Here is a 57,671-nt window from a genome sequence, read left to right on the forward strand (position 1 = left end):
ATCAGGGGTGTACCGACCTGAGGCAAAGGCCGCATAGTAAACAAAGGGTTTGAAGGCTGATCCTGGCTGACGACGCGACTGAACGGCCCGATTAAACTGGCTGCTTTCATGGTCCACACCACCGACGATGGCCTTTACAAAATGGGTGCGCGGGTCGATGGCAACCAGAGCCATTTGATCGGCGATGGCACCGTTGCCAAAGCGGTTAGCATGGGCCGATTTTACGGTTTGTTTAGCTAAGGACTGTAGCTTAATATCAATGGTGGTCTGCACTCGCATGCCACCTTTGAGTACGGCTTCTTGACCAAATTGTTCCTGTAGCTCCTGGACAACCGCTTCAGTGACGTAGGGAGCCTTACTGGAAACAAAGGACGTGACTTTACCCAAGCGCAGAGGTTGTTTTTTCGCAGCCTCGGCTTCGGCTGGGGTAATCCACCGCAGCGTTTGCATCCGCTCTAGGACGATAGACTGCTCTCGCTTTGCGGCCTGGTAGTCTACAAATGGACTCAGGCTTTCAGGCGCTTTAATCAATCCCGCCATCATCGAAGCCTCAGCCAGGGTTAAGTCCTTGGATGACTTATTGAAGTAACTCTGGGCAGCGGTTTCAACACCATAGGTATTGTGACCCCAATACACCTGATTGAGATACATTTCGAGGATTTCATCTTTCTCGAAAATTTGCTCAAGGCGCAGCGATAAAACCACCTCAGCCACCTTACGGCTAATGGCTTGCTGGGGGCTCAAAAATAAGTTCTTAATCAGCTGCATGGTGATGGTTGAACCACCCTGCACTGTATTGCCTGCCTGGAAGTTGGCTAGAAATGCTCGGCCAATGCCCACAGGGTTGATGCCGCTGTGCTCGTAAAAGTCACTATCCTCAATGGCCAAAACCGCGCGCTTGAGGTGGGGGGAAATTTCGTTGAGGTCTACCACTTCCCGGTTAGCTTCGTCGTGCAAGCTATCGAGCAGGGTGCCGTCTACGTCGTAGATGTAGCTGGTTTCGGTGGGGATGTAGTTGCGTAGCGATCGCACATCGGGCAAATTTCGAAAGCTAATGGCTAAACCCACTAAGCCACCAGCTGAGATCGCACTACATAGCATGGTTGCCGTCAATAGTGTCGCCCCGCTAATCTGAAGCACATCTTGAATGTGCTTCATCAGCTTAGGTTCACCAGTAAACTGCAAAGGAACTCGGGTTTGACGAATGGTATTAAATGCCACGGATACGCTACATCCTTACGGAAATACACGGCAGGCCAGATTAGTGAGGCGCGGCTGATCTGAGCGATGATTTCGTCTGAAAAATGCCGACTTATAGCATTTCTAACAGATCGACTCCTCCTCTAAATCAGCACCCGTAATTATAAAGCTGCTGCCATAAACAGAATTTAAATCACATCCAAATTAAACACGTATACTTCCCAAATAGAAAAACCGTTGTTTCAGATGTGGATGCGGTTGATGTCGAAATTAGAGTCAGACTTCCCAGATCGTACTCAAAACTTCTTTAGGAACAACAAGCCCCTAGGACCGATTCAGTACCGAGGAATGTTCCAGCTGATCCATAGACCAGTAAAATGATTTGCGGCAAGCGCATCGGACGAATGACGTACCTAATAATCTGAAAAAATTGGGTGGATAGGTCGTTGAGGACTCAATGTGTGCCGTTAAATCTCCCTAACCACATGATGCAGGCACAAGGGCCTTATGCATCCATCAGAAAAGGGAGATAATTTACCCGCTACTATAGTGGATTCCGGGCAGATGTCTAGGCAAGTTTGAAAACTTAGGCAGTCTTACGGAGTTATCAGTATTTATTTTTGGCGGTTCACTGCGCATTTTTACACCAACACACTATGACCGAGGCTTCTAATTTTGTAATGTCGGCCATCCCTGAGGAGTTTGCAGGGATCTATCGCGGCGTCAGTGAAGTATTTCCCCATCAGCCCGACTCAGACGATCCTAATGAAAGTTTGTTGGCAAGATTACAGCAAACTGACCGGCCACTCCGGATCAAATTAGGGATTGATCCCACGGGTTCTGAAATTCATCTGGGTCACAGCATTCCGGTGAGAAAGCTGCGGGCGTTTCAGGATGCAGGCCACACGGCGGTCCTGTTGATTGGCGACTTTACGGCTCGCATTGGGGACCCCACTGGTAAGTCAGAGGTGCGCAAACAGCTGACGGAGGCTGAGGTTAAAGCTAATGCAGAAACCTATATTGAGCAGGTACGCCCCATTCTCGATTTTGATACCCCTGGCCGTTTAGAAATTCGCTATAACTCGGAGTGGCTAGCGAAGTTGGACCTGGGCAAAATTCTGGAGCTGCTGGGTACCATGACTGTGGGTCAGATGCTGGCCAAGGAAGGCTTTGCCAAGCGTTACGAGCAGGGCAATCCGGTGTATCTCCACGAGTTTTTATATCCCCTGATGCAAGGGTTTGACTCGGTGGCGCTTAAGGCCGATGTAGAACTGGGGGGCACTGACCAGAAATTTAATGTGGCGGTGGGACGAGATTTACAGCGTCATTTTGGTCTGACGCCACAGTTTGGCATGATGCTGCCGCTGTTGCTGGGCACCGATGGCAGTCAGAAAATGTCTAAATCCTTGGGCAACTATGTGGGGCTGCAAGAAGATCCGCTATCCATGTATTCCAAGTTAGAGAAGGTGCCTGATGCCCTGATTTCTGACTATTTTGAGTTACTGACAAAGCGGTCCCTGGATAGTCTGCCGGAGAATCCACGGCAGGCTCAAAAGCAACTGGCTTTAGATGTTACCGGTCAGTTCCATGGTGAAGCGGCTGCGCAGCAGGCGCAAAAGGATGCCATTAACCTGGTGCAGGGGGGCTCGGGTCAGGCAGAGGCGGTGCCGGAATTCTCTCTAACAGCGGTGAATTTCCCAGCCAAGGTCTTTTATTTGCTAGGGGCAACGCCTCTATGCAGCAGCAGCAGCGATGCTCGCCGTCAGATTAAGGGCGGTGCGGTGAAGTTGGATGGGGAGAAGGTCAGCGACCCCAATGTGGAATTTGCTGGCCCCGATGAGCTGGTGGGCAAAGTGCTACAGGTGGGTAAGAAGAAGTTTGTGAGGCTGGTGGCATAATGGCCCAAAAATTGACCACGCAATCAGCGGCGGAGCGGATTATTGTGCCGTTAGATGTGCCAACGATGGAGGATGCGATCGCACTCGTCGATACAATTCCCAACGTTACCTTTTGGAAAGTGGGTCTAGAGTTATTTGTCAGCGCTGGGCCTGCCATTTTAGAACAGCTAAAACAGCGTCAAAAGCGCATCTTTCTTGACCTCAAGTTCCACGATATCCCCAACACTATGGCGGGAGCCTGTCGAGCTGCTGCTGGTTATGGTGTGGATCTGATCACGGTCCATGCTCCGGCGGGTAAAGTCGCCCTACAGGCGGCCCAAGCGGCTGCTATGGAAGGGGCTGCCGCCACAGGCTGTGCCTCCCCTAACTTAATTGCGGTTACCTTGCTTACCAGCATTAATCCCCGGGCTCTGGCGTTTGAGCTCAAGGTTTCTCTGGAGCTACAGGACTATGCATTGCAGATGGCTTTGCTGGCCCAGGATAGTGGTCTAAGGGGTATTGTTTGTTCTCCCCAAGAGGCAGAAGCTTTGCGCCGTGTGTGCGGTGATGAGTTCTTGTTGGTGTGCCCTGGTGTGAGACCTGCCGGTTCTGCTAAAGGTGACCAGCAGCGGGCCATGACGCCCAGTCAGGCCATTGCTGCTGGAGCTAGCTATCTGGTCATTGGTCGTCCGATTACTCAGGCTGAAAATCCTGCCACGGCATTTCAACAGATTTGCGATGAAATTACGATAAATGGATAATCTCGTAGGGGTGATGCCTTGTGCTCGCCCTGAACTATTGCATGCTACCGATCAGAATTTAGGATTAATCGTAAGTGGTGTGTTAGCGATCGCACGAATGGCTTCTTTTATGCCCAACCTGTATTCCCAAAAGTTTTTGGGAAGCGTCTGCATTGTGTTGAGTTTTGCCCTGGGTAGTTCGCCCGGCCTGGCCAAGGTATCAAAGTCCTCCATCGAACAACCTACCTTTAAAGGGGAGCCTGACAGCGATACCCCTTATATTCGTCCCCAGGCTAGCTGTCCTCAAGATTTTGCAGCTCTCTCGACTCTGTTAATTCGAGATATTCCTAGCTATACCAACCGGATTTTGCAAAGCAGTGTGGCGGATATTCGTTCTGCCTATCGGCCAGCTTATGTGATTACGGCTAGTCAGCCAGATCGGGTTCCTTTGGAGATTAAAGATCGGGTTTATACCACCCTGCCTGATGACGGCCAGGATTTGCAGCAGCTGTTTTTTACGACGCTTGAACGTCAGTATTCGGAGTCTGAGGCTATTTCCATCAGTCACTTTCATTGGTTGTTTTTAGCGCCTGATGAAGCGGGATGGCAAATGGTGTTTATGTTTTCTGCGATCGAGGCTGAGGATGAAAACCTGTTGCCGCCCCGTGATAGTAGTCAGGGAAGTGTGGGGCAGGCGGTGCAGCGTTGGTTGCAGGATTGTCAGGCAAGGGCGATACAACCTATGTAGGGGATGGCCTTGTGCATCTCAACCAGCAACTACTATGCTTGTTGGCTGTTTACTTCATCGAGCTTTTTTTTAATTTCCTGAATGTCCTGCCACATGAGCCATTTAGGTTTGCCTTTTTCGCGGGAGGGGTTTCGTAATAAGTAGGCTGGGTGGAAAATGGCCATGCAGTTTCGACCTTCCCATTCCATCCAGTTGCCGCGCACTTTAGTGATGCCTTGTTTGACGCCGACTAGGCCTTTGAGGGCGGTGCCGCCGGTGAGCAGAATGATTTTTGGATCTACCAGACGTACCTGTTCTTTCAGGTAGGGGATACAGGCGGCGACTTCACCTGCGGTGGGGGCGCGGTTACCAGGGGGACGACATTTGACTACATTGCAGATATAAACGTCGTTTTTGATGTCCAATCGGACGGAGGCCAAAATTTTGTCCAGCAGCTGACCTGATTTACCGACAAAGGGCAATCCCTGTTCGTCCTCGTGCTGCCCCGGCCCTTCTCCGATAATCATAATGGCGGCGTTGTTGGGGTTACCTCGACTAACGACCACGTTGGTGCGACCACCAGCCAGGTCACAGCGCTGACACTGATTGCAGTGCTGAGCTAGTTGTTCTAGATTTTCGTAGGTGCCCGAGGGAATGGGGATACTGGCACGGGTGGGAATTTGCTCCCAGGTTTCTGGGGATAGGGCATCAACTTCGGAGGGCAGCTGATTACTAAACAGGCTGATCTGCTCTGTCATGAAAGGGGCAAGTAGCAAAGGATACAAGGCTCTAGTTTATAGGAAACCTTGGACCTGAAATCTCCTAGTGAGCCTTTAAACCCAAAGACACCGACCTTCTGTCGATAAGCTGAATTCTACGTTAAGAAAGAACATAAGTAAAAATTATGGGACGGTCGCTAAAAATGTGAGTCAGTCTAGCAAGAATATCAATACCTCTTGAATAAAACGTTCACGTCCCCGTTCTGGACGATCGTTGAACAGGTAATGGGTTGCATCTGGAATTGTTACCATTTGCACAACTGGAGCATTGATAAGTTCTGTCTCCAATATTGATAAGTCTTCTGGCCGGGACCAAAAATCTAACTCTCCCCGAATGCCAAGGGTGGGGGTATAAATATCTTCTGTGTTCCAGTATCGATACCCCTGAGCCAGGTTAAAACTTTCTTCTCGATAGGCGGTAGGAATACGAGCACTTGGCGGTGTGCGAGTTGCGCTGGTGGGGTCGAGTTCAACGGCTGTGCGAGCATAGGCATCAGCGACGGCTGGGTCTCGCCATTGAGTTTTGTTATCGATAGGAATTGAGTTGTCCCATCCCCGTAGAAAGCCGTCATAATCAACCAAGCGATAGGCACCCCCATCAGGGTTAAACCTGCCGGGATTATTAGGATCTTCAAAGCGCTCAGTCAGTACCCAGGGGGCATTCACGCTGTAGAGGCTGTTTAGCATAATGAGATGGCTGACGACATCATTATGCCGACTGGTGTACATACCGGCCCAATGGCCACCAGTGGCCCAACCAACCAGGGCAACTTGGGGTTGCGTGGTGCGATCGCGGATCCAGTCCACTACGGCACCAATATCACGGACTGCTTCCTCAGAGTTAACTAGCGGGGGATTGCGATCTGCCGGTTCATCTAGACCATCGGGCCGAGTCGAATCTTCCCAGCCGCGTACATTCATGACATAAACAGGGTGCCCGGCCTGGGCAAAGTCCGCAGCCAGCGAGTAGTCTGGTACGTCTAAATCAAAGGATGCCAGACCTCCCGGACCACCACCATGAATCAAGAGAATGGGCACTCCAGTGGATTCTGACTGGGTTTTGACCTCTCGCACAGAAATTTTAATGCCCGGATCGCTCTCAACGCGAAAGTCAGTGCGCGATACTGCAATGGCAGAGACTATTTCTGTAACAGCAGGGGAAACGGTGGGTGCGATCGCGCCCTCGGCTTTAACGTCAGTGACTGCTATGGTTAGCCATCCTAGAATCCATGCCCCTTGGCTTAGGTGTTGATGAAGTGCCATATTCGTCGAATACCCCGTAACGCTCTATCTGCCACCATAGAAAAAGCCCATATGAACGTCCAACACCTCTTTTGTTCATAATTAGCACCTAAAAGGTTCAAATGGAGTTACGCCACCTGCGCTACTTTTTGATGGTTGCCGAGGAGCTGCATTTTGGCCGTGCAGCCCATCGTCTCCATATGGCTCAGCAGCCCCTGAGCCGACAGATTCGTAACCTGGAAGAAGAATTAGGGGTGGAGCTTTTTCATCGCACCAAGCGTACGATGTGGTTAACGGAGGCGGGCAAGGTGTTTTTGCAAGAAACACGAAAAACACTGGCTCAGGCAGACCATGCAGTGATGATGGCTCAGCGGGTTGGTCAAGGTGTGGCCGGACAATTCAATATTGGTTTTACTGGCCCCATTCTCAATAGTGTTTTGCCAAAAGTTGTGCGTGAGTTCAAGCAGAGATTTCCAGCAATTCACCTGGACCTAAAACGGTTGCAAACCAATGAACAGGTGAAGGCACTATTAGCTGAAGAGATTCACGTAGGCTTTCTACATCCTCCGATTAATGAGCCTTTGCTAAGTCAGGAGGTGATTTATAGAGAGCCTATGATGGCACTATTACCAGATATTCATCCCTTAGCGAAAAAATCTCCTGTGCCAATATCAATAACATGTTTAGCGGACGAGTCATTTATTTTGTTCCCTCGTCAGGTAGGCCCTGTTTTGTACGATTCCATTATTAGCTTTTGCCAGCAGGCCAATTTTAGCCCAAGGGTGATCCAGGAAGCGTTTCCACAACAAACAATTCTTGGGCTAGTGGCAGCAGGCTTGGGAGTGTCGCTCATTCATGCGTCTATTCAACAGATTCAACAGCAGGGTGTGGTGGCTAGACCTTTGATAGAACGGTCTCCTATACTTGAATCAGCCGTTGTCTGGCGTTCAGATATATCTCATCCCGCCATACCTAATATACTGAACCTTGTGAACGAGCTTTTTTAAAGTAGCTCAAGGCACTCTTTTGGGGAGTCATGTATGATCAGCGATCGCAACAGCTGTTGCGATCGCTGATCATTTGTAACCATAAAGTACAAGTCTATTGCTTCTCAGAATCAAGCTGAGCGATCAACCTCACCAAAGAATGTAACGAATCAATCTCCAAAACAATAGGTGTTTTATCTCCTATGGATAAATTCACTTCATTCAATGCGCGATCTGGCATATCACTAGCCTTACCCAGTAACTGCTTGGTGAGCGCGATAAACAACAAGAAAAATGTCACAATCGGGAAGATGGCCATGGCTTTACAATGTGAGCAACAATGTGAACAACTTTGACAGGTGGTAAATCCTTAAATAGACTCCTTAAGGCAGGCACAGGCAAAGACTAAAAACGTCGTAGCTGCAAACAGTTTGAAAAGAGGTTGTACCTGAAAGTAGATAGTTTCTGCCAAATTTTGAGAAACGACCCAACCTACAAACAGTGTTAAGAGAGAAACCCCCATACCAAATAAAAACAACCAGCGAAATAACTGAAATGCTATGCGCATGATCAAGCTGTAGCGTCGACGTTGCCTAAATCGCCTGGGAAGCCTATTACCAGGACGTTTCTGTAGTAGTCGAGCCAGCACTGTATGCGTTTGAAACTTAGCAAACATGAGATGTCCCCCGAGGTTATTACCAAAAACCAAGGCCAAGGAAAGCGCTCTTCAGCACCCTCCTCGGCCTTGGTAATCTCTCCATAAACCGAGCCGTTTTTAATTGTTTTTGAACCTATGGGCTGCCGCTCCCCGGCATACCCATGGAATTAAAGATTCATCGCTTCTTGAGCTAAATACAGTTGATACGATGGCGCACCATGAATGAGAAAACGTTGCTGATGGTTTTTCCGCTCCATCTCCAGACTAATGTGGCCATACTGTGTACCTTGTTCACCCAAAATGGTGTGCAGGATTATTCCCAGCATGTCCCAAAGCCTTTGACTAATATAGTGATCTGGGAAGTGTGGTCCGCTCCTTAATAACTGTTGTACCTCATCTAGACTAACTGCGTAGAGATCGTAAACTGTATTCTTAACAATGATTCTAACGGTCTGACGATCTGCAGGGCTAAACTCTAACTCCACGTTACCAAAGCCAGTATCTAAGACCGTTTGTCGGATGCTCTGATCAACGGACGTTAACACCTGATAGAGGTCCATTCGCCTAAAGTGTGAGTGATTAAACATAGATGCCCCCTTATGTGAGAAATTTATGGAGAAAATATCACTTCCGCGTAGCGTTTAACCTCACATAGATAAAAGTAGCGATAAAGTTAGATGCTGTCAATAACCAGCCTCAAGTGTTGCCATCTAAGATTCAGGTCATAATAATGTCTGCCCATCATGATTATCCTTAACCTATCTCACTTCAAAAGCTAGAGCAGAGTAATAAGTACCATGAAGTGAGGATTTTTCTGTTTAAAAATAATAAGCCAGGGTTTAGCTCCTCACTTATGTGAGGTAACCTATCAAATACAGTTAGTGTTTAACTATGGCTAGGGATCTCGGTAGGTTCCCCTCGATCATCGTTATTGCATGGTTTTAATCTGAGGATGTGGCGTTTATGGTAGAGCCCGATATTTCTGAAGACTTTCTGACCTCAGAAGCTAAGGCTCACGGAGTCACTGAGGCTGAAAGGCAGGCTTTGATTCTAGCGGTGGATGGTTTATCGACAGCTGACATCGCCAAACAGTTAAAAATTAGTGATGCTGCAGTGCGTAAGCGTCTTGGTGAGGTATATCGTAAATTTGAGATTGCGCGGAAAGGGCCAGGCAAACTTGCTATTCTCAAAGTCAAACTGCTCAACACTCAATCTGAACGTGCCCAGAATCAGAACCAGGACTGCATTGATTTAGGGAATGCTCCCAAAGTAATCTCATTTACTGGCCGAAAAAGGGAATTACAGCATCTAAGCCAATGGATTCGTAGCGATCGCTGTGATCTAATAGCGGTTACCGGTATAGGTGGCATTGGCAAAACAGCCCTTGTCTTAGAGTTAATCGACCAAATAAAGACCGAGTTTGATTGGGTTGTCTGGCGCTCACTACGACAATTTGATTCATTTCAAGCTCTGCTTGAGTCATTACCTGAAATACCTGCCAATGCCTCCATTAAGGATTTGTTCAAAATATTTAAACAAAAGCGATGCTTACTTGTATTAGATCAGTTTGACCAGGTTTTTGTTTCTGAGACTAATCCTACGAAGAATGCAAAGAAAGCGTCTCGACATTTTCAAGCAGGGGCTTTAGATCCTCATGATCATAAGTACAAAGACTATAAGTATTATCGTCAGCTGTTACAAGAGGTTGGCATTTCAAAATTAGAAAGACAACTACGTAGCTGTGTTGTAATCACTAGTCGTGAGAAGCCTAGAGAGCTAGTGACTCTGGAAGGAGAACACTCAAATGTGCGTATCTTGGCTTTAGCAGGGCTAGATTATCAGGCAGCTGAGCAACTGTTAGAAGATATTGAACCATTGCAGGGCACCGATGTCGAAAAAGCGAAGCTCATCCATAGCTATTCTGGAAATCCTTTGGCTCTCAAGTTAGCGACGGGTACCATTAAAGACTTGTTTGCAGGGCGTATCCGACGCTTTTTAGACCAGCAACAGCTGGTCTTTGACGATCTGCGGGATGTGTTAAAGGATCAGTTTAATCGGCTATCACCTCTTGAAAAAGAGACCATGTACTGGTTGGCCATTAATCGCCTACCCATGACATTTATCAGTCTGCAAACTGATATTGTCTCTTTGCTGAATAAGCAAGATCTTGTTTATACGTTGCGCTCCCTGGAACATCGCTCATTAATCGAAGTGAGATCAGCAGGGGCAACCTTTACTTTGCAGCCAACGGTGATGGAATATGTGACTCAGCATTTGGTCAAGCGCATCGTTGAGGAACTCAACTCGTCAACTATACAGAAGTTGCCTGACAATTTATTACTTAACAATCATTCCCTCCTAAAGGCTGATGCTGTTCACTATGTGCGACGACAGCAAACAGAAAAGCTATTAAAGCCGGTTTTGGATGCCCTAAAACAACTCTATGGCAGTGCAAGGGAAACTCAAGAAAAACTAGAGATCTTCTTGGAGCGCCACCGTCATAATGATGCTTATAAAATTGGTTATTTAGGTGGAAATTTGGTCAACTTGATGACACAGCTGTCGAAAGAGTTGAAAGCCGCTAAAGATCTGAGCAATCAAGATTTTTCACATTTGGCGATCTGGCAGGCAGATTTGGAAGGGGTTAAACTAACTGGCACTAAGTTTAACCACTGCAACTTAGATAAATCTGTTTTCACTGAGATGCTAAGCGATGTGGTATCAGTTGGCTTTACCCATCAATCTACTAGCTTTAATTCTCTGGATGCACCGTATCTCGCTGCTGGAGATACGAATGGGCATATTCATATTTGGAATGCGCTGACCTATCAAAAACGTACCTATTGGCAAGGTCATTTAGGTTGGGTACGGTCACTCGCGTTTAATCGAGACAACACCTTAATCGCTACCGGGGGAGATGACAGTAAATTAAGACTTTGGCGTTTTCATCCTAGCCCTGAAAATCAACCCAGCCTCAATAATATTTCGCTAGTGTGGGAGAAAGTTGGCTTTCCAGACTGGGTACGCTCAGTCACGTTTCATCCTGAAAGAGAGCTCGTCGCCTGCTCTAGCCGATCTACGATTTATCTATACAGTGTGAGGACTGGAAAGGAGTTGAAACGTCTTCAGGAACGTGGAGAAGAGTCTTCTACGCCAACGAGTAGTGAAACTCTTCGATATATTACCTTTAATCAGGCTGGCAATCAAATTGCCAGCTGTGGTGATGATACCTATATTCGAGTTTGGGATTGGGAGAAAAGGCAACGAGTTTTCATGTCGTCGACAGAAACTGGGCATGAAGATTGGGCACGGTCTGTGGTGTTTTCTCCCTGTAGCCAGTATTTGGTTAGCAGTGGTGATGATCAAACCGTACGCATTTGGGATCTGGAGTCCCAAACCTGTATCAGGGTTTTAAGGGGACATACCGATCGAGTTCGTTCGGTTGCTGTTAGCCCAGATGGATGCTATGTAGGTAGTGGTAGCGACGACGGCACCGTTATTCTGTGGGATTTTTACCTGGGAACTCAAATTAGTAAATCTCAAATACACGACAGTCGTGTCTGGTCTGTTGCCTTCTACCAGCACCATAGCGACACACTTTTAGCCAGTGGCGGAGATGATCGTTCAGTTGTTTTATCGAAAGTGTCTGCGACACCCAATAGCTGGACGCATCCCATGGAGCCGCTCAAAATTTTGCGAGGGTTTGCCAGGGGAAGTCGGTCGGTGGCTGTGCTGTCTTGTGCTCGTCAAACGTCTGATCTAGATTTAATTGTTAGTGGTGGGAATGACTGGCATATTAAGCTATGGCAATCTTTTCAAGAAGATCCCAATACGCCGATTCGAGATTTAGCGGGTCATACCGGACGTATTTGGGGGGTAACGGCCCATGCAGAATGGGTTGCCAGCGCCAGTGATGATGGGACGGTGCGGATTTGGGATTTGGAAAGCGGTTCCTGTGTCAAAGTACTTATAGGCCATCAACACTGGGTGCGAACGGTGGCGTTTAACCCCAGTGGCACAATGCTGGCGAGCGGCGGAGATGATCGACAAATTTATCTCTGGCAGCTACCTACGGGGATGAAATTACAACTATTGGAGGGGCATCAACATTGGATTCGAACGGTTGCCTTTAGCCCCGATGGGAAATATTTAGCCAGTGGTGGGGATGATAAGGCAATTTATCTCTGGGATGTGCGAAAATATAAGGTGATTCGTAAGTTTAAGGAGCGCCACCAGCATCGCATTCGTTCAGTTTCATTTAAGCCGTTTCCCAAATCTCAGTCCAATCCTCGATTATTGTTGGCGAGCGGTAGTGATGATGGAAAAGTGATCATCTGGGATGTGGAGATGGGGGAATATCTCCATTGTTTTGAAGATGAACATCGGACAGCAGGGGTGAAATCTGTTGCCTTTAGCCCAGATAGTTGTTGGATGGCAAGTGGTAGTGATGATCACAGGATTTATGTATGGGACACTCGCTCACCTAATCCACAAAACTGGAAAGCCCAGCCAATAGACATGCCAATGCCCATTGGCCAGCCATTGGGGATTCAATCTTTGGTGTTTATGTCGGATAGTCGACATTTAGTGAGTTGCGATCGCAGTGGTTCTATCCACATCATCGATATTATCGATAAAACTCGCCGACAAATTAAGCCACCCCGTCCTTATGAAAAGATGCAGATAAAAGGCATCACTGGCATTGATCCAGTACAGCGTGTCAGTCTCAAGGATCTGGGTGCTATCGATGTGGAAGACTTCAGCAATAGCCTGTCCCAGAGCCAAAATTAAAGCCCTAAGCTTTAACGCTCTCCACCCGCTACATTGGGATTATACGAGCCAGTTATTTGCCCCCATGAGCACATCTGTTATTACCGGTCACTCCACCCATACGCTTGATCACTTATTTCAAACGCTCATTGTTCCACAGGCGGCACAGCTAGATCGAGACCCAATGTCCTTACATAAGGCATTTCAGGAATTAGGTCGCCATGGGTTATTGGGACTTAAGGTTGCCAAACAGGGTGGGGGACAAGGTTGGAATTCTGAGGCGGTTTATCGATTTACGGAGCAGCTGGCGCGCTACTCTGGAGCACTGGTGTTTTTACAAAGTCAGCATCAGCGGTGTGCCCAGGAGCTTTGGAATTCTGACAACCTAGAACTAAAACAGACCTATTTGCAGGGTGCGATCGCAGGTGACATTGGTCTGGGTGTCGGCTTCTCTCATTTGCGTCGGGCACAACAGCCTATCCTGGCAAAAGAGACCGCTGGGGGGTATATGTTTAATGGCACAGTGCCTTGGATTACGGGGTTTGGGATTTTTGAGCATTGGATGTTGGCAGCACAACTACCGGATGGACGAGCAGTTTTTGTTCTAGCTCCATTTCATCCTGTCAAAGGCTCGCTTGCATTTAGTGAACCCATGGAACTGGCAGCCTTAGGATCAACACAAACGGTAACAGCGACTTTGCAGGATTGGTTTGCGCCTGAGAAATTGGTTTTGGATGTTAAGCCAGCGGGGTGGATTCAGCAGGCAGATATGGGGTATCCGCTGACGCACAATTTTTTTGCCCTTGGCTGTGCTCAGGGAGGATTGGATATTTTAAAAAGGGCTCAATCGTCTGTATTTCCTGAGATTGGTGAGGCCTATGGGAGATTAACCCATGAGGTGTGTCGCTGCCGAAAAGCTACCTATGGGACTTTAAAGAATCCATCGGAGGAGAGGTTGCGGTTGCGGGCTTGGGCGATTGAGCTAGCGGTGCGGTGTGGCCATGGGGCCGTGATTGTGTCACGGGGGGCGGCGAATTTTGCAGGGCATCCGGCGCAACGGGTTTATCGAGAGGCCCTGGCGTTTTCGGTATCAGGCCAGAGTAATGGGGGAATGAGGGCGAGTTTGGAAAGAATTTTGTAGGGTGCTTTGTGGGCACTTTGCACAATTTTGGATCATCGATCTGTTTGATCGTGGACAACTGGGCGATGCCGGGGGGATCATGACCGGGAATCGCCATACCGTTAAACTGTTTTCGCAATGAGCTTCTCTAAGGTCTGCAATAACACTTGCTCATTGTATGGCTTGGCAAAGTAGGCAGCAGCTCCCAGGTTCATTGCTAATTTGCGGTGCTTTTCACTACTGCGGGAGGTTAGCATCGAAATGGGTAACGACTTAAACTCAGGTCGATTTTTAATTTCATCCAGCACACCATAGCCATCAAGACGAGGCATCTCTACATCACAAAGAACAGCCTGTACGTTTAAGCCTTTAAGAAGTTTATCGACGGCTTCTTGCCCATCCCGTGCTTGTTCGACATAGTAACCTGCTTTCTCTAGGGTAAGTGTAAGATAACGACGCAAGTGTACAGAATCATCCACGACCAAGACTGTTGGTTGCGAGCCATGGTTTTGCTGGGGTAATGGGACGAGGTTAGAAACGTCCGATTCGGTTTCTAATGGTGTGTGGATCTTGTCAAAAGCAGTACTAGAAATGAGTAGCGGTAGATCAACCAGAGAGACAACTCGACCATCCCCCAAAACAGTTGCTCCGACAAAGCCAGGTGGCAAGGGAATGGGGCTTGTAATGGCTCGGGTAGCAACTTCCTGCTCCCCCCAGTAGCGCTGGATGACAATGGCACAATAACCGTTGTCATGGCTAACGATGAGAGCCATAGGGTGGTCAATGGTAGGTTTACCCTCAAAGGGAGTCAAGGAAGCCCTGCCATTGAACGTGAGGTGATCTTCGAGCTGGACTAAGGGGATCTGTTGCCCCTGCCAGATAAATTTGGGTCCTTGGTCAGAGTCAATCAGTTGGTCCCTATCCAGAGCCATCAGTTCTTCTATAGCATCCACAGGCACAGCAAATACCATGGATTCCTGTTCCAAAAGCATGATCCGAATTACAGAGAGGCTTAAGGGAATTTCAATGGTAAAGGTTGTTCCCTGGCCAGGCTGTGTATCTACCTGAATATCACCATTCAACTGTTGCAAATTGCTGCGAACCACGTCCATACCCACACCACGGCCCGACAGTTCAGTAACCTCAGCTGCGGTACTAAACCCTGCATCAAAAATAACGGAGAGTAGCTCCTGCTTACTCATTTTATTGATAACAGCCTCATCAATATTGTGTTGTCGCATGCGATCGCGAATTTTATCCAGGTTAATGCCGCGTCCATCATCACGAATAACCATTCGGGCACGGTTGCCAATTTGAGAAGCCCGAATGGTTATCAATCCCATTTCAGCTTTACCCGCCTTAATCCGTTCATGGTTTGGCTCAATCCCATGGTCAAAGGAGTTTCTCAGGATATGGGTAAGAGGGTCTGCCAACAGCTCTAAAGTAATCCGTTCAAAGAGAGTGGTTTCCCCTTCGATTTTGAGCTTGACTTTTTTATCGTATTGAACAGATAAATCACGAATCAGTCGAGGAAAGCGGCCTAGTATATCCGAGATCGGACGCATTTGAGTCCGAGTAATTCGATTTTGCAGTTTTTGGGTCGTACCATTAAGAGACTGGGTGGTCTGGTCCATTTCCCGCAGACCCAGACGGATGTCAGCAGTTACCTCCTGAAGCTTAACAACTGTTTCCATTTGCTCCTGGGCAAGCAAATGTAATTCAGAATATTGGTCCATCTCCAGGGCATCAAAATCTTGAGATAGTGCCACACCTATGCCACTATCAGACGCTCTTGACTCCGCAAGGGCAACCGGTAGACTGATATTCATCGCCCCTGTTGGCAGAAGACTTTCCATAGAAGAACGGTCATACCATTGACGCAACCGGACGTTAAACGATTCCAATGCTTGCATCCGTTCTTGTAGTAGGGTGGCAAAATCATTTAACTGCTTTTGTCGCAGGTTGATCGCATTTCGCTCCAGAATCAAGGTACCAAAGAGATCGTTGATCTGTTGTAAATCTTCCGCAGCGATCCGAAACGTGCCGGTTCGCTTAGGTGCCGTCATCTGAGGGCGAACAATTTTTCGTTTTACCCTAGGGCGAGCCAACCTTTGGGTGGAATTGGATACTTGTGCCGGGATAGCTTCTGAGGTTGCTTCAGAGATAGCGTCTGGGGTAATTTCTGGGGCGACTAAATTAGTATCGGATGTTGCGGTAACCCTATCCTTATCAAAAGGGTCAACTAAGGTGGTTATGTCAAGTTGAGCAAATGCTGCCTGTAACTGGCTGAGATCCTTTGCATCCAGCTCAGGTAAATCCATTGCTGGTGGGTCCACAGTAGTCTCAATACCCAGGTTTTTAGGCCTTGGTGGATCCATTTCTGCAAGTAGTTCGGCTTCTGTAAGTATTTCGACAGCAGGCTCAGGAACCACAACAATGGAGCTGTCAATATTATCATTATCGATACTTGGTAATATTTCTAACGCTTCAGCGGCAGCAGCCATTTCCATCTGCAAGCTTGCTAGATCAGTATCACCCAAACTGATCGTCTCTTCTGCCATCGGGAGAGATATGTCAGGAACGGCATCTTCTATTTCGGACGGCGAGTCTGTGGGTAATATCGATTCCCATACGGCGGTGGGCTCTACTACAGTGGCACTCTCCAAGGTTGCATCAGGCGTCGTATCAGGAATAAATTTAAGTTGGGATGGCAGCTTATCCATACGCCCCAGTTGCACCAGGGACTGAGAACGTCTCCAGGCCGTCAATGCCTGCTTGCATAATGCTGGCATCTGCCCAAGGCTAGCGCTTTGGGCTTGATCATAAACTGACTGGCAAAGCTCTACAAAGGTATCGATTCCCCCCATCAGCCCCAGTTCAATTAATCGATTAGCCTGTTTACACAAAGCTTCCCGCAGTGGTTCTCCTGCATAGCCAGGCAAATTTGCCTCAAACGTATCCAGGGCTTCTTCCACACCCCCATTGAACACAAGAATGGCTACGTCTATATCGTCCTCGTCTGAGAGGAGGAGGCTTTCATCGGCCTCGCTTAGTTCACCCAAACGATCTCTTAACTGCTCAATAATAGGATCTACATGGATTGCAATCCATGCGTTATCAACACTCAAGCCTGAGGACAGTTGTGAGTTCACGGCCTTCAGGCTATCTACCCCTTGCAGTAAAAGGGTTTCCAAAGCAGTATCCACATCCACATTACGGGCTCTAATGATTTTGAGGAAATCTTCTAATCGGTGGGCTACCTGGGCCATGGGTGCAAACCCCATCATGCCAGCTCCTCCCTTCAGGGAGTGGGCAGCGCGCATGGCCACATCAATCTGCTGAGCAGGGTTTTCTGCATCGGGCAGACCAAGCAAAACCTGTTCCATCTGCTCAAAATATTCTCCGGATTCCTCCAGAAATCTTTCTCGAACCTGCTGATCGGTAGCCATGGTGTGATTCAGGTATGGTGTTGAAGTCGAAACTGGACTGCAAATTTAATCGGAGCTTTAAGCTGGACCCATAGCAGCTCTCTTATTTATTCGTTTGGTTGAATGGTCACTCGGTTTTAGCCGTATTTGTTAGTTTTTGTCGCCAATCTTAAACTGTTCTACCGAAGCTTCTAGTTCTTGTGCAACTTCAGTGGCATCTTTCATGGCTTGGGCCATCTGCTGTGCCGATTCTGAACGTTTTTCAGATTCCTCAGCGACTTCTCTCACCAGTGCGTTAACAGCGGATGATGACTCTGTCTGATATTTGGTAGATGCTGAGATTTTTTGCATCAGTTCATTAATTTGTTCTGATTTGTTGAGTGCTTCAGTCAGACGCTGCTTGGTTGTTTCCACAAGGTTGGTACTATCAACCACCTGGGCAGTACCCGTTTCAATTGACTCGACAACTTCCTGGGTTTCTGTTTGAATTTCCGCAACAATCTGAGCAATTTCTTTGGTTGCAGATGATGATTGTTCTGCCAGCGATCCTACCTGTTCTGCAACCGCTGTGAAACCTTCACCCATTTCACCGGCTCGGGCCGCCTCAACACTGGCATTAACCGCCAATAAGTTGGTTTTCAAGGCAATTTCGTCAATTAAGCTAACTGTTTGGGAAATCTTCTGGGCTGATTCACCCAATCGTTTGATTTTCTTCGCTGTTTCACCAACCGTTGATCTCAGACCCACAATACTTGCTACCGTTTGATCCATAGAGGATGTACCGGCTTTCACCGTTGCGTACGTATCTTGAGTAAGAACAGAAGCTTCCCCCGCGTTGTTGGCTACTTCCTGAATTGATTGACCAATATCTTCTACCGCTTCCATCGTGTCTTTCAGGGATTCTACCTCAGCTATGGCCTGAACTGACAGCTCTTGAATGGCGGCCTCATTTTCAGATAGAGAACTGGTTACCTGCCCGGTAGACTTTTTCACCTGTTTTGTCGTGAGTCGTAAGTTCTCAATGATTGAGTTAAACAAGTCAGCTACAATACCGACATCACCCTCAGATAGCTGGGCACGGACTCGCAGGTCTCCGTCTGCGGCATCGCCAACGTCTTCCATCAGTTGGGCGATTTCATTCTCTAGCTCCGCCCGTTGACGCTCTTGTTCCTGGGCTACAGCAGTTTGTTCTTGAAGTAAGGTCTGCAACTGATTGAGCAATGAATTAAAACCTGCCCCCAAAGTTTTGGTTTCCACTGTGCCCGCTAGAGGTGCTCGAATCTCTAGTTGGCCACCTGCGGCAGCGGCTGCCGTCGAGGTCAAAGATTTCAGGGGAGAGGCTAACTGTCTCGCTAAAACACTCAACACTACAGTCGCTAAAAGAGCAAGAGCTAACGTCGTCACACCAAATGTTCGAATTAAATCATTGCCTGCTGCATTGACCTCTGCTTCTTTAACAACCGCAAGTGCCACCCAGTTTGTGCCTGGCACAGTGGTAATACTGTAATAAATACCTTCTAGTTGAAAGAGTGAAGATAGATATAAGCCCAAATACTCCTGATTCACTTTTTCTAGCTTAATTTCTAGATCAGGTAACTCTACGGCTGCACGGATATCTTCAATAATGTCATCAACAGTATAGTCAGGAGTATTTAGGGCATTATCCAGTTCCTTAGCAATCACCTTAATGGACTCAGTTCCCAATAAAGACTCGGCCTCAACTTGAGTACCTTCTGAAGAGACAACCGCAACAGGAGTACCTGACCTTGCATCTAAGATTTCAATAACCTGGTTATCCTGCAAGATAGCCGACAATAGGGTTGTCAGCTCTGCATGGAGTGCCTCAACCGGGACTAAGGTTTTAATCACGCCTAAAAAATTATTATTGCTCGGCTCTAAAATGCTCCGAGACATTTCGATACCATCAATACCAGCAGACTCATCGCTAACAACTGAACTGACAAAATACCCTTTCTGACTCGCAACCTGCCACCATTCTTCATCTCGTTGGACAAAGTCTGAGGTAACGTTACTATAGGCTACATTAAAGCCATGACGCTCAGTAAAGAAAATCTCGCCAAATCCCTCAACTACAGCAACATCTTTAAGGTATTGATTTAAAGAGCTATTTGGGGTCAGGAGCTTGGTACTGGAAAATGATGTTTCTAGAGCGTCAATGGGGGTAGTATGCCAATTTTTACTCACAGCTTTCTTGGCATCAGTCACTAAGGCCTGGCGAACCGATGGATTTAAACCAATCACTTCTGGAATTTTTAGCGTATCTACCACAAAGACATTGGCAGCTTCGGCAGCCAGCAATGATTCTAGTTTAAGATTTTCCAGTGCCTGCGTTTTAGCCTTTTGCTTCACCGTGAAAAATTCGACGGCTCCTGCTACGATCAGCGGGATCAAGGCCGTTGGTAACACATAGGTAAGAAGACGTTGGGTAAGTGTTTGTCCTTGGGTAACTTTCGATTGGTTTTGAACGCGGGATGCACCAGATAAACCATTTTTAACCAGGGAGGATGTTTCAGTTAAAGATGGATTTTGATTTACAGAAGAAGAGACCATAATCATTCAAAATGATAAGCAATGAAGAATAAAGAAAGCAGAAGCTTGCCAATAGCTCTTACGAACTACTTGCGTAAACGTATAAAGATTCCGCACTACAAATAGCACCAACATCCAGAAGGAATAGCTTTTCATCTTCCCCCTGAAACTGTCCTTGCAAATATGGTGCAAGCCCTGGCATTATCTCCTCAAACGAGGGTATCAGGTCTTCCGGATTCATCCGTAATGTACCTTGAATCTGAGGAACATACAGGCCTAGAAATTGGCAATCAGATTCTTGACCATCATCTAACATAACCTCAACCACAATGATATCGTATTGCCGAGAACGAACATCCTTTTGAGGTACTTCTAACAATTTAGGGAGGTCAAGTGCCCATAATATTTTACCTTGATGGCTCATCAGGCCTAGCACAGAAGCAGGCATATTTGGAATAGGTGAAACCTGATGAGCTGAAATCCTGAGAGTTTCTACCACCTGTACCAAAGGAATAACTACAGTTAAGGATAAACCAAGGTGAAATTTTAGATATAACTCTCCTGTTTGAGTTTGGGGTTCAAACACATCAGGCAGTAAAGCTTGGAGTCGTTCGATCGGTTTTTGCGTCGTTTGCATGGGTCAATAAGAAGTATCAAAAAGCATAAGACAGGATCTGACAACACCAGAACCAAGGAAATAGAATATAAGCCATACTACGCACCAATGAGCAACATGTCGCACTGCATCAAACTGCGTCAATAAGTTGTTCTACTGCGCAAGACTTGACGGCATAAGCTGCAACTCCTTCCTTCTTAGCCCAAGAGTGATCCATTTCGCGATCTTTGGCTGTGCAAGCAACACAGGAATAAAAGATATTTCGACTCTGTTATTGCAATTTTTGAATAACATCCATCAGTAGCATAAGATGGCTTTGACTAGATGTGTGATAAACCCATACATACCTAACTTGTTTCAATCACCATAAAGTTTCTAATGCATTCTTATGATTGCGTAAGCAGTTGTGGAAGTACTTGTAGATTGCCCAACAGCCCCATATAAGTATCAAACCACCTATTTAGTGTCAAATACTTGTTTCGTTTGGCAGGATATCTTGACCTGCATATGTGAGGTCAAATCTTCGAGAGTGTAGTGTTCTAGGACATTGTATTATGCAATTCCTGAATCACTGCCATTATGTAAAATTATCAATTCGCAAAAGTCTCATCCAGAAACCTTATGCTTTAGACAAGAATCATCAATCACAACTTTCCGAGGGAATCATATTGCCAACACTACACACCCGGGAAATTCCTAAGGGTTTCTATCTGACCTGCAATCGAATATTGCACCTCAGTCCGTTTACCGTAAGGACATGTAACCTAAATGTTTTTTGAACAGCTTCGACAAACTGGTCTACCACGCAGAAAATTCAACACATTACTAGGCTTGACAGGATTAAGTCTGGTATTAACGATCTCTGCTTGCACACCCAAGGCAACTGTTGAGAATAATGCTGGGGCAAACAACGGCAACAGTGCAGGTAGTATGCCAGAAGAAATCAGAGTAGGTTATCAGGTGATTCCCAATGCTGAGCTATTGGCAAAATCCCAGGGTATGGTTGAAGAAAACCTCCCAGGGGTTGAGATAGAATGGGTTCAGTATAGTTCTGGTGGTGATGTCAACCAGGCGATGATGGCCGGAGAAATTGATTTAGGTTTGGCTGGCTCTGTCCCTGTTTCTACAGGCATTGCCAATAATCTACCTTACCAGGTTTATTTCATTCATGACATTATTGGTGAGAACGAGGCTCTTGCCATCAGGCCTGACTCTGGGATTATCCGCCTTGCTGATATGAAAGGGAAAACTATTGCTGTGCCATTTGGCTCGACGACCCACTTTAGCCTTTTATCGGCCTTACGAGAAAATGGGGTAGATGCTGCGGAAGTCAAGATTGTTGATATGACGCCGGATGAAACATTGGCGGCATGGCAGAAAGGAACCATTGATGGCAGTTTTATATGGCATCCAGTTCTGGGTAAGCTTCAAGAGGATAATGGTATTGTTATTACATCGGCCAAGCAATTAGCTGATGAGGGTATTATTACTGCTGATTTGGCTGTTGTTCACCAAGATTTTGTCAGCCAATATCCAGAGGCCGTTGAGAAATATGTCATGGCATTAGATGAAGCGGTTGACTTCTACCGTGCAGACCCAGAATCAGCTGCACAGGCTATCTCAGGCGAACTTGGATTAACACCTGAACAAAGTCTCGATGTAATGAACGAGTTAGTTTGGCTCAGCGCTGAAGAACAAGCGAGCATTAAATATTTAGGCACATCGGATGCACCTGGTGCTTTGGGTAAAGTCCTACTGGAATCAGCTGAGTTTATGGTCACTCAAGGCGCTATTGAACAAGCACCTGATCTAGCAAGCTATCATGCTGCAATCTACAATAATGCGGTAAATTCCGCTGGTGGAGCTGTAGCTGCCAAGTAAGGTTCCTCAAACGTATTTCACACTTGATAAGTAACTCCCGTAGGAAAAACGAAGTCTGATTCGTGCTGCGGGAGTTACTACTAGTTTTAATACAACATTGATGGGCTATTGATTAGGGGACTGCACAAAAATAAAGACCCGGGTTGGGGCTGTCGATGGGTGGATGAGTAATGGGATAATGGGGTAATTATTTAAGCGCCAGCGCCTTACGTTGGTCATCAGCTTTTTACACCAAACTTGTAACACACCTTAATGCATAAATCCCCTAGCCAGAGCGCATGCCCTAGCTAGGGGATATTACTGCTTAAATTAAAAAGATGCAACAGTTTTTATGGGGGCAAAGCTCAAATACATGAAGGAATCAATCTGTTCTTAAACCCATTCTCCACATTACCCAGGACTCCCAGTGTCATGACAAGCATATTGGGAATAAGTGCAATATGGAGATAGGTATCTAAGCGATCTGGCTTGCAGGGACGTCCTAATAAAGCCTTATATACTAGACGACCGAGCGAACTGCATCGACTAATTCTTGCTCAGTACAGGGCTTAACCACATAGGCGGCTACCCCCTGCTTTCTGGCCCAGTTCTGGTCCATTTTGCGATCTTTAGTTGTACAGGCCACGACGGGGATTGCTGCAGTGTCTGGTTGACGTTTAAGTTCACGGCACAATTCCAAACCTGTGATTTCAGGCATCACTAAATCCGTTACAACAATATCGGGTTTGTTGGCTTTGACCATTACCAGGGCCTCTGCACCACTTTCAGCGGTGGTAACGTTATAACCGGCTCGTGATAAGTAGTTAGACATTAAATCACGCTGAGCCTGCATATCGTCAACAACAAGTATATTTTTACCCATGGATTACTCCTTAGAACATCAAAAAATATAGGAAACGAAAGACTTAGAACACACACTTAGCCTGCCCAGAGCTTTCTATGCAGCAACAACAATTGAAAGATACTCTTCAACAATGGCGAGCAAATCTGCTTTTGAAAAAGGCTTGGTTAGGTAATCAGTGGCACCAGAGGATTCGGATTTGGCTTTATCTAAGACACTGGTATTACTGCTGACCATAATGATTGGCACCTTTTTGAAGACAGAGCTACGACGCAGGATCGTGCACAGACGATTACCGTTAATACCTGGCATGGAAACATCCATCAAAATTAAGTCTGGTTTCATGGAAAACAGAGTTGACATTGATTCCATCGGATTTTCAACGGTGGCTACATCAAAGCCTTCTGAACCTAAGTAACCTTGAATCGTTTCTAGCATTGCTGGGCTGTCATCAATGCAAACAATCTTGTGAACCTTTCTATGGGTTTGCAAGGAGGTTGGGGGTGAAATGGTTGGTTTCCCTACGGTCTGAACACTGTTCGGGGCTGGAATATTGGGAAGCTTGTCGTAAGGAGAAACCGGAGATTTTAAAATAAAGTACTGTTGTTGTATGTACGGATTTAGCAATTGGGCAAATTTCAGAGTATCTTGCCTCACAAATGACGCGAGTTGTTGAATATTATTACCATTCATCAGCTGAGCCAGTGCTTGAAGGAGTGTCTGAGTCAATATACCATTGGGCACAGGCTGACTAAGCTTACTTCGGTCAGGGCAATAGGGCCGCTGGTAAGGTGAGGACACTATTTGACTCAACCTTTGCCAGATTTTGAGTTGTTCTTTCAACTGGTTAATGATGGTTGAGAAAGAAGCAACATCAGGGTGATATGACGTCTGGTCTAGCCATACATATGTTGCTTGTCTTAACCAAAACAAAGATTCTAGGGCGTCTTTAGACAGTTCCAGCTTAAGCATTTGGGTGGCATTACTGTCTAAGACCCTCTCTTGATATAGCTGATTGCTGGCTTCATAGAGTAACCATACTTGGTTAGTGGATAGTTGAACGCTTCGAAAATCGGGCTGTAAATTGTCTAGCGTCTTTTCAGGCACCCGATACCCTAACTTATTTAGGCAGTATTTTACTGTCTCGAACGTCTGTATGGAATGGACGGCATATTGAAGGCGGCCTTCCTTGACAAAAACATTCCAGGTGATGCCATTGCTCTTAACCTGTAAGCAACCATTTTTTTTGGATTGGGCAATGTCAAGACACTGCTTAATACCGTTAAAACTATCGACCATGTACAGAACCTAACTAACTGATCTTTCACTCAAGTTCACAGCTTTTGTTTATGGAATACGAATAAGCTGTTTAACTACTTAACATCTACCTCTACACTCAAATCCTTGGAGGCTTTAAGTCTGGTCTTTACCAGTCTTGGGAAAAGGGAATGAAGAAGTAAATAATTGATGACTTTAAGATTCCCATGTCTTGTTTAAATACAACATTGGTTAATCCTTTTTAAAGCCAAGCAATAATCGTAATCTTGTTACTCTCAGCTCTACTCTAGAAGCAACAAGATTAATATTGCTGGTTAGGAAAAGTGATTAAATTGCGTGGATTTGTTGGACATGCATGCAACAGATATTGTACTGGTTACAGCCAGTCAACATACTTTCTCTTTACTATTCAAAACCCATCAACAATAAGATCAGACTCCTCAACAGTTGTTACTTTCTGCTTCAATACCACCAAAATAAAACTGGCGACAAAACCTCCAGTAATCAAATATAGCCATAGATTAGTCCCCATCGTCTCAGGATGATCCAGTGCCCAGCCTCCTAGGGCAGGGCCAACCGTAAATCCGATGGACCAGCATTGAGATTCTAGGGAAAAGTAAATCCCTCGCAAATTTGAAGGTGCCATTTCACCGAGAAGAGAAACCCCTGCTGGTGAATAGAGGATTTCGGCCAGAGCGATGAGGCTAAAGGCACTGATGGCTATCAATAGTGGGTCGATTGCAATATTGCCGACAAGCCACAGCAAAAAGAAAGCAGCACTCCAAATGATGAGGGCGACTAACATAATGGAGACATGGTTGATGGTTTTGACTAAACGGGTGATGGGGAGCTGAAAAACAACTTTTAGGACAACGTGCCAGACGAAGAAGTAGCTGATCCACTGTTCTGAGAAGCCAATTTCTGTATTGCCACCAGGGATAAAGTTGGCGAGATACAGAGGTAGAGTGCTGGTGTACTGGGCGGCATAGATGGTAAAGATGATATTGGCGCTGAGGAAGGTGAGGAGGTTGCGATCGCGAAATGCTTGCCACCAATCTTGCCATACGTTACGCACGTCACCGAGGGGCTGTCGTGTTTCTGCAATTGCCACATAGATCACCCCAGCAAATAGGGCGTAGGTTAAGCCTTTTAGGATAAACAGAATGCTGTAGTTACCAGACATAGCCACATATTGTCCAGCGAGTAAAGCACCCAAAGCAAGGCCCAGATGATCCACTAGCCGCGTTAGGGCAAAGGCTTCTGTACGGTTTTCTGTTGTGGTCAGGTCTGTTGTGATGGATAAATTTGCAGGCCAGTATAAGCTGATTCCTAACCCCAACAGCAGATTGCCTAAAACTAACAGCACAAAGGTATTGGCAAAGGCAAGACAAAAACAAGCTAACGCCGTAATCATGGCTGATAGCATCAGCGTTCGACGACGACCCCAAAAATCAGAATCAATGGCATAACCGGACCAAAAACGTCCGACTATTCCAGCCAGACCGCTACTGCTTAAGGCTAACCCGACTTGAGTCGGAGAAAAGCCAAGTTCGTTGACAAAGTAAATCGAGGCATAGACCAGGGTAAATCCCTGGCCGATGTATAAAAGCAACTGCCCGGTCGCTAGAATCCATATTTCGCGTCTGAGTTGAGGTAGCCAGGCAAAGATGCCAGTGGCGGTGTCTTGCAGGTCGGTCTGAGCTTCGGTGTGCTCCATGGATGGTTATGTTCTACCTATCGCCCAGAAGTGGGGCTCTATTATTATTGCCTCTATCATTATTGTCCCAAGTGCAGCTGTAATGCCGCAAATTATCGTTGTGCTAGTAGGGCTGCAGCAACGCGATCGCGTAACGATAGTTTGCTCAAAAGCTGTGCACTCGTTCTGCCATACCGTTAGAAATTACCTTAATCGCTGTCAGGGAGGGGGCGATATATGGCGCTTATGGTCAAACAATCAAAAAATAAACGGGACCAACCGCTTCGTCCGTTGCCGATATGCTTGATATTGTTCACCAAATTGTTCCAGCATCATTTTCTCCTCATTACCCACCCGGAGAAAATATAGAAAACCAAACGTAATTATGCCTGAAAGACCGGCAATCCAATTTGTTAATAATAGTGCTTGGGCCATGGCCCATAACCAGAGCGAGGTATACATGGGGTGGCGGATAGATCGATAAATGCCGTTGGTAATTAATGTATGGTCTTTTCAAACCTGCAATGTGGGTGACCAGTTTTTGCCGAGATCATGGTGAGAACGCCAAAATAAGTAGAGCGCGATCTCAAACATCAAAATGCCCAATACATTCGCCCAAATCGGTAGAAAATAGTTAGCAAAATTAAACAGTGGCGTAACAATATAAATCAGCGGCAAAACAAACATCCCCAGCAGAACAAATGCTAACAGGCCATTCTCTAGAGGGGGTTTACGGTTATCGATGATGGTATTCTCCTTAATCTCCCGTTGATAGGGTTTGCGGATAATCCCTGTTAATACGAAGAAAACTAAGAAGATAATTTTGAGAATGAGGGAATCCATGATTGGCCTCTTACATGCTAATTAAGTTTACTTCCAGACACAGGATCAGTTATTTATTAAGAGTATTTCTCAATAAATAACTCCCATGATCATAGCGAAATCCCCCAGGAATGACGGGCCATTACTCAATCTTTTGTAACGTAGCTCTCTTCCTGCTAGTTGATGGGCAAACGCGTTTGCTTTGCCTCAAATGCAGATCCTCTTGCTGCGGCCCATTGAATCAGCGCTGCGGTTAAACCATTTAGAGAGTACTCATTAGGCTGAATATCTACCCGACTAAAGATCTCTTGACAGGCTTCAGATGTTAGTGGTCCAATAGAAGCGATCGCCACCTTTTCCAATAGCTGTTCTGGCAATGCGCCCAGCTTATTTTGATGGGCCTGTAGGAGTTGTTGGAAGCATCGAACTGTCTTAGGACTGGCAAATGTAACTACATCAATAATTCCTTGCTTGAGGGCCTGTAGCGTGTCCGGTTCAATATCCTCTGGACAGGCAGAGCGGTAGGCTGGAACATCCCACACCACAGCCCCTAGGCGAGAAAGTTCAGTAATGAGTAGGTCCCGTCGTTCATCTTCCAAGCAGGGATATAAAATTTGGGCCCCGTTCAAGTGATCGCGATCAGGAAAATGTTCCACCAGCGAATCAGAAATGAATTGAGGTGGAATAAAATCGGGTGTCAGCCCCTTTTGTTGCAAGAAAATTGCAGTTTTTCGACCGACAACCGCAATTTTGACTGTGGCAATGTCTTGGAGTGAATAGCCCTGGGATCTCAAACGCTCAATAAAGAACTTGCCCCCATTAGCCGAAGTTAGAATCAACCAATCAAACTCCGATAGCCGGGAAAGTTGTTGGTCGAGCTCGTGCCAACTAGACGGTGGCTGAATCGACAATGCCGAGAGTGAGATCGCATTGGCTCCCTGACCCCTAAGTTGTTGGACAAAGGTATCGGCTTGGTCTACGGGCCTAGTCACAAGAATAGTTTCACCCGAAAATCGAGTAGCAGTCATCTTTTTACTCTTATTGTCGTCGCTACATCTAGCTTACATTCGAATCCCCCTTAAATTATTGACATAGAAAGGTTTAAGGGTACTCATGCTGATCAGCGGTTAGGATGGGCATTGCCTCCACCCTACAGGGATTTAATAAAGTACTGCCACCTCAGATCTTGATCTTGTTGTTATATTTCAACAACTTACTACAGATCCCCAGACGGTTACCCTAAGTTCTGAAATGGTCAAGCAGCAAACGGAAACGGCGATCAATTTTATTCTTGCAGGTGTAGGTACTTAATAGCACGCATATTTGCAATGGGATCTCAGGGGCAGTGCTTGATGAGTTGGGTCGTGTATCCTGTTAAGTGATATCAATAACAACTTTGCCGATGAGTTTGCCGCTGTCCACTGCATCATGGGCAGCGGCGGTTTCGTTTAAGGGATAGTGGGCTGCGATCAAATGTTGAAGGGCACCATCGCGACTAGCCTGATTAATGTCGCGGGCAGCGGCCTCATGGGCTGCGTCACTCATGGCGTAAACCAGCACTGTACGGAGGGCGGCATTTTTGTAGAGCAGTTCATAAAAAGGAATTTCTACTTTAGCTGCATTGCCTGACTCATAGGTGGCAATCACGCCATTGCGGGCAACAAGTTTGGCGTTGATGTCAATGTTGGCAGCCAGGGCAACATCGACGATGCGATCGCACCCCCACTTTCCGGTAATCTCGCGAACCTTTGCGACCACGTTTTCCTGCCGATAATTAATCACATAATCAGCCCCCACTTGTTTGGCAACAGCTGCTTTCTCATCACTGCTCACTGTCGCCAAGATTGTCTTCGCGCCACCCCATTTAGCTAGTTGAATGGCATACATGCCAACGGCACCGGCTCCTCCATGCACCAGCACCGTTTTGTCAGTAATGGGACCATCACTAAACACGGAAAAGTGTGCCGTCATCGCTGGAACACCTAAGCTAGCGCCTGCTGCAAAGTCCAGAGACTCGGGCATCGTCATTGCTTTATGGGCAGGCACCACTACATAGTCTGCAGCTGTGCCAAATGCTGAGTGTCGTTGGGCTTCGTAGATCCACACCCGTTCTCCGATGCGCTCAGGTGACACATTCTCTCCTACGGCATCAATCACCCCTGCACCATCGTTGTGGGGAATAGTTTTGGGGTAGGGTTGTTTTAGCCCCATCCAACCACTGCGAAACTTGGTATCAGAGGGATTAATGCCGGAAACATGCACTTTGATTCGCACATCTCCAGCACCAGGTGCTGGCTGTTCCATATCACCATATTCTAGAACCTCTGTTGCATTACCTGGTTTTTCATACCAAACAGCTTTCATTGTACGTTCTCCTTTAGGGGCATTTTTTGGATGTAGAGACGTTGCATACAAAGTCTCTAGAAATCAATTATGTTGCGATCTCGCCAAAACTTACCACTGTCTTTCCCAGAAGCCTCGGTGGCTAACCAGATGGCCGTATCTGCTCCTTGTTCTGGTGATCGTGGTGCTGAGAATCCTCCCATATCGGTTCTGACCCAGCCTGGACACATGGCATTCACAACAATGTTTTTAGACCTTAGTAATTGGGCCAGCATGATAGTGGCACCGTTGAGCGCTAGCTTGGAAAGGCAGTAGCTAGGTGCTGTTGTGGTGAGGCCATCCAGCGCTCCCATACCACTGGAAACGTTGATTATCCTAGCATTCTCAGCGGCTTCTAACAGAGGTAAGAAGGTTTGCACCATGCATACCACGCCAAATGTGTTGGTGTGCATGGCTGAATCTAACAACTCGCGGGAGATGGTTAGTATGTCGACGCTGTTATCTGGGTAAACGCCAGCATTATTGATTAATACATCTAGGTGGTTGATGCCTTGGGATTTAAGTGTCTGAACCGCTTGCTTGATGGAGCTGTCATCGCTAACGTCTAATTCGAGGGGAATGACGGGACCGTTGAGGGTTTTGGCAGCTTGTTTGGCACTGTTGAGCGCGCGCGCGGTGAGGATTACTTTGTAGTCTTTGGCGAGGAGGCCCTGTGCGATCGCAAATCCAATGCCGCGATTGCCACCGGTTACTAGTGCTTGTTTTTGTTGTTGTGTGGTCATGGGGTGAATTTTCTGTTGTGGAATGGGTGTCGTGCTCTTCTCGTTTCACCATTGGCTTATTCAACAAACGTCAAGACAGTTAAATAGATCATCTTTGAAACCATACCTAAAATAAAAACGTTGCGTTTCGTATATATATATCTTCTAAACGATTCGTATCGGAAATGTCAACACTTCTGAGATGATTTCTGTACGATTCGTATCGTATGTATAATCAAAAAACCTGAAAAGCTTGAGGTAAATAGTATGCCACGTCAGAAAAGCAGCGCCAAATCCAACCAGCCGGCCTCGGTTGGACGACCCCGTTCCTGGGAGTCGAAGCAGGCAATCCTGACAGCAGCGTGGAAATTGCTGCAGACATATAGCGTCCGCAAGGTTTCTATTGAGGCTGTCGCCCGTGAAGCTGGGGTGGGTAAAACAACAATTTATCGCTGGTGGCCCAGTAAGGCGGCGGTGATTGTGGATGCGTTTTTAGCTCAGGTGGAGCCAAGTCTGCCGTTTCCTAAAACGGATACTGCGTCGGCATCTTTAGCATTGCAGATGCGCCAGGTGGTAAAGATCCTGAGTGGTGATGTGGGTCGGATTGTGGCACAAATTATTGCTGAGGGACAGTGTGATCCGGAGGCATTGGAAAGTTTTTGCGATCGCTTTCTCAAGCCTCGACGCAATGCTGCCCGACACATAATTCTCCAGGGTATCGAGTCCGGTGAATTTGCCCCAGACATAGACCCAAATTTAGCGATGGATATTCTGTATGGGCCGATCTACTATCGTCTGTTAGTAAAGCATTTACCTTTGGATGAGGCGTTTGCGGCAGCATTGCATAGGCAGGCAATTGTCAGTATTCTCAAGCCATAAGAGGCTGGCAAATAGCTGGGACTACCATTCCCACTTTTGAAGACAATTTATACCTTTACAAGTTAGAGCGTAAATTACTGACTACACCCAAGAGGGGCGGGAACGTCCTCAGACAAACACCTCTATATGAATTCATCTATGCCCTTACCTGGTCGAATCAGGCAGCTTAGAAATTCTTCTTTAGTTTTTATAACAATTTTTGTTGTTTTATCTCTAAGTAGACATTTGACTTCAGTTACAGGATAGAGCTTACAGCAAACGATGCCTGATCTCTAATCATGGATAGCTAATATGAAATATTAAAGAGAACAATAATCTATCAAACTTATTAAAATAATCCACTAACCTGACTAAGTATGTGATATGAGACTAGTTTATTGAGTTTAAACCTGCATGCATACTTAAGATAATCACCGTAATTGTTAACCGTCTTGTGGTTCTCAGGCAACTTCTCCCCAGACAGCGCAGCCTAGTATATAATCGTGTTCTATACTTGGGACATCACTTTACTAAGTGGCATCTGTCACTTGGCTGTTTTTCACCTATGTCAGAAATCTTTTTCTTTTTCTGACTTTATGATGAACAAATCAAGTGTCGCTACTCCGAAGACATTTAAGAAATCATAAAGGAGCCAAATGCAAGCGCGGATAGCAAAAACATCAACCCTTTCGGACCTAGCTGAGTGGCTGGAACAGAAGGGCTGGAAGGAGCTTCCACCCAGTTCAGCCGTGCTTAATTACTGTGACCGTCTTTGGCAAAAGAAAGCTGGTTGTTTATTGGTAAATCTCTATAATTATGATGCATTTCAAGCAGGAGAAGCAAATATTGATGGAGAATTAAACTCCTTTGCTATTGAATTAGCTGCCCAATCTACTGATGGTTACTGGGCAAGGCATGAAAAGTATGGTATCCGTGGCAGTGAGCTAAAGGATGTTTTGGATGATCAAGTAGTGAAATTGTTGAAAGCGTGGCAAGTTATCAATGAATGCTAGTGAGATCTTCACAGCTCGTACTGATGTTGAGCGTAAATCCCAGATATCTCTTCATACTGCGTAGCTACTTACACGTATGTGTGAATATATGCCATTAGACGCTCAAAGCTAAAGGGTTTAGCAAGGTACTCATTAGCCCCTAAAAATAAAGCCCGTAGCCGTTCCTCTTCACTAGATAAGGCTGTCACAACTATCACAGGGACCTGTAAGTTCTGGGCACGTATTGCACCAAGAATTGATACACTATCTAACTCTGGCAGAACCAAATCCAACAAAACCAGATCAAACATGTCAGAGAGAGCTAACGGTATGGCTCTCTCTTCATTATTCACGGCTAACGTTCGATGCCCCAGTTGCTGCAATCCTTTCGATAGAAAAGAAACAGCATGCGGTTCATCTTCAATAATCAGAATACTTGCCACAAGAGTACTCTCAAGTGATGGTGGGCTCTTTGTAAATGCAGCTTTTCAGGACTTTCACCAAGAGTACTACCTGTTACTGGCACTGATGATAAACCTGGGCTTTTCAAGCAATTTGTCTAATGTCACTTGCGCCACAAGGCCTAAAACACTTAAGCCGAGATAAATCAATTTCTCTTGAAGTAATCTAAAAGCCTGACTTTTCAGACAGTACACGGTTTAAATATTGAATGATGTATGCAGTTATACTTTAGGACATTTTTTGTAAAGATGAGCCTGTAAGATACATAGCAGCATTGGACCTCAAGATCTGATAGCTCATTAGGATAAACTACTCATTCAAAGGGAGCTAACTCCCTGTAATTGGTAGGGTCAGCCTTACTATTGTTCCCTGCTGATAACTACTTCTCACTACAAACTGTCCTCCAACAAGGGCAACAATTCTTTTGACAATTTTCAATCCTAGCCCTGTATGCTCTTGCCCATAAGCTTTCCGATCAAACTGGATTGAGTCATCAATGGTGGCAATTTGTTCTTCTGTCATCCCTTGCCCTGAGTCACGGATGAATAGAGTCACAAAATCTTCTGTCACTTCACTTCTAACTTCAATAGGTGTTTCTGGTGGAGAAAATTTTAGGGCATTATCGAGTAACTCATTGAGAATAATTGATAGATATCGAGCCGATAGTGCAATTTCGGCATCCTCAATTATCAAGACCAGGTCATTACTACGGTTATATCTGTGTGCAAGGGGTGCTGTTAGTTCAACAGCCCTACTCAAGCTTTGCTTCTCTTCAAATTCTAAAGAGCTTGGTTGACTAGCAGCAAGCTCTAACTCCATATAAACCTGAAACTTGACTGTTAGATTTTCTAAACGTTGGGCCGATTGCTCAATCCGATCGCACAGATCATGGTGGGATAATTGAGAAGCTAAGCTGGCTCGTAAATCATCGAGGGTACTTTCTAAAAGATTAATTGTATTTGATTGGATACGAGATAGTGTTTCGTTTGTGTCATATCCTTGTTTAATTTTAAGCATGGAGTTCACACAAGTGCGCAGCTTGAGCGAGTCAACCGGTTTAGTAAGAAAGTCATCAGCACCTGCGTTGATACAAGAGGTTACTGTTGTTCTAGTATCTAATATTGTTACTACAATAATAGGAACATTCTGCCATTGGGGTGATGCCTTGATGCGACGGCACACTTCGATACCACTAATACCCGGCATGAGAACATCGAGCAAAATTAGATCGGGCTTAAATGCATCTAGAGATACAATGGCATCCTCTCCACTGGCAGCATAATAAAGCTGATAATCCTGACGATTGAAGAGGGCCTCGATAATGTCAAAATGACTAACTTCATCATCAATCACTAAAATAACGGGCTGTTTCATAGAGCGTTCGTTTGTTCGCTTAAAAGCTTCTCAATAGTAATGGCAAGTTGCCCTAAATTAACTGGTTTGCTCAAGTATTCAGGTAAACCTGCCCCCTGTTCAAATATTACTAATAATTTTACCTTTACCGCCCTGAAGCTCAGCAATGCGTTTTATTAAAGCGATTTTTAAGCCTGCTCTAACTTATTATCGGCTAAGCGCATCATCAGCTTGAATAAAGAGTTTGAATAGCTTTTGCATATAATCAGATTTAATACCAATGCCTGGGTTAATGACAAGAAAATTTAATAAGATGTTGCGGGAGTTAGATGTCTCCGCATCGCTGGTCTCGTTAGATGTCTTTTCAGACTGTTGTTTATGATCATCTTAAGGTGGCAAAACCCCCTGCTGGTAAGATTTTAACGGCATCGCTGAGTAGATTAATTAGCAGCCTCACGTATACCAAGAATGGTGTTTAGAAGTGTGCAGGATTCATGTGGGAGTCGTTAGCCAACGAATGCACCGCTTATTCTAATTTGGGTAAGATAACTTTGATTTTACTTGAAGCAAGGGTGTAGTGTCGATGGCCATGGAACCTAAACTTGCTAAGAGTGAAATGGCAGCAGATATCCACAACCATTCAATCGGTTCCGGTCAAGTTTGAATTAGTCTGGACCCATCGAATTAATATGGAGAGAGTTCTGTAATGATCTGTGCTTAGGTGGTGGGTGCGATCGCACAGAGGCTAAAAATAGATAGATAAAGACGTCTAGATAACGGCTGCAACGTGGAAAATATTCTTGATAAAGCTTGGTGTGCATGACTTCGATCGGATAAATGAGGTGTTCTTTGAGCTAGAACCCAAACTCCAGCTATGCATGAATCTTGTATTTTTCCTTTAGAAATTAAATTTTTCAGGTAGTCGAGGTTTTGAAGTTAAAGCAGTAAAGTTATGATTAGGAGGGTTTATTTAGAGAAATATCTAGAAAACGTTAGTGTCGGTAAGCGTTATGTCGATGCTATTGCTCCACCCGTTATGTTGAGAAGGATTGCCGTTTTAATCACCACCCTTGGGTTTGTTTTGAATGCGGTATCACCTTCCTATGCTCGCAGGCCTGATGACATCAAGTTTAATCACTTATCCCAAGAGGACGGTCTGGCGGGCAACCGAGTACGGGCAATTGTGCAAGATAACCATGGCTTTATGTGGTTTGGTCATTGGGATGGGCTAACTCGCTACGACGGCGGCACCACGGTGGTCTATAACAATGACGTGGATGACCCCAGCAGTTTGAGTCACAATCTGGTGAGTACGCTCACCCTTGACCAGGAGGGCTTTCTATGGGTTGGTACCCTCGGAGGCGGTCTTAATCGCTTTGATCACGCCCGCCAAACCTTCACTCATTACCGTTATGCTTCTGACAATGCCAATAGTTTAAGTAGTGATGATGTTGTCAGTGTCTATCACGATCGGGCTGGGACTATGTGGGTTGGTACCTGGGGAGGCGGTCTTAACCGCTTTAATCCAAAGACAGGTAACGTCACTCGCTACCAGTATGACCCAAATGACCCCACCAGTCTCAGTGGTGACAAAGTTGTCGGCATTCATGAGGATCGGATCGGGCAGCTTTGGGTGAGCACGTTTCATTCGGGGCTCAACCGTTTGGATCCGATCACGGGGCAGTTTACCCGTTTCCCAGTCGATCCGAAGACCGGGAAAAGCCTGAACGCTGACTGGGGCAATAACCAGAACTTTTATGAAGATGCCTCTGGTCTGATTTGGTTTACGGCCAAAACTGGACTTTATATCCTAGATCCAGAAACAGAACGATTTACCCGTCAACCCTATGCGGTTCCTGGCGTCCTTAATCCTGAGCTGAGGGGAATTCTAGTCGATCGCACAGGAACTATGTGGGTCAATGGTCGACATGGCTTTGCTAGACGTGAGCTTGAGCGGGGGCAATGGACTCATTTGGTAAACAATCCATCGGATGCATCCACCATCAGTCCTAGCGATAAGATCACCACATATCAAGATCGCTCTGGCGTCATTTGGGTTGGGAGCTTGTGTTGTGGGGTGAATATCTTTAATCCCACTCCTGCCAAATTCACCCACTACAAACACAACCCAGATAATCCTAATGGACTAAATCATCCGTCTGTTCAGGTCATTTATGAAACGAGCGACGGTGCACTATGGTTGGGCACTCAGATCGGGCTGGAAAAATTTGACCGTCAGACAGGGCAATTTACCCATTATTTACATGAACCGACAATCCCCCATAGCCTGGGGGCTGGTACAGATTTTTTAGCCATTGATGAAGATGCGGCGGGTGATCTCTGGGTGGGCGGTGTTGGTCACACCGGATTGAATCGCTTGGATCGGGCCAGTGGCCGGTTTACGACCTATCGGCACGATCCGAATGATGTCAACAGCTTGAGCGATCCAGACGATAGTGTTCTATCCATTCAAGTCGACGATGACGGCAGCATTTGGGTGGGGACCCGAGCGGGTGGTCTTAATCATTTTGATCCGAGTACCGAAACGTTTCGTGCTTACCGCCACGAACCCAATGATGCCAACAGTCTGAGTGATAATAATGTACGAGTCATTCATATTACCCCGTCCGGTATTCTATGGCTCGGCAGCTGGCATAAAGGGTTAACTCGATTTGACCCTCAGGCTAAAACGTTTACCCGCTATCAACACAATCCAAACGATCTTCAGAACAGCTTGCCGAGCAATACCGTATATACAATTCATGAAGATACCAAAGGTACATTATGGATTGGCACATCCGCCGGGTTAAGTCGGTTTGATGCGGCCAAGGGCGCATTTACCAGTTATAGAGAGAAAGATGGTCTACCCAGTGCATCCATTCGTGCCATCTTGGAAGATAATCAAGGCCATCTATGGATAAGCACGAATCGAGGACTCTCCAAATTTGATCCCGAGACACTCACGTTTAGAAATTACGGTGCACACGATGGTTTACAAGGTAAAGAATTTGCTGCGAGTGCTGGTTACAAAAGTCGAACGGGCGAAATGTTTTTTGGTGGCACTGCTGGTTTTAATGCGTTTTACCCCAATCAATTAATCAATGATAGTTTCGCACCGCCGGTCGTGTTCACCGACTTTCAACTGTTCAATCAGTCAATCCCTCTTGGTCAGGAGGGGTCTCCGTTAACCCAGGACATCAGTGTTACCAATAAGGTTACCCTGAGTCACGATCAGTCAGTATTTAGCATTGCCTTTGCGGCGTTGAGCTACTGGTTTCCTGAACACAATCAATATGCCTATAAGATGGAGGGCTTTGATCAAGATTGGACATGGGTCGACAGTCGTCGTCGCTTTGCCACCTACACCAACCTTAACCCGGGTAACTATACCTTCCGGGTCAAGGCCAGTAACAGTGATGGCTATTGGAATGAAACTAGTAGAGCTCTACAAATCACGATTACCCCCCCCTGGTGGCAGACCCTTTGGTTTCGCAGTTTGGCAGTGGTGTCAGGATTAGGCGCAGTCATCGGGATTTATCGCTGGCGAGTTCAAGCCATCGAAAGTTACAATCGCCAACTCACAGCTGAAGTAACAGAACGGACCTATGAGTTGAAAATTGCCAAAGAACAGGCCGAAACCGGGGCTTATGAGCTGAAAGTTGCTAAAGAACAAGCTGAAGCTGCCAACGAAGCTAAGAGTGCTTTCTTGGCTAATATGAGCCACGAACTACGCACCCCCCTAAATGCGATTCTGGGGATGACCGAGGTACTACAAGAGAAGGTTGTCGGCCAGATTAATGGGCAACAACTAAAAGCGTTACAGACCATTGAACGCAGTGGATCGCATCTGCTGGAACTGATCAACGACATTCTCAACTTGGCCAAAGTGGAGTCAGGGTTAATCGAGCTAGAGTATTCTCCCGTTGCGGTGACATATCTCTGTAAGTCTAGTTTGGCCTTTGTCAAAGAACAGTCCCTGAAGAAAAACATCCAGCTTCACCAGAAAGTTCCCTCAAACTTACCAGATATAGTGGTTGATGAACGGCGGATTCGCCAGGTTTTGATTAATCTGTTGAACAACGCTGTAAAATTTACCCTGGAAGGGGGACACATCACCCTCGAAGTGGAGCCATTGCCACCGGACGAGACCTGCCACCAAAAATACCTACGCTTTGCCGTGACCGATACAGGCATGGGCATTGCTCCAGACCATCTGAAAAAGTTGTTTCAACCCTTTGTCCAGATTGAAAGTGATCTCAATCGACAATATGAAGGCACTGGACTGGGGCTAGCTCTGGTAAAACGGATTGTTCAACTCCATGGAGGACAAGTCGCCGTCACCAGTGAGGTCGACGTAGGTAGCTGCTTTTCCATTGAGCTGCCCTATACCATCTCTGAGCTTAGTGATCCCATATCTCAAATTGTGCCGGAGTCTTATCCAACAACTCCTGAAAGCGAACAACCCACCGTAGCTCCCCTCATCCTATTGGCGGAAGACAACGAGGCCAATATTCTCACCTTCTCCAGTTATCTGCGTGCTAAAGGCTATCGCCTTCAAGTGGCAAAAAATGGTCAAGCAACCATTGAGTTAGCTCAGGCTGAACTACCCAATATTATTCTCATAGACATCCATATGCCTGGCATGGATGGTTTAACAGCCATCCGACACATTCGCCAATTACCTGCTCTGACTAAAATCCCCATCATTGCGCTGACAGCCCTTGCTATGACAGGAGATCGAGAGCGTTGTTTAGAGGCTGGGGCTAACCTTTATCTCAGTAAACCGGTTAAACTCAAACAGTTAACGCTATCAATTCAAAAGTTGTTAACTCAATGAGAGAGAAAGCATACCCAAGCTATATTAGCCTCTGCTCCTATCAATAGCTGTCTTTACATGGAAGAGGTTCTAGGGTTGGATTGAGTAAGTTAAATGGCTTTTTTAAAGTCACTAAGGCTTTAACCAGAGTCGTTGTAATCTTAACGCCCTGTAAGCAGATATCATTTGGCTTGGGATAACGGTTCAACATGGCAAGAGTTTCAAAAGAAAAGAGAATTGGATCAAGTTCTTCTGGTTCGATAATTTTAAGTATGTCGCGCTCTTGTAGGCGAGCTAATCTTCGTGTTTGTTCCGGTTCAACATTCCCTCCAAATGGTAATAGCATTGCCCGAGTGCCGGTTTGTAGAACATTTAGGGTCATGTCGTATCCGGCTATGCCGATGGCCAAATCAGCTTGAACCATATAGCTAAGTAAGTCAGAGGTATACCGCTGTACGGTGAGATTAGAGCAATGTATTGCCATTGCTTGCAGACGTCTGTAAATGTCCATGGGCACAAATGGCCCTGTGAATATTTGAATATGATGGGGGATTTTATCTTCTAAATACTGACTGGCCTGAGCGACGCAATCCAATAGCCCATGCCCTAGACGACCATCTCCAACGGTCACGAGTATCATTGGCTTAGTCTTAGCTTCAGGGGAGAATTCTCGATCTACATCCGGTACTACATAGCCTGTGTAGTGAATGTCGCAGGTGAGTTCTCTGATGCAAGAAAAACTTTCATTCAGTGAAATGAAGCTAGGGTCACCATGGATTAAGAGCTGGTCAAAGTATTGATTGATCAGCTGGCAGGTTTCAGTTTCATAATCGGCTTTATTGGTGGGTGAAATAACAATGTCACCCAGACTACAGATAGTTTGAGCTCCGTAGTCTTTAGATCTGTCTAGTAAAGGGATGATCTCAGCAGCAAGGTGATGATGCTCAAAGGGAAATCGCTCTACAATGACAGCAGCAGGACGGATGCGATCGCAAAGTTCCAATAATCGCTTACGGCGACGGTCTGAAATATTGTCTATAGGCAAAGAAGCTACAGACAATTTAGAATCCGCTAACTCTGTTTGAGTTGTCGGTAAGTCAACAATTTCAATACCTTCAAGTGTAGGAAAATCCTGAATCACCCCTCCACTGTTGACGACATACACTCTAAATTCTTGAGTCAGGCTGTGGACAATTGCCATACTACGAATTAAGTGCCCAATGTCATGGCTAGGCTGACTATAAAACAGTAGATTTTTCATTGATTATTCCCGCCATGGATATTAATCATGATTCCTAAACACAAGATTTATAGTATGCCTGCAATTATGTAGGGATGCACTGTTATCGGCCCATAAAATATGCACGTGGCGTATGCATGTCATCTACGAAGCTGTTAACTTGAGCAAGTTCGCTAGCGTATTTTCCTGATTTGTCAGCCTCATGGGGGGCTGTACAGCTTTTATTAAATTGTCTTTTAAAGCGCCTACATTACTCGCTAGGCTAAACTTATCCAACACGGTTAAGCGGCCTGCTTTGCCTAATGTGCTACTTAACTCAGGCTGCTCCATTAATGTCTCTAAAGCTTTGGCTAAGGATAGGGAGTCTTTCTCAGGCACTAATACTCCATTGTAGTAAGAGTGCATCAGCTCAGAAATTCCTAAAATACTGGTTGATACAACGGGTATTTCCATTGCCATAGCTTCTAGCAATACGTGAGGAATCCCATCGCGATTGCCACTGTCGCTTACCAGATAAGGCAACACAAACAGAGTCGCTTTTTGATAATAATCAATCAGCTGCTCCTGAGATATATGGCTAACTAGAGTGACATGTCCATTAAGACCTAAGTGGTTAATTTTCTGGCGTATTGAATTTTCTAAGGGGCCATCACCAAAAATTATGCCTTGAAACGACGTGCCTTCCTGTTTAAGAAGATGAAAGGTTTCTAATAAATATTGAAATCCATTGTCTTCACACAAATAACCACCACTCAGAATGAGAGGAATATCTGACTGTTGACGTTTAGGTGGAGGATTAAAGCGACCAACGTCAATGCCATGATAAGCCACGTGAATAGGCGTGTGGGAGGTGGAAATACGATCTAGATAACAGCGATTGTATTCACTACACGTACAAATAAAGTTCGCTTTAGCCATACGGCGATTAAGGCTAGCCGTATCCTTAATATAGATATCTTTTGTATGGACTGAAAGGCTATAGGATATGCCAGAAAACGCCTTCACAATCTCTGCGGTAGCTGCAGGTATGTCCGCAAAATGAGCATGGAGATGAATAATGCCTAAATCTTTCAGCAACTGGGCCAAATAACCTGCTTGTAAAAATTCATTAAGCCGTTGGTGTTGATCGCGCTTTAGATGGTGCTTTAAGGTTTCTAAATAAACATCACTATCTTGTTCGAATAAAGCAAGCTGAGTACTGACTAGCTCTTTTTCAGCAGCTCGATCAAACTCAGGAAGCAGGGATGGCACGTAGGTGATTGGCGCTTTAATATTGACCGCATCAGGATGACTATCCCCTTCAAATGGAGGTCTTAAAGAGAAAATGTGTAGGTCGAGCCCTTGTCTTTCTAGCTCTAAGATCTCATTGACAATAAAAGTCTCTGATACGGTAGGATAGGTTTCCAGCAAAAGTCCAATTAAAGGGCGCATAGTCATCCTGTGAAATTACGGCTGAATCAAAAAAAGCGCTTCGTATAAAGACATACGTTCGTTGAATAAGGTGGAATAGATGCAAATATAGCTCCATTCCCTGCAGCTGACCTGAGTCCACAACACTATGTTGGGTATTATGGTCGATTTTGTTAAAACGCAAGTGAATGAACGGTTAGATTCTCCTCATGAAAGCCATTTCCATGAGAGTTTTCTTAGATACTCTCTATTGGCGACCTATTAATAAACTATATCTGTCAAGATATATCTGTGAAGACATTTCAACCTGGGTTGTCGCAACGATAATGGCCAAGTAAAATACCTTAGGCTAATTAAGTATAAAAGTTTAGCTTAATTAGACGACTGTTTAAGGTATACCTGTTTGTCTACTTGAAGATCTGGTTTTGAGTCTACTCGTGATCAAATTAGTTTATTCAGATTAGCTTGTATAGCAATCACACTCTTATAGTAATCAAGCGTTATTGAGAGCAGCTAGCTTTGCTAGGATGCAGGAGAATTTCAGATGAGACAGATTTTAATTGCTGAAGATGAGACTCGGGTCGCATTTTTTTTAGAGCAAGGGCTACGCAGTAATGGATTTATGACTAAACATGTCGCGACAGGATCTGAAGCGCTGAGTCATACCCTCAATGGCGAATTTGATCTGATCATTCTCGATTTAGGGTTGCCTGGAAGAGAGGGGTTTTCAGTACTTCAAGAGCTACGGGGGCAGGGATGTCAGATTCCAATCATCATTTTGACGGCCCGTGATGGGATGACCGATAAACTCACCGGGTTTGATCTTGGAGCCGATGATTATGTTACTAAGCCGTTCCGATTTGAAGAACTGTTGGCGCGTATTCGGGCTCGGTTGCGGACGACGGCATTTGCCAATCCTGAGAAAGACTGGATACTGAGTCATCATGGGGTGGAACTCAACATGCGTACACGGCTAGTGCGCATTGGTGAGAAGCTCATTGAACTATCAGCCCGTGAGTTTTCCATGGCAGAGACCTTTTTGAGTCATCCAGGACAGGTAATTAGTCGTGAACAGCTACTGGATCGGGTGTGGGGATACGACCATGCACCAGGTTCTAATGTGGTGGATGTGTATGTGGGCTATCTGCGTAAAAAGCTAGGAAGTCACTTAATTGAGACTGTTCGAGGGGTGGGATATCGCATGCCTGTTTAGGCTATAACTTTATATATACCAGGGAGAACATAAATAGATCTATAGTTTTAGCTCTAACAACTTGAGACTGTGATAACGACAATGGCTACTACAGTCAGAGCACGATATTTTAATGGTTACCTTGGTCGATTATTTGGAGTGCTCTAATTATGGATGAGCGTTTAAGCGTTCTATTCATTGCAGATTCAGAAGAGCATCTGCTGCTAATATTGCAGGTATTACGTAGCAGTGGGTTTTATCCTAGTTGGGAATGGGTGAAAACGGCTGAGCCACTACACAGAAAAACAGCCAATCGCTCCTGGGGCGTGATTATTTTTTTAGATAATGCTCTGTCTGAATTTGATGTTTTTGCTGCACTCGCAATTATCGAACAAAACCAGCCTGATACCCCTTGTATTGTAATTTCAGCCATTTCTGGTGAACGCAGGGCTGTAGAGATCATCAAGGCAGGTGCCCATGATTATTTGCTTCAGGATGATTTAGGGCTTTTGCCAGAAATCGTGCGCAATGAAACCCGGAAAATGCAATTAGAAAGCCAACGGTTTCTGGTATCGGATAAATCGGATGGCTCCAGGAATGATCACGGAGTTACGTCTAGCGATCGCAAAGAATCTCAGCGTTTAAGGGAAGCACGGGTCGACGCTACTTTCGTTCAATCGACGGTGGGCTATGTTGAAACCAACTTGCAAACCATGGGGTTAACCTTTGTCAATCCTTACTTCTGCAAGATGATGGGCTACAGTCAAGCAGAACTATTGGGCATGGGGGTTGATGAAATTAGTCATCCTGATGATACGGAAGAATCTTTCTCAAAAATCCGCCAGTTATTTTTAAGAAAGATTGAGAGCTTCGAATTAGAAAAACGGTATCGTCGCAAAGATGGCTCGTTTTTTTGGGCTGAAATAACGGTTTATCCCCTCCATTTCCAGGAAAATCAAGTTACCCATTGTTTCGCTATTATTCAAGACATTAGCGAACGTAAAAAAGCTGAACAAGAGCGTGAGGGGTTCTTTAATCTATCTCAGGATTTATTGTGCATTGCTAGTTCAGAAGGATATTTTCTAAAAGTTAATCCTGCTTGGCAAACCACCCTTGGCCATGCACAAGATGAATTAATCGGTTTTCCCTTTATTAATTTTGTTCATCCTGAGGATCGAATAGCCACTCTAGAGGAGTTTCATCGTCTGAATTATGACAATAAGATTGGTCTCAACTTTGAAAACCGCTATCGCTGTAAAGATGGTTCCTATAAATGGCTGTCGTGGAGATCAAGCCCAGATGTAACAACAGGGGTTGTTTACGCAATTGCCCGTGACATAACCAGCATCAAGCAAGCACAGCACAAACTCCAGCACCTTAATCAAGAGTTAGAAGACAAAATCGAGGAACGAACTAAGGCGTTAATGATGACACAATCAGCCGTAGATCTAGCTGCCGATTGCGTGTTTTTAATCCGTTCAGATGGCAGTTTTCATTATGCCAATAAAACAGCCTGCGCCAAACTAGGGTATACCCAGGAAGAGTTTCGCCAGATGAACGTGTTTGCCATCAATGTAAACGTCTTTCCAGAAAATTGGGTGAAGATGTGGCAGACTCTTAAAAAAGAATCATCGCTCACCTTTGAATCTCAACATCGCTCTAAGAATGGTCATATTTATCCCGTTGAGATTAATACCAGATATCTAAATTTTGACGGTCAAGAATATTGTTTTTCGTTTGTGAGAGATATTAGTTATCGCAAATTAGCCGAAGCAACTATTAAAAAGGAAAATACGTTTCGTCAGCAAATTTTAGAAAATATGGCTGAGGGTCTTTGTGTTTGTCAACAGATAGATGAGTTTCCCTTTATTCGCCACACGATCTGGAATCGAAAAATGCAGGCGATTACTGGCTATTCGATTGAGGAAGTCAACCATCTGGGGGTTATACCCGGCTTAATTTCTAATGCGGTTGATCAAAAAAACTATGTTCAACAATATATGGAGCACCTACGTATGGACAGTGTTCCAGCCCTTGAAGAAGCTGAGATTTATCGCAAAGACGGTCAAAAACGGACGATTTCTATTTCTACCTCTGTTTTATCAGATTTTGAAGGCCATTTCACCGTGTTGGCGCTTGTACAGGACATTACCGAGCGCAAACAGAGCCAGCAAAATGCAAGTCTATTGGCTGCTGTGGTTGAATCAACTGACGATGCCATCATCACCACAAACTTGGATGACATTATCACCAGTTGGAACTCAGCGGCTGTAAATTTGTTTGGGTATACAGAAACTGAAGCCATCGGTCAACCCATATCCATTCTCTTTCCTCCTGATCGTCTAGATATAGCGCCTCAGATTCTTGAGCGGATTACTAACGGAGAGCGTATTAAAAACTTTGAGACAATTAATCTTCACAAAAATGGAACTCCCATTAATGTCTCAGCTACTATTTCCCCATTAAAAGATGAAACAGGAAAAGTTGTAGGAGCCTCAAAAATTATTCGTGACATCACTGAGCAAAAGCGAGCTGAAGTACAACTGCGACTCACTAATGAAGAACTGATGCGTGCCACTCGCCTTAAGGATGAGTTTTTGGCTAATATGAGTCACGAACTACGCACACCCCTGAACGCTATTTTGGGTATGACCGAAAGCTTACAGAAGCAAGCTTTTGGCACAATTAATCAAAAGCAACTTAAGCCATTACAACTGATCGAACGTAGTGGGGCCCATTTACTAGAACTCATCAATGACATTTTAGATGTTGCTAAAATTGAATCTGGCCAGATGAAGCTAGATTTGCAGCCAACCATCGTTATTCTTCTCTGTAAATCCAGCTTAGACTTTGTTAAACAACAGGCCTATAAAAAAGCAATTCAAATTGAGACTAAATTTCCTCCCCATATACCTGATGTGTGGTTAGATGAGCGACGTATACGTCAGGCTTTGATTAATCTGTTGAGTAATGCCGTTAAATTCACCTCAGAAGAAGGACGAATCACCTTAGCCGTGAGCCTTCAGGGTGAGACAAAAACTCTTTTAAAAAAAGAGAATAGGACATTAGTGGAAAAAACAGTTCTCCGATTTTCTGTGACTGATACTGGGATCGGTATTGCACCTGAATATATTAGCCAGCTGTTTCAGCCCTTTATCCAAATTGATGGATCGTTAAATCGCAGATATCCAGGCACTGGTTTAGGCTTAGCGCTAGTAAAACGCATTGCTGAACTTCATGGTGGAGAAGTTGGAGTTTCCAGTCAGTCAGACATGGGCAGCTGCTTTACCATGGATATTCCGTGCGAAGTTGTTACATCTTATGATGAAGTATCGGCCATAAAAAAACAAACTGAACTCAGCGTTACCACAAAGCCAGCTCCAAAGAAAAGGGCCTCCTTAATTTTACTGGCAGAGGAAAATGCAGCAAACATTATTACAATTTCCAGTTATTTAAGAGCAAAAGGTCACCGTCTACAAATTGCAGCAGATGTGAAAAAAATTAGTAATATTGCTCAATTGACTAGCCCAGATTTGATCTTGATGGATCTCCACGTATTAGGAAATAATAGTTTAGAGATTATTCAGCAAATTCGTCTTAATTCCTATTTAAAGATTGTTCCTATCATCGCTTTGATTGATCCTTTTATAGATAACAGCCAGGATGATTACTATGATGCTGGAGTTAATCATTGCATCCATAAACCTTGTAACCTTCAACAGTTAATTGATACGATGCAAAAGCTATTGTAAAGTATGTTTACATTAAAATATTTTTGTAAACATTGCAAAAATTATATGTAATGTCAATAGATTTGAGTCAATCGTTTAGTAAATAAACGTTGATTCAGGTTTTATTTTTATATTAGGAGTAGGAGGCTAATTAATGAATGCCCCCACAGTTCTCATTATTGATGATGAGCCAGATAATTTTGACGTAATTTCAATTCTCCTAAATGATCAAGAGTATCAACTACACTACATTGGCAATGCTGCGGAAGTCATAGACTCCCTTGAGATTATTCAGCCTGATTTAATTCTATTGGATGTCATGATGCCGGGCATCAATGGTGTTGAACTATGTCGACAGATTAGGGCAGTCCCTAAATGGCAATCGATTCCAATTACCATGGTGACGGCACTGACTAGAAAAGAAGATTTGGCACGCTGTTTGAATGCAGGGGCCGATGATTTTATTAGTAAGCCGCTGAATGGTCTTGAGCTGCGAGCCAGGGTGCATTCCATGCTCCGTATTAAACACCAACATGACCATTTACAAACCTTACTCAAGTTCCGAGAGGATATGGTCCATATGCTCATCCATGATTTGAGAAATCGCCTTACAGATGTATTGCTAGGGGTAGAATTCCTTGAAATGGATGTGGAGCCTGTTATCCAGGAAAGACTGGCAAAAATCTATAAATCAGCCCAAGGATTGCAGCTTTTAATTGATGATTTACTCAAAATCGCGCTGCTTGAATCTGGCAATATACGTTTGAATCGAGCCAATGTTGACATTCGTCAACTCGTAAATGCTGTGATCAATAATTTTAGGACGATCGCAAACCAAAAAAGTCAATCTCTTATCAGTTTATTTGCAGATGACTTAGTGGATACCATTTTCATTGATGAAACCCTGATGTACCGGGTATTAGACAATCTTTTATCCAATGCGGTTAAATTTTCTCCATCTCACAGTAAGATCGTTGTGAAAGTCACAGGTTCTCAACCAGACACATTAATCATTCAAGTAATCGATTCGGGTCCTGGTGTGCCCCATAAATTGCGGCAACAGATCTTTGAAAAATATGAGATCGGCACTCTAATGCCTAACGTTTCTCAAATTGGCCTGGGGTTGGCGCTATGTAAGATGATTGTCGAGACCCACCAAGGCAATATCTTTGTCAAAAGCAATCATCCCAAGGGCTCTATTTTTGAAATTAACTTAGCTCATAACCCTGCATTTGAACCATCGCCCTAATCGTTTCGATCAATAGAAAGATCTATACTTATGATAAAAAACATTCATGGAAACTCTCTTGCTGAGAAGATCCTCATGAATGTTTCATAATCTTTCTCATGTAATCTGTCATACTAAATCAAAATCCTTAACGCTGAGTTGTTACTCACGGTTACTACTCACGTTAGTAATGATTGCTACCCTTGGTCTGTTGGAGGGTAGCAACAATATTGCAAGCATTAGGTTTATCTATTTAACTCATTAATCAGACTATACATTGTTTAATTTAAATTTACTCTTATGTTATTAAATTCTGAAAGCTCTCAGACGTCTACAGTTGGACGTCTTACAAAGATATGGGCTGCTCGTTATTTACCTGATCTTTCTATCTTATCAATTGAGAATGCTCTCTCAGTTCGCGATAAATTGCAAGGGACCGTATCAGAGCAAGGTCGTGCCTATACAGCTAATAAACTGAATAAACGTCTGGTTGAGGATCGCTGTAATCTTGCTGCTGTTAGAGCCAAAAACCTTTACTCCTTTTATAAGAACTCAGATTTGAGAAAGATAGCTAGCATCGCTAAACTTGTTAGCCGTATTTATCTCAAAATAATAGAGATGTATCAAGATCCATCGGCAATCGTTCTTTCATCATATTCCAAGCCTGATAAATCCTTTGATCAATCGTCACTAGCTGCTTGGGGGTTGCCAAAGATAGACCGGTTGGCATTAGAGCTGTCTCCTCTGTTATTAGATCTACAAGAACGGTACCGAGTTTCTCACAACTGGCAATCTGTGGGGTTTATCACAACGCAGATAACCCTTAGCAATGCTCTATTATTAGAAGAATTAACGCCTTTAGAACAAATTTTTGTTAAGTGCTACTTTAAATTTCTGGAGGAGCAGGTTTGCCTGCCTTGGCAACGCCTTTGTATAGCGGTGAGAAGGTATAGCCTGTATTCTCCGATTTTTGAGGCTGTTGAATTGATGTTATCTAGGCTAACGAGAGTTTCCACTCGGGTTTATGAACGTTGGGCCAATGCGTTTCCCCATTACATTAGCCATAGGGGTGATTTAACGGATCCCAAGGTTAGGCAGTCATCAATTCGAGATTTTGATATGTTTCAAGCATATTTATGTGTATGTTTACTGGAAGAAGATGCAACAGTTATTGAACAAGAATTGTCGGCAATTTGTCTGATTGTTTATGGGGCTTTAAATATTCCCTGGGACATGACGGTTGAAGGTACTCTTTTATTAATGCATGAAATCTCGACTCAACTGAAGCCTTATCACAAGCAAATCGCTGAGCCTTATTTGGAAATGATGACTAAAACGTTCTCTCACAGAAGGTTTGCATCGTAGGTTTGCAGGGAATGACGAAGGCAATGGATCACAGCCTCTTAAGGAACAGCAATTTCCAATAAACAAGAACTATTGAGAATTGCATCAAGACAGTTATTTTGAACTAAGTGGGCATTCAAAGTCCTGCTAGGAAAGGTTTTCAGATTTAATGCCTGAGTGTGACAGTTGAGAGGGCGGAATGTCGGTATAAACATCACCCATGAATAAGTCGTCCCTTAGAAAACTGCTGATTGGCGAATTTACCTGGAAACGACTAGTGCGCTCAGTCCTGTTTATCTACATAGTTATTGCCTTATATGTCTTCTTCCGGGCAGACAGCATGATTTTCCTACCTCCACCTGCCAGCTACCAAGACACTCAGGAAATCCTAAAAGTACCTGTCACTAATAACCAACAAATTTCAGCTCTCTATCTGCCCAATCCTGACGCCGCTTACACTCTACTCTATATCCATGGTAATGCTGAAGACCTCGGCGATATTCGTCCCATATTAGAAGACCTGCACCGCTGGGGCTTTAGCGTATTTGCTTATGACTACCGAGGTTATGGCACCAGTGATGGTAAACCTGGTGAACGTAACGCTTATCAAGACGTAAATGCTGCCTATACCTACCTGATTCAGCAGCTCAACGTACCTGCCAATCAAATCATTGCCTATGGTCGCTCTGTCGGCGGTGGCTCAGCAACAGCTTTAGCCAGCCAACAGCCCGTGGCCGGACTTATCTTAGAAAGCGCATTCACATCTGCTTTTCGTGTAGTGATTCCGTTACCCCTATTCCCTTTCGACAAATTCTCAAATCTGCCTAAGCTTAAAAAGGTCCGCTGCCCAGTGCTCGTTATGCACGGTCAGGCTGATGAAATCATCCCATTTCACCATGGCCAGAAACTATACGAAGCAGCGCCAGAACCAAAAGCATTTCTATGGGTACCCGCAGCAGGCCACAATGACTTTGCCTGGACCAGCGGCGACCGCCTGCGACAAGCATTGGTATCTTTCCAAAAACTCCTGAAAACCTAATCCGACGTGGATACCCTGCGATATTGGGCGCTATCGGTCAGGATTTCATATGAGGTAAACGATCTGGATTACTGATACTTCATCATGTAGCTCTTTGCTCAGAGTTCAGGTTCCTTGAGGAAAATCGTCATGCATCAGGCTTCTATCGAAAAAGGCAATGGGTTGCCCCCCCTGGGGGCATTGCTCAGAAACATCATGACTGCGGCTTTGTTAACCAATCCATTAGGGTATCAAGCGCTGTCGGCATCAGAGATGATGGCCAGCCAAAGCGACCTAAGCAGACATCGTCTTCTTGCTCAGACAGACTCGGCCTATGCTGAAGCCCAAAGACTGATTCGGGAGGCCCTTAAGACTCAGGCCACCGAATTAAGCTTGTCCGGGCTAGATTTGCAAACGTTGCCGCCAGAAATCAGTCAACTGTCTCAGCTACAAACGCTAGACCTGAGTTACAACCAGCTAACCACGGTACCGCCTGAGATTGGTCAGCTTTCTAGCCTGACTTATCTGAACCTGAAGATCAACCAAGTCAATCAGTTGCCTGCTGAAATTGGGCAATTGTCTAACCTGCAAGAGTTGGATCTTTGGAATAACCAACTGAGTGATTTGCCATCGGAGATTGGTCAACTCTCTCAGCTGCAAATCCTAAACGTTTGGGATAATCGGCTAAGCAGTCTGCCCGCTGAAATGGGTCAGCTCTCTAACTTGGAAGAACTCAATCTGCGGGGCAATCAACTTCATAGTCTACCGTCTGAAATGGGTCAGCTCTCTAATTTACAAGAGCTAGATCTCTCCTTTAACTGCCTGAGTGACTTACCGATAACAATCGGTCAACTTGTTACTCTGAAACAGCTAGATCTCGGCTACAACCGACTGAGGGGGGTACCGATAGACATTCGCTGGTTGAATCGTTTAGAACGCCTTTCTCTAAACCACAACCAGTTTATTAGCCTCCCAATTGAGATTACTCAGCTCTCTAATCTGAAATATCTTGATCTTGACGAAAATCAATTGAACAGCCTACCTGCTGAGATTGGTCACCTCTCGCAATTGCAACATCTAAGTCTTGGGGATAATCAGCTAAATAGTCTGCCTGCTGAAATGGGCCAGCTTGTCAGCCTAAAAGATCTGTATCTGAATAGCAATCGGCTCAGCCAGTTACCAGCTGAGATCGGTCAACTGACGCGGCTAGAACGGATTTTTCTAAATTCTAATCAGTTGGTTAATTTTCCAACTGAAATTAGCCAACTCGTGAACCTGATCGGTCTGGGTCTTTACGATAATCAACTGAGTCACCTGCCTGCTGAGATTGGCAAGCTCTCTAATTTGCAATATCTGGGGCTTTCGGGAAACCAGATTAACCGTTTACCAACTGAGATTGGCCAGCTCTCTGCTCTGGCTTATCTTTACCTGGCGAACAATCAACTCAGTCAGGTACCCTCTGAAATTGGCCAGCTGGTTTATTTATATGACCTGGATCTAAGTCAGAACCAGCTGAGTCGTTTGCCTGGCGACATGGGGCGAATGTTCAGCCTGGAAAGGCTGTCCCTTAAGGATAATCAGCTGACTAGTTTGCCAGTTGCGATCGCACAACTCCCCGAACTCCGTTCCCTAGAACTCGCAGGCAACCCCATGCCCCCTGAACTGCTGGAGCAATACTCACGCTGATTGGCCAATTTTTGTGGCTGTTCTAATAATTTGCCCGGCTAACACAGCAGCCCCAAACCCATTGTCGATATTCATCACGCCAATCCCTGCGGCGCAAGAGTTTAACATCGTCAACAAGGCCGACACCCCCCCAAAGCTGGCTCCATAACCAACACTGGTCGGCACGGCAATCACCGGGCAGTTCGCCAATCCAGCAACAACACTGGGCAATGCTCCCTCCATCCCGGCAACAACAATTAACACATCGGCCTGATCAATCACCTGCCGATTGTTCAACAACCGATGGATGCCTGCTACACCCACATCCCATAGACGGGTCACTTGAAAACCCGATAGTTCCAACGTGACTGCCGCTTCTGCTGCCGTGGGCAAATCGGCTGTGCCCGCCGTAAGAATCGCAATGTTACCGGGATATACCGCTGCAATAGTCTCTGGCTGTAGGGCACAAATGCGAGCTCGTTCGTAATAGCGCAGATTTGGCAAGGAGTCTCGCAACTGTGGATACACCTCTGGCGTAATTCGTGTCGCCATCACCACCGGATTCTCGGGCTCCATCGCTCGAAAAATTTTTATGAGCTGATCTATCGTCTTATCTTGACCCCAGATCACCTCTGGAAATCCTGTCCGCAAGGTCCGATGATGATCGATTTTGGCAAAGTCATCAACGGGTTGATAGTTCAGGTGCTTGAGTTTATCAAAGGCAGTGTCGGGGCTAACCTGTCCTTGGGCAACAGCGGTCAACAAATCGCGTAGTACAGCAGGCTGGGTCACGGTGAGAACGGAAATTTTGAAGGACGGTATTTAGGCTAGCGTTTTTTTGAAATGGTTGACGTTTGTGTCGGGGCGTTCCATGAAACATCCCACGGGTTATGGCACGTGATAATGTGGCCATGGCAATGCCTTTGGAACCCATAGACCGATGGCGGTAGACGTTCTAATTTTGACCAACGGGCCAGGGGAAGTCTCAACCTGGGTAAAACCCGTTATCCAGCAGCTGAGAAAGCGTGAGCCGGACCACGAACAGATGCGCTTTTCGGTGATGCTGTCCCCCTGCCCCCACGCATCGGGAGGCGAAACGGCTTCCCTCAAGTCCTATGCCGAGGTAGATCGCGTGCAAGGGCCAGACGCGTTTTTCCGGTTTTTGCTCACGGGCAAAACCACTGATGACTGGGACTGGCATCACCAGGGTGTGGTCGTTTTTCTTGGTGGCGATCAGCTCTATGCTGTCTGGGCGGCCAAGCGTCTGGGCTACCGTACCGTCATCTACGCAGAATGGGAACCGCGCTGGCTCAACTGGGTGGATAACTTTGGCATGATGCAGGGGGATACTACCGAGAAAGTTGCGGCTAAATATCAGCCCAAGCTGACGGTGGTGGGTGACCTGATGGCGGATGTGGAATCTGCTAGTGGCGCAGAGCTGCCCTTTAGCCCTGAAACGCAGGTAATTGGGCTGATGCCGGGGTCAAAGCCAGATAAGTTAAGGCCTGGGGTACCGTTGTCGCTTGCGATCGCACACACACTCCACCAAACCCATCCCGATCTTGAATTCATCATCCCCGTCGCCCCCACCGTCACGCCAGACACCCTTGTCACCTACGCCGACCCCACCCAAAATGCCACCGTCGCAGTCATGAACGGACCCAGTGCCCGGCTCATCACCCCCGACAATCCCGCCAACAGCGGCCTGCCCTACTTCCAAATCAAGGACGGCCCCAAAGTCTGGCTCTGGACCGACTTTCCCGCCCATGGCCTGCTTAAACGCTGCACCCTTTGCATCACCACAGTCGGAGCCAATACCGCTCAGCTTGGCTCCCTGGCTGTGCCCATGGTGGTTTTACTCCCCACTCAGCAGCTAGACGTCATGCGCACCTGGGATGGTCTTTGGGGCTTGCTATGCCAGCTGCCGGTGGTTGGCTCCTTGCTAACCACGGTGATTAATACCGTGGCGATTCAATATATCCAGCGCAATCAGAAGCGCTTTGCCTGGCCGAATATTTGGGCCAAGGAAGAGGTGGTGCCGGAACTGCTGGGACGGATTACGGCTGAGGAGGTGTGCGATCTCATTTCCACCTACCTCAAACACCCGGAACAACTGGAAGCCATGGGCCAAAACCTGCGTAACCTGCGCGGTCCATCAGGGGCCGCCAGCCGTTTCGCCCAATTAATTTTGGAAACACTCCCCGCCGATGCATTCAATCGAATTGAAACAAATCATTAACCAGGTATTAAATGTAACCATGAATACCTGTTATCTAACGGAGGCTTAATCTAAGCTACGACTGTTTAATTTTGAGTACAGCTTGATTCCTAACTACTTGCCTCCTGATTCTCCACCGATAGGAATTGTTGAGGTGCTACAAACATAATCATTTTCTAAAATACCTGTAACACAAAGGTTCTAGAACGTCACATGTCTTGACTAAGCCTTCGATTGTCATAGCCAAGATGTCGCGACTTAAGTTGATTCCCCTTACGTTTAACTGCTCAGTGTTATTTACCCAGTGACGGTATGTCTGAAATTTCGTCTATATCTCAAGATCCGTCCCCTACAACTACACCGTCTCTCGTGGTAGAAACCCGAGGATTAACAAAACAGTTTGATCGGCATGCAGCTGTTAATAACGTTGATCTCGCCATCGCAGCTGGCGAAGTTTACGGGCTGATTGGCCCCAACGGTGCCGGTAAAACCACATTGATTCGTTTGCTGGCTACGGCAGAGGAACCGACCACCGGAGAAATTCTAATTGGTGGAACCCCCCTCAAGCGGGGCCATCCCAATGCCCAGATTAAGCATCAGTTAGGGTTACTCCCTGACGATTTCCCCCTCTATGACGACCTCACCGTTGACGAGTACCTACAATACTTTGGCCAACTATACTATCTTCAAGGAACTAACCTGAAGCAGCGGATCACCGATGTACTGGCGTTAGTAAGTTTAGAAAACAAACGCCATGGGCTAATCAGTAAGCTGTCGCGAGGCATGAAACAACGCCTCAGTTTAGCCCGCACTGTGCTACATAAACCCACCCTCTTACTTTTAGATGAACCCGTTTCTGGCTTGGACCCCATCGCCCGCATTGAGTATCGTCAAACCATTAAAACTCTTCAAAAACAGGGGATGACCATTTTAATTTCATCCCATATCCTCAGTGATCTAGAAGACTTTTGTACTGCCATTGGCATTATGGAGCAGGGCCGACTGGTTCAAAGCGGTCAATTGCATACCTTATATGAACCTGCCACACAACAGCTGCTGATTTCTGTAGTTGAAAATATTGATGGGCTTGCTCGCTATTTAGAGAATCAAACTATCCCCGTAAAACAATTAGAAGATAATCAGCTAGCCATTCAATTTACCGAAGATGTCCAAGCCGCTGCTAATCTGTTGCGGCAGTTAGTTTCCGAAGGCTTTGCCATTACGGAGTTCTATCAGACCCAAGAGACCCTGGAAGATATTTTTATTCGCTCCGGCTATCAACGTACGGCTTAAGGAAAAAATCGCCCAGATGGTGGGCCGTGCTACACACCATTCCTCATTCCCCATTCCCCATGAACTGGATCAATCAAATTGGCATTTGGAACCCTCAATTTTTACGAGAGTGTCGCGGCCATCTTAAACCACGTACGGTAATAGCAACGCTGAGCATATCGGCCATATTTCAAATTTTGCTTTGTTTTCTGTTATTTCAACGTAATACAGCAGCCCCTCCATTTCATAACCCATGGCTTGATATTGGGCGCTTTTTTACCTGGGCAATTCCCTACTTTTTATTTGTCATCGGCGGATACTATATAGTCAGTGACTTGACCCAAGAAGAGAAGAAGGGAACTCTGAATTTTATTCGTCTGAGTCCACGACCTGCCCGAGAGATTCTGCTTGGCAAACTCTTGGGGGTCCCTATCGTCCCCTACTTGGTAGTACTCTCGGTTGTTCCTTTACATGTTTACGCTCTGGCTCAAATATCATCACCAGTCTCTTTCCTTTTGAGCTATTACAGCCTGTTGATTATTTCTACATTTTTATGTCTCAGCCTGGCCCTTTTAGCGGGTATTACTGGCAAGCTGCAACCCCAAAAAACATCCATAGCCATAGCCTTTTCCGGCCTTAGCCTAGTTTTGTTTGCGCCCTTTTTTATGTTTTGGAACGCAAACATTAGCTGGTATACCATCGCTGCACACTCAAGACTGTTCGATGCAAACAATCCCTTGGTATCAACGCAATGGCTATATGTCAACCTGGCTTACAATAGTTTTTTGGCCTATGGATTTACTCTGGTTAATCTGATTATTGCCATTGGTTTAGTGTGGTGCATGCTAAAACGTCTATTTCATCAACCCAAAACCACATTAATTAGCAAGCGATTGAGTTATTTGCTAACGGCTTATATCAACATACTGGTCTGGGGATTTCTTCAACATCAGGACGCTGCACAAGGCTGGGATGCATTTCTCGGTTTTGTAGTGTTGTATGGGGTCAATTTTGGCTTGATATTAACGTTGTTATTGGCCCTGATGCCTCAACGCCAACAGCTATTCGACTGGCTAACTTATCCCAAAACTAATTTAACTACGCGTCTTTGGGCTGATAAGAGTCCAGCATTCACGGCCATCGGGGTCAATATTCTGATTGCCGGTTTATTGATAGTGCCATCGTGGCTCCTGGGGGCTGAGTCATTATTATCTCCGCATTTACTAGCAGTACCCTTGAGTATTATTTTGAGCTGGTTAATTTATGCAGCGCTGACCCAAATTATCTTTACCACCCAGGTACGTAATCCAGCCCTTTGGTCAACAGGCACAATCCTGTTACTGATTATTGTGCCATTGAGCATTTTGTCTATTTTTCAGAAAGGTGATTCCCTAAATCCTCTATGGCTGTTATATCGAACATTCTTTGGCAATCTTTCATTTTATGCTGATCTTAACCCCGTATTGTTGATGGCCATTGGTTTAGGCATAGGTCTCCAAGGAATTGTTTTGGCTGCCCTATTGGTGTTGCTTCGTCACCGTTTGCAGCGGCTCAGATCTTTGATACAGGCCGTAGGGGATTAGGGTGCGATCTCAATTGAGTCTGGAAACGCTACACTACTCGGGTAATTGACAATTACCCATTGACAATTATCAACTATCAATTACCCTCCCCATGCCCTTCCAATACCCCCAAACCCGCCGCTGTGACCAAACCGACACTTACCACGGCACGGCTGTTGCTGACCCCTATCGTTGGCTCGAAGATCCAAACTCGGATGAGACGAAGACCTGGGTTGAGGCACAGAATGAGGTTACATTTGGCTATCTGCGTGAGCTACCTGCGGTGGAGCCTCTCAAAAAGCGGCTGACGGAGCTTTGGAACTATGAGCGTTACAGTGTGCCATTTAAGCGCGGTGGACGTTATTTTTACTACAAGAATGATGGCCTACAAAACCAGGCAGTGCTTTACACCCAACCATCCCTGGAAGCTGAGCCGGTTGTGCTGCTCGATCCCAATACCCTATCGACAGATGGCACTGTTGCCCTAGGCAGCATTGCCGTTAGTGAAGATGGTCGTTATCTGGCTTACAGCCTCTCTAGTTCAGGGTCAGATTGGTTGGAGTGGAAGGTGCGAGATATCAAGACAGGGGAAGATACCGCCGACCATCTACAGTGGAGCAAATTCTCAGGAGCGCTCTGGAGTCACGACAACCAGGGCTTTTTCTATAGTCGCTATGACGCACCCTTGACAGATTCTCAGTTTGAAGAGGTTAATTATTTCCAAAAACTCTTCTATCACCGTCTGGGCACTCTTCAGTCAGAAGACACACTGGTCTATGAACGTCCTGATGAAAAAGAATGGGGCTTCCATGGGCGGGTAACCCATGATGGACACTACCTGGTTATCTATGTATGGCGAGGCACTGATAGCAAGAACCTGATTTTTTATAAGGATCTTCAAGATCCCAATGGCGAAGTCATAGAGCTGATTAGCGAATTTGAAGCATCCTATAGATTAATTGACAATGACGGCACTACATTCTGGTTCAAAACTG

At 45.6% G+C, this 57,671-nt stretch carries 41 protein-coding genes and 1 pseudogene (1 of these 42 cut by a window edge); 20 read left to right on the plus strand and 22 right to left on the minus strand.

The features are described from left to right. The coding region (locus DXZ20_RS16795) for a transglycosylase domain-containing protein (protein ID WP_431732079.1) at positions 1 to 1,221 on the minus strand (1,221 nt) is incomplete at its 3' end. A gap of 659 nt (positions 1,222 to 1,880) precedes the next feature. On the opposite strand from DXZ20_RS16795, the gene tyrS reads away from it, so the two are divergent. Genes tyrS through DXZ20_RS16810 form a run of 3 tightly spaced genes read left to right on the plus strand, consistent with a single transcriptional unit; the run spans position 1,881 to position 4,565 of the window. Continuing rightward, positions 1,881 to 3,098, plus strand: a complete 1,218-nt coding sequence (gene tyrS, locus DXZ20_RS16800; protein WP_431732102.1) for a tyrosine--tRNA ligase — start codon at positions 1,881 to 1,883, stop codon at positions 3,096 to 3,098. Further along, on the plus strand, positions 3,098 to 3,838 hold the full coding sequence (pyrF, locus tag DXZ20_RS16805) for an orotidine-5'-phosphate decarboxylase (RefSeq protein ID WP_163699375.1): 741 nt from the start codon (positions 3,098 to 3,100) through the stop codon (positions 3,836 to 3,838). The genes tyrS and pyrF overlap by 1 nt, the downstream gene beginning before the upstream one ends. Then, entirely contained in the window at positions 3,831 to 4,565 is a 735-nt protein-coding gene (locus DXZ20_RS16810) for a hypothetical protein (RefSeq protein WP_163699377.1), read from the plus strand. The genes pyrF and DXZ20_RS16810 overlap by 8 nt, the downstream gene beginning before the upstream one ends. 32 nt (positions 4,566 to 4,597) lie before the next feature. On the opposite strand, the gene DXZ20_RS16815 is transcribed toward DXZ20_RS16810, so the two are convergent. Then, entirely contained in the window at positions 4,598 to 5,302 is a 705-nt protein-coding gene (locus tag DXZ20_RS16815) for a uracil-DNA glycosylase (RefSeq protein ID WP_163699379.1), read from the minus strand. A gap of 171 nt (positions 5,303 to 5,473) precedes the next feature. Next, on the minus strand, positions 5,474 to 6,586 hold the full coding sequence (locus DXZ20_RS16820) for an alpha/beta fold hydrolase (RefSeq protein ID WP_163664034.1): 1,113 nt from the start codon (positions 6,584 to 6,586) through the stop codon (positions 5,474 to 5,476). Positions 6,587 to 6,687: 101 nt separating this feature from the next. Between DXZ20_RS16820 and DXZ20_RS16825 the strand changes: the two genes are divergently transcribed. Beyond that, a complete protein-coding gene (locus DXZ20_RS16825; protein WP_163699381.1) occupies positions 6,688 to 7,572 on the plus strand; it encodes a LysR substrate-binding domain-containing protein in 885 nt (294 codons plus the stop codon). 94 nt (positions 7,573 to 7,666) lie between these two features. Here the strand turns inward: DXZ20_RS16825 and DXZ20_RS16830 are convergent, their stop codons facing one another. The 3 genes from DXZ20_RS16830 to DXZ20_RS16840 all read right to left on the minus strand — a co-directional run bounded on the left by DXZ20_RS16830 (position 7,667) and on the right by DXZ20_RS16840 (position 8,796). Further along, positions 7,667 to 7,870, minus strand: coding sequence for a hypothetical protein (locus DXZ20_RS16830; RefSeq protein WP_163699383.1), 204 nt, complete (start codon positions 7,868 to 7,870; stop codon positions 7,667 to 7,669). 51 nt (positions 7,871 to 7,921) lie between these two features. Beyond that, complete coding sequence (locus DXZ20_RS16835; protein ID WP_163664027.1) at positions 7,922 to 8,227, minus strand: hypothetical protein; 306 nt, start codon at positions 8,225 to 8,227, stop codon at positions 7,922 to 7,924. Positions 8,228 to 8,376: 149 nt separating this feature from the next. Further along, positions 8,377 to 8,796: a hypothetical protein gene (locus DXZ20_RS16840; RefSeq protein WP_163699385.1), complete on the minus strand. Its 420-nt coding sequence runs from the start codon at positions 8,794 to 8,796 to the stop codon at positions 8,377 to 8,379. 376 nt (positions 8,797 to 9,172) lie between these two features. Between DXZ20_RS16840 and DXZ20_RS16845 the strand changes: the two genes are divergently transcribed. Together DXZ20_RS16845 and DXZ20_RS16850 are read left to right on the plus strand one after the other, a co-directional pair. Continuing rightward, positions 9,173 to 13,000 (plus strand): WD40 domain-containing protein, encoded by a 3,828-nt coding sequence (locus tag DXZ20_RS16845; RefSeq protein ID WP_163699387.1) that lies wholly within the window; start codon positions 9,173 to 9,175, stop codon positions 12,998 to 13,000. Positions 13,001 to 13,064: 64 nt separating this feature from the next. Next, entirely contained in the window at positions 13,065 to 14,120 is a 1,056-nt protein-coding gene (locus DXZ20_RS16850) for an acyl-CoA dehydrogenase family protein (RefSeq protein WP_163699389.1), read from the plus strand. Positions 14,121 to 14,221: 101 nt separating this feature from the next. Here the strand turns inward: DXZ20_RS16850 and DXZ20_RS16855 are convergent, their stop codons facing one another. From DXZ20_RS16855 to DXZ20_RS16865, 3 genes are all read right to left on the minus strand, one after another. Next, positions 14,222 to 17,548, minus strand: a complete 3,327-nt coding sequence (locus tag DXZ20_RS16855) for a hybrid sensor histidine kinase/response regulator (RefSeq protein WP_163699391.1) — start codon at positions 17,546 to 17,548, stop codon at positions 14,222 to 14,224. Between the two features lie 129 nt (positions 17,549 to 17,677). Continuing rightward, positions 17,678 to 20,098: a methyl-accepting chemotaxis protein gene (locus tag DXZ20_RS16860; protein WP_163699393.1), complete on the minus strand. Its 2,421-nt coding sequence runs from the start codon at positions 20,096 to 20,098 to the stop codon at positions 17,678 to 17,680. A gap of 58 nt (positions 20,099 to 20,156) precedes the next feature. Continuing rightward, entirely contained in the window at positions 20,157 to 20,714 is a 558-nt protein-coding gene (locus DXZ20_RS16865; protein WP_163699395.1) for a chemotaxis protein CheW, read from the minus strand. Between the two features lie 747 nt (positions 20,715 to 21,461). Here DXZ20_RS16865 and DXZ20_RS16870 point away from each other — a divergent pair. Then, entirely contained in the window at positions 21,462 to 22,574 is a 1,113-nt protein-coding gene (locus tag DXZ20_RS16870; RefSeq protein ID WP_163699397.1) for a taurine ABC transporter substrate-binding protein, read from the plus strand. 499 nt (positions 22,575 to 23,073) lie between these two features. Here DXZ20_RS16870 and DXZ20_RS16875 read toward each other — a convergent pair whose 3' ends face one another. The 8 genes and pseudogenes from DXZ20_RS16875 to DXZ20_RS16905 form a co-directional block, all read right to left on the minus strand. Then, complete coding sequence (locus DXZ20_RS16875; protein ID WP_006513972.1) at positions 23,074 to 23,436, minus strand: response regulator; 363 nt, start codon at positions 23,434 to 23,436, stop codon at positions 23,074 to 23,076. A gap of 75 nt (positions 23,437 to 23,511) precedes the next feature. Beyond that, positions 23,512 to 24,714 (minus strand): response regulator, encoded by a 1,203-nt coding sequence (locus tag DXZ20_RS16880; protein ID WP_163699399.1) that lies wholly within the window; start codon positions 24,712 to 24,714, stop codon positions 23,512 to 23,514. Positions 24,715 to 25,102: 388 nt separating this feature from the next. Continuing rightward, positions 25,103 to 26,410: an MFS transporter gene (locus DXZ20_RS16885; protein WP_163699401.1), complete on the minus strand. Its 1,308-nt coding sequence runs from the start codon at positions 26,408 to 26,410 to the stop codon at positions 25,103 to 25,105. A 237-nt stretch (positions 26,411 to 26,647) separates the two neighbouring features. After that, positions 26,648 to 26,890 (minus strand): annotated as a pseudogene (locus tag DXZ20_RS37515) (isoprenylcysteine carboxylmethyltransferase family protein); the annotation flags it as partial. A 12-nt stretch (positions 26,891 to 26,902) separates the two neighbouring features. Next, a complete protein-coding gene (locus tag DXZ20_RS37520; protein WP_250565797.1) occupies positions 26,903 to 27,232 on the minus strand; it encodes a hypothetical protein in 330 nt (109 codons plus the stop codon). Between the two features lie 155 nt (positions 27,233 to 27,387). Further along, positions 27,388 to 28,239, minus strand: coding sequence for a uroporphyrinogen-III synthase (locus DXZ20_RS16895; protein ID WP_163699402.1), 852 nt, complete (start codon positions 28,237 to 28,239; stop codon positions 27,388 to 27,390). Positions 28,240 to 28,585: 346 nt separating this feature from the next. Continuing rightward, on the minus strand, positions 28,586 to 29,575 hold the full coding sequence (locus DXZ20_RS16900) for an NADPH:quinone reductase (protein WP_163699404.1): 990 nt from the start codon (positions 29,573 to 29,575) through the stop codon (positions 28,586 to 28,588). Between the two features lie 56 nt (positions 29,576 to 29,631). Beyond that, positions 29,632 to 30,336 carry an SDR family NAD(P)-dependent oxidoreductase gene (locus DXZ20_RS16905; RefSeq protein ID WP_163699408.1) on the minus strand — a complete coding sequence of 235 codons (705 nt, stop codon included), beginning with the start codon at positions 30,334 to 30,336 and terminating at the stop codon, positions 29,632 to 29,634. Between the two features lie 246 nt (positions 30,337 to 30,582). On the opposite strand from DXZ20_RS16905, the gene DXZ20_RS16910 reads away from it, so the two are divergent. Continuing rightward, positions 30,583 to 31,194, plus strand: a complete 612-nt coding sequence (locus tag DXZ20_RS16910; RefSeq protein ID WP_163699409.1) for a TetR/AcrR family transcriptional regulator — start codon at positions 30,583 to 30,585, stop codon at positions 31,192 to 31,194. 635 nt (positions 31,195 to 31,829) lie between these two features. Continuing rightward, positions 31,830 to 32,186, plus strand: coding sequence for a hypothetical protein (locus DXZ20_RS16915; protein ID WP_163664000.1), 357 nt, complete (start codon positions 31,830 to 31,832; stop codon positions 32,184 to 32,186). A 68-nt stretch (positions 32,187 to 32,254) separates the two neighbouring features. Here the strand turns inward: DXZ20_RS16915 and DXZ20_RS16920 are convergent, their stop codons facing one another. Next, entirely contained in the window at positions 32,255 to 32,608 is a 354-nt protein-coding gene (locus DXZ20_RS16920; RefSeq protein WP_163699411.1) for a response regulator, read from the minus strand. Between the two features lie 346 nt (positions 32,609 to 32,954). Next, positions 32,955 to 34,001: a hybrid sensor histidine kinase/response regulator gene (locus DXZ20_RS16925; protein WP_163663996.1), complete on the minus strand. Its 1,047-nt coding sequence runs from the start codon at positions 33,999 to 34,001 to the stop codon at positions 32,955 to 32,957. A 931-nt stretch (positions 34,002 to 34,932) separates the two neighbouring features. On the opposite strand from DXZ20_RS16925, the gene DXZ20_RS16930 reads away from it, so the two are divergent. Next, complete coding sequence (locus tag DXZ20_RS16930; RefSeq protein ID WP_163699412.1) at positions 34,933 to 38,817, plus strand: hybrid sensor histidine kinase/response regulator; 3,885 nt, start codon at positions 34,933 to 34,935, stop codon at positions 38,815 to 38,817. A gap of 40 nt (positions 38,818 to 38,857) precedes the next feature. On the opposite strand, the gene DXZ20_RS16935 is transcribed toward DXZ20_RS16930, so the two are convergent. Further along, positions 38,858 to 40,057, minus strand: a complete 1,200-nt coding sequence (locus tag DXZ20_RS16935; RefSeq protein WP_163699414.1) for a glycosyltransferase family protein — start codon at positions 40,055 to 40,057, stop codon at positions 38,858 to 38,860. 123 nt (positions 40,058 to 40,180) lie between these two features. After that, positions 40,181 to 41,467, minus strand: coding sequence for a glycosyltransferase (locus tag DXZ20_RS16940; protein WP_163699416.1), 1,287 nt, complete (start codon positions 41,465 to 41,467; stop codon positions 40,181 to 40,183). 523 nt (positions 41,468 to 41,990) lie between these two features. On the opposite strand from DXZ20_RS16940, the gene DXZ20_RS16945 reads away from it, so the two are divergent. From DXZ20_RS16945 to DXZ20_RS16970, 6 genes are all read left to right on the plus strand, one after another. After that, the gene (locus tag DXZ20_RS16945) at positions 41,991 to 42,659 is read left to right on the plus strand and encodes a response regulator transcription factor (RefSeq protein ID WP_006513955.1); all 669 of its coding nucleotides are present in this window, start codon (positions 41,991 to 41,993) and stop codon (positions 42,657 to 42,659) included. 149 nt (positions 42,660 to 42,808) lie between these two features. After that, positions 42,809 to 46,390: a PAS domain S-box protein gene (locus DXZ20_RS16950; protein ID WP_163699418.1), complete on the plus strand. Its 3,582-nt coding sequence runs from the start codon at positions 42,809 to 42,811 to the stop codon at positions 46,388 to 46,390. A gap of 133 nt (positions 46,391 to 46,523) precedes the next feature. After that, positions 46,524 to 47,618: a hybrid sensor histidine kinase/response regulator gene (locus DXZ20_RS16955; protein WP_163699420.1), complete on the plus strand. Its 1,095-nt coding sequence runs from the start codon at positions 46,524 to 46,526 to the stop codon at positions 47,616 to 47,618. A gap of 279 nt (positions 47,619 to 47,897) precedes the next feature. Next, positions 47,898 to 48,962 (plus strand): globin family protein, encoded by a 1,065-nt coding sequence (locus tag DXZ20_RS16960; RefSeq protein ID WP_163699422.1) that lies wholly within the window; start codon positions 47,898 to 47,900, stop codon positions 48,960 to 48,962. Between the two features lie 199 nt (positions 48,963 to 49,161). Further along, the gene (locus DXZ20_RS16965; protein WP_163699424.1) at positions 49,162 to 49,980 is read left to right on the plus strand and encodes an alpha/beta hydrolase; all 819 of its coding nucleotides are present in this window, start codon (positions 49,162 to 49,164) and stop codon (positions 49,978 to 49,980) included. 129 nt (positions 49,981 to 50,109) lie between these two features. Beyond that, positions 50,110 to 51,645 carry a leucine-rich repeat domain-containing protein gene (locus DXZ20_RS16970; protein ID WP_163699426.1) on the plus strand — a complete coding sequence of 512 codons (1,536 nt, stop codon included), beginning with the start codon at positions 50,110 to 50,112 and terminating at the stop codon, positions 51,643 to 51,645. On the opposite strand, the gene larB is transcribed toward DXZ20_RS16970, so the two are convergent. Next, a complete protein-coding gene (gene larB / locus DXZ20_RS16975; protein ID WP_163699428.1) occupies positions 51,637 to 52,416 on the minus strand; it encodes a nickel pincer cofactor biosynthesis protein LarB in 780 nt (259 codons plus the stop codon). The genes DXZ20_RS16970 and larB overlap by 9 nt on opposite strands. Before the next feature lie 148 nt (positions 52,417 to 52,564). Here larB and DXZ20_RS16980 point away from each other — a divergent pair, with 148 nt between their 5' ends. The 4 genes from DXZ20_RS16980 to DXZ20_RS16995 form a co-directional block, all read left to right on the plus strand. Beyond that, positions 52,565 to 53,863 carry a glycosyltransferase family protein gene (locus DXZ20_RS16980; RefSeq protein WP_163699430.1) on the plus strand — a complete coding sequence of 433 codons (1,299 nt, stop codon included), beginning with the start codon at positions 52,565 to 52,567 and terminating at the stop codon, positions 53,861 to 53,863. A 291-nt stretch (positions 53,864 to 54,154) separates the two neighbouring features. After that, positions 54,155 to 55,135 carry an ABC transporter ATP-binding protein gene (locus tag DXZ20_RS16985; protein WP_163659599.1) on the plus strand — a complete coding sequence of 327 codons (981 nt, stop codon included), beginning with the start codon at positions 54,155 to 54,157 and terminating at the stop codon, positions 55,133 to 55,135. Between the two features lie 59 nt (positions 55,136 to 55,194). Next, entirely contained in the window at positions 55,195 to 56,697 is a 1,503-nt protein-coding gene (locus tag DXZ20_RS16990; protein ID WP_163699432.1) for a hypothetical protein, read from the plus strand. A 91-nt stretch (positions 56,698 to 56,788) separates the two neighbouring features. Beyond that, positions 56,789 to 57,671, plus strand: partial view of a prolyl oligopeptidase family serine peptidase gene (locus DXZ20_RS16995; protein WP_163699434.1) — the start only. The gene runs 1,178 nt beyond the window's last position; 883 of the gene's 2,061 nt are visible here — the first part of the coding sequence; its start codon is at positions 56,789 to 56,791; its stop codon lies off the right edge, out of view.

Source organism: Adonisia turfae CCMR0081, from assembly GCF_011009555.1.
Lineage (GTDB): Bacteria > Cyanobacteriota > Cyanobacteriia > Phormidesmidales > Phormidesmidaceae > Leptothoe > Leptothoe turfae.

What these genes read in the sequence shown, in the direction of transcription:
- DXZ20_RS16885 (WP_163699401.1), bottom strand. Translation starts at nt 26,410, where the DNA reads ATGGAGCACACCGAAGCTCAGACCGACCTGCAAGACACCGCCACTGGC.
- DXZ20_RS16835 (WP_163664027.1), bottom strand. Translation starts at nt 8,227, where the DNA reads ATGTTTGCTAAGTTTCAAACGCATACAGTGCTGGCTCGACTACTACAG.
- DXZ20_RS16820 (WP_163664034.1), bottom strand. Translation starts at nt 6,586, where the DNA reads ATGGCACTTCATCAACACCTAAGCCAAGGGGCATGGATTCTAGGATGG.
- DXZ20_RS16895 (WP_163699402.1), bottom strand. Translation starts at nt 28,239, where the DNA reads ATGACTGCTACTCGATTTTCGGGTGAAACTATTCTTGTGACTAGGCCC.
- DXZ20_RS16990 (WP_163699432.1), top strand. Translation starts at nt 55,195, where the DNA reads ATGAACTGGATCAATCAAATTGGCATTTGGAACCCTCAATTTTTACGA.
- DXZ20_RS16865 (WP_163699395.1), bottom strand. Translation starts at nt 20,714, where the DNA reads ATGCAAACGACGCAAAAACCGATCGAACGACTCCAAGCTTTACTGCCT.
- DXZ20_RS16940 (WP_163699416.1), bottom strand. Translation starts at nt 41,467, where the DNA reads ATGCGCCCTTTAATTGGACTTTTGCTGGAAACCTATCCTACCGTATCA.
- DXZ20_RS16850 (WP_163699389.1), top strand. Translation starts at nt 13,065, where the DNA reads ATGAGCACATCTGTTATTACCGGTCACTCCACCCATACGCTTGATCAC.
- DXZ20_RS16905 (WP_163699408.1), bottom strand. Translation starts at nt 30,336, where the DNA reads ATGACCACACAACAACAAAAACAAGCACTAGTAACCGGTGGCAATCGC.
- DXZ20_RS16845 (WP_163699387.1), top strand. Translation starts at nt 9,173, where the DNA reads ATGGTAGAGCCCGATATTTCTGAAGACTTTCTGACCTCAGAAGCTAAG.
- pyrF (WP_163699375.1), top strand. Translation starts at nt 3,098, where the DNA reads ATGGCCCAAAAATTGACCACGCAATCAGCGGCGGAGCGGATTATTGTG.
- DXZ20_RS16960 (WP_163699422.1), top strand. Translation starts at nt 47,898, where the DNA reads ATGTTATTAAATTCTGAAAGCTCTCAGACGTCTACAGTTGGACGTCTT.
- DXZ20_RS16855 (WP_163699391.1), bottom strand. Translation starts at nt 17,548, where the DNA reads ATGGCTACCGATCAGCAGGTTCGAGAAAGATTTCTGGAGGAATCCGGA.
- tyrS (WP_431732102.1), top strand. Translation starts at nt 1,881, where the DNA reads ATGTCGGCCATCCCTGAGGAGTTTGCAGGGATCTATCGCGGCGTCAGT.
- DXZ20_RS16900 (WP_163699404.1), bottom strand. Translation starts at nt 29,575, where the DNA reads ATGAAAGCTGTTTGGTATGAAAAACCAGGTAATGCAACAGAGGTTCTA.
- DXZ20_RS16950 (WP_163699418.1), top strand. Translation starts at nt 42,809, where the DNA reads ATGGATGAGCGTTTAAGCGTTCTATTCATTGCAGATTCAGAAGAGCAT.
- DXZ20_RS16825 (WP_163699381.1), top strand. Translation starts at nt 6,688, where the DNA reads ATGGAGTTACGCCACCTGCGCTACTTTTTGATGGTTGCCGAGGAGCTG.
- DXZ20_RS16915 (WP_163664000.1), top strand. Translation starts at nt 31,830, where the DNA reads ATGCAAGCGCGGATAGCAAAAACATCAACCCTTTCGGACCTAGCTGAG.
- DXZ20_RS16880 (WP_163699399.1), bottom strand. Translation starts at nt 24,714, where the DNA reads ATGGTCGATAGTTTTAACGGTATTAAGCAGTGTCTTGACATTGCCCAA.
- DXZ20_RS16955 (WP_163699420.1), top strand. Translation starts at nt 46,524, where the DNA reads ATGAATGCCCCCACAGTTCTCATTATTGATGATGAGCCAGATAATTTT.
- DXZ20_RS16910 (WP_163699409.1), top strand. Translation starts at nt 30,583, where the DNA reads ATGCCACGTCAGAAAAGCAGCGCCAAATCCAACCAGCCGGCCTCGGTT.
- DXZ20_RS16815 (WP_163699379.1), bottom strand. Translation starts at nt 5,302, where the DNA reads ATGACAGAGCAGATCAGCCTGTTTAGTAATCAGCTGCCCTCCGAAGTT.
- DXZ20_RS16930 (WP_163699412.1), top strand. Translation starts at nt 34,933, where the DNA reads ATGATTAGGAGGGTTTATTTAGAGAAATATCTAGAAAACGTTAGTGTC.
- DXZ20_RS16860 (WP_163699393.1), bottom strand. Translation starts at nt 20,098, where the DNA reads ATGGTCTCTTCTTCTGTAAATCAAAATCCATCTTTAACTGAAACATCC.
- DXZ20_RS16935 (WP_163699414.1), bottom strand. Translation starts at nt 40,057, where the DNA reads ATGAAAAATCTACTGTTTTATAGTCAGCCTAGCCATGACATTGGGCAC.
- DXZ20_RS16980 (WP_163699430.1), top strand. Translation starts at nt 52,565, where the DNA reads ATGGCGGTAGACGTTCTAATTTTGACCAACGGGCCAGGGGAAGTCTCA.
- DXZ20_RS16965 (WP_163699424.1), top strand. Translation starts at nt 49,162, where the DNA reads ATGAATAAGTCGTCCCTTAGAAAACTGCTGATTGGCGAATTTACCTGG.
- DXZ20_RS16810 (WP_163699377.1), top strand. Translation starts at nt 3,831, where the DNA reads ATGGATAATCTCGTAGGGGTGATGCCTTGTGCTCGCCCTGAACTATTG.
- DXZ20_RS16870 (WP_163699397.1), top strand. Translation starts at nt 21,462, where the DNA reads ATGTTTTTTGAACAGCTTCGACAAACTGGTCTACCACGCAGAAAATTC.
- DXZ20_RS16945 (WP_006513955.1), top strand. Translation starts at nt 41,991, where the DNA reads ATGAGACAGATTTTAATTGCTGAAGATGAGACTCGGGTCGCATTTTTT.
- DXZ20_RS16840 (WP_163699385.1), bottom strand. Translation starts at nt 8,796, where the DNA reads ATGTTTAATCACTCACACTTTAGGCGAATGGACCTCTATCAGGTGTTA.
- DXZ20_RS16970 (WP_163699426.1), top strand. Translation starts at nt 50,110, where the DNA reads ATGCATCAGGCTTCTATCGAAAAAGGCAATGGGTTGCCCCCCCTGGGG.
- DXZ20_RS16925 (WP_163663996.1), bottom strand. Translation starts at nt 34,001, where the DNA reads ATGAAACAGCCCGTTATTTTAGTGATTGATGATGAAGTTAGTCATTTT.
- DXZ20_RS37520 (WP_250565797.1), bottom strand. Translation starts at nt 27,232, where the DNA reads ATGGATTCCCTCATTCTCAAAATTATCTTCTTAGTTTTCTTCGTATTA.
- DXZ20_RS16985 (WP_163659599.1), top strand. Translation starts at nt 54,155, where the DNA reads ATGTCTGAAATTTCGTCTATATCTCAAGATCCGTCCCCTACAACTACA.
- DXZ20_RS16875 (WP_006513972.1), bottom strand. Translation starts at nt 23,436, where the DNA reads ATGGGTAAAAATATACTTGTTGTTGACGATATGCAGGCTCAGCGTGAT.
- DXZ20_RS16830 (WP_163699383.1), bottom strand. Translation starts at nt 7,870, where the DNA reads ATGGCCATCTTCCCGATTGTGACATTTTTCTTGTTGTTTATCGCGCTC.